This window comes from Kitasatospora sp. NPDC058492, from assembly GCF_042720685.1.
Lineage (GTDB): Bacteria > Actinomycetota > Actinomycetes > Streptomycetales > Streptomycetaceae > Kitasatospora.
Window position 1 is genome coordinate 1 of record NZ_JBHXMU010000018.1, and the last position, 57,671, is coordinate 57,671.

The following is a 57,671-nucleotide window of genomic DNA, read 5'->3' on the forward strand; positions in this document are numbered from 1 at the left end:
GTTGACTTTTGGCACGCTGTTGAGTTCTCAAGGAACGGACACTTCCTTCGGACCGCCTTCCAGCGGGCCCTCCGGGCGCTTCGTTCTTTCGTGTTTCAAGCTTATCAGATGTTTTCCGCTCCGTTTTCCGGAGTTTCATTCATCGGAATTTGCTTTCCGCTTGCCCCCGCTCTCTCGCGGCGACTCCGGAACTGTACGGGGACAGGCCCGCCACATGCAAATCGCCCCCGCCCGGGGTCCCGGGCAGGGGCGATCAGTGCGACACGGACCAGGTCAGCGGACCTCGGTGATCTCCGGACCGCGGGCGAACGGGTCGAGGGCCGCGCCGCCGAAACGGTTGTCGCCCTCGCCGGCCGCAGCCGCAGCCGCACCGCCGCCGTCGGCGACCATCTGGGCGTCCTCGGGGAGCTTCAGCACGATCGGGTCGCGGGGCGCCATCGGGCTCTCGCCCCGGACGACGACCGTCTGCTGGAAGACCTGCTCCAGGATCCCGGCCATTTCCGGCTGCACGGCGGCCTGGCCCGAGATCACACCGCGCAGGAACCAGCGCGGGCCGTCGCAACCGACGAAGCGCACCAGCTGTACGCCCTGGGTACCGTCCGGCAGCTGCACCGGAACCTGCGCGCGGAGGTGCCAGCCGAGCGGGCCCTCCTCCTCCTCGATGAGGCCGCCCTGCGCGGTGATGCCGTTGGCGATCTCCTCGCGGACCTCCCCCCAGATGCCCTCCGACTTGGGAGCGGCGAAGGCCTGCAGCTGGATGGCGCTGTTGCCGAGGACCAGGGTCGCGGCGACGATCGCGTCACCGGCGACCTCCACCCGCAGCTCCATGCCCTCGACACCGGGGACCAGCAGACCCCCGAGGTCCACCCGCCCCTCCTCGGGGTTCTCCAGCTCGGAGTGGTCCCACGGACCGTCCGGCCGCGGGGCCGGCGGCAGGCCGACCTTGTCGGACGGGTCCAGCTCGGTCACGTTCTCGCTCTCGGCGGAACCTTCGACGTCATCGGCCGTCTCGTCGGCGCTGATGGCGTCGTCGGCGAGCTGCTCGACAGCGTCCTCGCTCTTCTGGCGACGACGGAACACGGTCACTGTCCTTCCCGGTCCAAGACCGATGCGAATACCTGCTCGGCTTCCTGCGAGGCCGCGGGAATGCTAGACCGCGGCGTGGCCGCCGGTCGACCCGAACCCGCCCTCGGCACGTGCCGACCCAGGCAGCTCGGCCACCTCGTGGAAACGGGCCTTCTCGACCTGCTGGATCACCAGCTGGGCGATCCGGTCCCCTCGGCGGAAGCTGACCCCCTCGCGCGGGTCCAGATTGACGACGATCACCTTGATCTCTCCACGGTACCCGGCATCGACCGTCCCCGGGGCGTTCACGAGGGCAACTCCGCAACGAGCTGCCAGCCCGGACCGGGGGTGGACGAAGGCCGCGTAGCCGTCCGGGAGGGCGATCGCGATGCCGGTGGGCAGGACGGCCCGCTCACCGGGGGCCAGCTCGGCGTCCACGGCGGTGCGCAGATCGGCTCCCGCGTCGCCGGGCTGCGCGTAGGCGGGCAGCGGCAACTCGGGGTCGATGCGCCTGATCAGGACGTCCAGCGGCGGGCGGGGGGTGTTGCTCAAGGGTTCACCTCAAAGGCTCGTGCGCGCTTCATCAGATCCGGGTCGTCGAGGACCTTCTCGATGTCCTCGGGACGACCGTGCGTGGTGAAGTGTTCCAGCTTCACCTGGATGAAGAGCGCCTGCGCCTGCACCGCGACCGGTCCGTCGGGGCCGCCGATGCGCGCCTCGGCGGCGCTGTAGATCTTGCGGCCGTGGACGCCGGTGACCCAGGCGCGCAGGTGCAGCACCGAGTCGACCGGGACGGGGCAGAGGAAGTCGGTCTCCAGCCGGCCGGTGACGGCGGGGGCGTGCAGCAGCCAGTTGAGCGTGCCGAGGGTCTCGTCCATGGCGGTGGTCAGCACTCCGCCGTGGGCCAGGCCCGGGCCGCCCTGGTGGACGTCCCGGACGGCGAACTCGGCGGTGACGTCGAGTCCCTCGCCGGCGACCGCGTCGATCCGCAGCCCGCCGGGGTGTTGCGGTCCGCAGCCGAAGCAGTGCTCGTAGTGGGAGCCGAGCCGGGTGCCGGGGGCGGGCGCCTCGGGGGCGCGCGGCGGCAGTACGGCGTCCGGCGGCGGGGTGGTCGGGGACGGCGGCAGCGCGGGCGCCGGCCGGTCGGCGGGGGCGGTGGGGGTGGTCGAACCGGTCACGGGGCCCCAGCCTACCCAGGGGTAGGCGCGCGGCCGGTGGGGGTGGCGTCCCGGTGCCGGCGTCAGGGCGCCCACAATGGGGGCATGTACGACGAACGCCTCACGGTGCCGCGCTCCTGGTGGCTGCTCCCGGTCGCGACCGGGCTCACGCTCGCCCTGATCCTGCTGCGGGTCGGCGGTCTGGCCGCGCTGGTCGGGCTGGTGGTCGGCATCGCCGCCGGCGCGGTCGCGATCAGCAGCTACGGCTCGGTCCGGATCCGCGTGGTGCAGGGCTCACTGGTGGCCGGGCCGGCCCGGATCCCGGTGGACGCCCTGGGCACCGCGCACCCGCTGAGCCCCGCCGAGGCGGTGGCCTGGCGCGGGCCGAAGGCCAACCCGCGCGCCTTCATGCTGCTGCGCAGCTACGTCCCGACGGCGCTGCGGATCGAGGTGACCGACCCGTCCGACCCGACGCCCTACCTCTACCTGTCGACCCGCTCGCCGATGAAGCTGGCGGAGGCGCTGGAGGAGGCCCGTCGCGGCGCCCGCACCTAGGGGCTCTCCGGCCGATCCTGCCGGACAGCACCTGGCGGAGGGACCCGCGCACGCCCGGGGGCAGCCCCGGACGCGCACAGGCCCGAAAAACGGAGAGGGACGGTTCCGCTGATGCGGGACCGTCCCTACGACTTTGTGCCGGCCGACGTGCTCATGGCCGACTCCGTCCTCCCGGTGCCGTCCGTCAGGACGACTCCCGGACCTGCCGTCCGGCCCCGCTGCCCGGGGCCGGAAGGGGCGCTGTGCCGGCCCCGCGGAAGCCGCGGGTGCCGGGCCCTGTCCGCCGCGGTGCTCAGGCGCCGCAGTCCCGGCAGATCGGGTTGCCGTTCTTCTCGCTGTACAGCTGACTGCGGTGGTGCACCAGGAAGCAGCTCATGCAGGTGAACTCGTCGGCCTGCTTCGGCAGCACCCGGACCGCGAGCTCCTCGTTCGAGAGGTCTGCGCCCGGGAGCTCCATGCCCTCGGCCGCGTCGAACTCGTCGACGTCGACAGAGCCGCCGCCCTTGTCGTTCCGCCGAGCCTTGAGTTCCTCGATGCTGTCTTCGTTGAGCTCGTCGTCGGTCTTGCGTGGGGTGTCGTAGTCCGTTGCCATTGTTCGCTCTCCCCCTCCGGGTTTGTGCGGTGTGTGCGGTATCTCCAGCGCACGTAACGCATGGGGGGTCGGTCTTGTGCCCGACCCGAGGCGGAGATTTTGCCTTACTTCAAGCCCTGTTACTCAATCGACACTCAGCCAGGGGTCCGTTGGGGTGATCCACCAGGCTGCGGGAGGCCTCACGCTGGGCCATCGCCAGCCTCCTCCAGCATCCGCTCGGCGGCCACTCACAGTGAGCACGGGCCGCGCTGACGCTCGTCCATTCCCTTGCCCACCTGGGGTGCCGACCAATCATCCGGCCGGGTACTGACCCGAAATCCGGTCACGGACTGCGATCGGCACCCCAGCTCGGACGATCACTCTCCGAGGTCGAGTGAAGTCACGGAGCGACACGATGTGAGCTTGGTCACGTTCAGAATCTTCCAGGGCAAACCACGGAAAATCCACCCACTTCGACTGCTCCGCCGAACACCCTAGTCTGCGCTCCTGCGCGCTGCCCGGCGGGCCAGGATCGCGGCCTGGCGCTCCTCGAACTTGCGCGCCTGGCCGTCCAGCCCGTCCAGGAAGACGCCGAGCTCGTTCTGCGCCAGCTGGCCCTCCGGGCCGAGGCCGCCGATCTCCATCACGCGCAGGTGGCGCAGCACCGGCTGCAGCACGTCGTCGTGGTGGATGCGCAGGTTGTAGACCCCGCCGAGGGCGATCTGCGCGGCGGCCCGCTCGAAGCCGGGGATGCCGTGGCCGGGCATCCGGAAGTCGGTGACCACGTCGGCCACGGCCCGCATGGCCTGGTCGGGGGCGATCTCCAGGGCGGCCTTCAGCAGGTTCCGGTAGAAGACCATGTGGAGGTTCTCGTCGTTGGCGATCTTCGCCAGCAGCTGGTCGCAGAGCGGGTCGCCGGCGTACTTGCCGGTGTTGCGGTGCGAGATGCGGGTGGCGAGCTCCTGGAAGGCCACGTACGCGACGGACTGCAGCATGCTGTGCGCGTTGTCGGACTCGAAGCCCTCGGACATGTGGCTCATCCGGGCCCGCTCCAGCTCCACCGGGTCGACGGCCCGGGTGGCGAGCAGGAAGTCGCGAATGGCTATCCCGTGCCGGCCCTCCTCGGCGGTCCAGCGGTGCACCCAGGTGCCCCAGGCGCCCTCGCGGCCGAACATGCTGGCGATCTCGTGGTGGTAGCTGGGGAGGTTGTCCTCGGTCAGCAGGTTCACCACCAGCGACACCCGTCCGAGCGGCGTCACGTGGGACTGCTCGACGGCCCAGGCGTCGCCGCCCAGCACGCCGTCGAAGTCGCGGCCCTGGCTCCACGGCACGAACTCGTGCGGCATCCACTCCTTGGCCACGGCGAGGTGGCGGTTGAGCTCCTTCTCCACGACCTCTTCGAGGGCCAGGATCAGCCGGGCGTCGGTCCAGCCGGTCGATCCGAGGGAGGCGCTGCTCTGCACAGGGGCGATGGTCACGGTCTTGCTCCTGGGGGACGGCACGCGCGGGACGGGCGCGTTGGGCGGGCACGTCTGCGGACGCACTTACGGTTCCGTAGGTTACGACACCGTAAGTTGCTCGGGCAGGAAATGACAAGCCGCCCCCGCCAGGCCTTATGTCGTCTTGACGGGCCTGACGGGGGCGGCGGTGAACGGTCGCTTACGGAGCGCGGCGGCGGGGAGGGCACGGCGGGGCCGGGAGGGGCCCGGCGGGCGGGGTCAGGGGTTGGGGATCCGGACCCGCATGGTGAGGCCGCCACCGGCGCGCGCAGTGGCCTCGATGGTGCCACCGTGGGCGCGCACCACCGAGCGGACGATGGACAGGCCGAGCCCGACCCCCTTGTCGCTGCGGGTGCGGTCGGCGCCCTTGACCCGGCGGAACGGCTCGAAGATGTGCTCCAGCTCGTAGCCGGGCACCACCGGGCCGGTGTTGGACACCACCAGCTCGCCGCCGCCGGGCACCTCGGCGGTGGCCAGCTCGACCCAGCCGCCGGGGGTGTTGTACCGGACGGCGTTCTGCAGCAGGTTGAGCGCCAGCCGCTCCAGCAGCACGCCGTTGCCCGCGACCACGGCCGGAGCGAGCTTGGAGCGCAGCTCGACCTCGCGCCGGTCCGCCTCGGCCCTGGTCTGCTCCAGGGCGCGGGTGGCCACCTCGGAGAGCTCCACCGGGCGGCGGTCGGTCAGCTCGTTCTCGCTGCGGGCGAGCAGCAGCAGGCCCTCCACCAGCTGTTCGCTGCGCTCGTTGGTGGCCAGCAGGGTCTTGCCGAGCTGCTGGAGGTCGGGCGAGGCGGCCGGGTCGGAGAGCTGGACCTCCAGCAGGGTGCGGTTGATCGCCAGCGGGGTGCGCAGTTCGTGCGAGGCGTTGGCGACGAAGCGGCGCTGGGAGTCGAAGGACCGGTCCAGCCGGTCCAGCATGTCGTCGAAGGTGTCGGCGAGTTCCTTGAGCTCGTCGTCCGGCCCGTCCAGCTCGATCCGCCGGTGCAGGTCGGAGGAGGCGACGTCGCGGGCGGTGCGGGTGATCCGGCCGAGCGGGCGCAGCACCCGGCCGGCCAGCGCGTAGCCGGCCGCGAAGGCGATCACGGCGAGGCAGACCAGCATCGTGAGCGACTTGCGCAGCAGGGTGTTGAGCGCCGAGTTGGAGCGCAGCAGGTAGTCGCCGGCCTGCTCCTGGTTGAACTGCGCGCTGTTCATCGGGACGCCGTTGACCCGCAGGCTGCCGTCGAACTGGAACGTGCGCGGCGCCAGGTTGTTCACGGCGTCCTGGAAGAACACGTACATCAGCAGCAGCAGGACCACGCCGGCCATCAGGAACATGCCGCCGTAGAGCAGGGTGAGCCGCATCCGGATGGTCGGCCGGAAGGGCAGCCAGGCGAGCATGCCGTCGCCGGGGGTGTAGCGACCGGGCTGGGGCGCGCGCGGGGGGTGCTGGGGCTTGGGCGGTACGGCGCGCGGGCCGCCGGCGGGCGCGCCGGAGGGCCCGCCGGCCGGGGGCGGGGTGGTCATGATGGTCCTCTCGGGGCGTCCGCCGGGGCGGGCGCGGGGTGGGTGGAGTCCGACCGGGCCCGGCGAACGGATCCGGTCCGGTCCGCTCGGATCCGGTCAGGTGGTCCGGCGGGTCCGGTCAGATCCGGTAGCCGGAGCCCGGGACGGTGACGATCACCGGCGGGTCGCCGAGCTTGCGGCGCAGCGTCATCACGGTGACGCGCACGACGTTGGTGAACGGGTCGGTGTGCTCGTCCCAGGCCTTCTCCAGCAGCTGCTCGGCGGAGACGACGGCGCCGCCGGCCCGCATCAGCACCTCCAGGACGGCGAACTCCTTGGGGGCGAGCTGGACGGTGCGGCCCTCGCGGATCACCTCGCGGCGGCCCGGGTCGAGCGAGATGCCGGCCCGCTCCAGCACCGGGGGCAGCGGGACGGTCGCGCGGCGGCCCAGCGCCCTTACCCGGGCGACGAGTTCGCTGAAGGCGAACGGCTTCGGAAGGTAGTCGTCCGCGCCGATCTCCAGGCCCTCGACCCGGTCGCTGATGTCGCCGGAGGCGGTCAGCATGATCACCCGGGTGGCCAGGCCCTGTTCGACCACCTTGCGGCAGACGTCGTCGCCGTGGACCAGCGGGAGGTCGCGGTCCAGGACCACGACGTCGTAGTCGTTGACCGCGATGCGCTGGAGCGCGGCCTCCCCGTCGTACACCACGTCGACGGCCATCGCCTCGCGGCGCAGGCCGGTGGCGACAGCCTCGGCGAGCAACTGCTCGTCCTCGACGACGAGAACCCGCACGATCGTTGTCCCTTCTCCAGGCCGGCCCCGGAAGCGGACGCGCGGCTCCGACGGTGCCTCCATCCTGCCTGGTCCGCCGGTAAAGCAGCGATAAGCTGCCGCCCAGGCACGGAGCGTTGGCAGCGGGTGATGACCGTTCGTGTCGGGACCAGTCCGGTTGGACTGTGACACAGGCAACTTTCTCGGGCCGGAAGGTTTCCCCATCTCCCCGGCGGGGAGGACAGCTTCACACCCGCGATCTGGCTGTTGGCCGATCGCACCCACCCGCCGTGCGTTCATCCGCGCCGGCCCTGGGGCTGGGACGTCACCGGGAGCGGCCGAAGGCCGTCTCCGCGCTCGACCGGAGATCCACGACCTGCCGGACGGGGCGCTGCCGCTGGCCACACCTCCTCGGGGCGGAGAACGTACGACCGTGCACGTCCGACACAGTAAGGGGGCCCGTATGGACGCCTTCAAGGCCGGAATCCTGCAGCGCATAGCCAACGCCGAGCAGGATCTGCACCGCGCGATCGAGGCCGGGGACGAGTTCCTCGCCGAGGTGGAGCAGTCCGAGCTGGACGACCTCCGCCGGCTCGCCGCCGAGCACGGCGTGGACACCGTGCTGGAGCGCCACCGCACCGCCGCCTGATCCACCCGACCTTCCGACCCGACGCCGGACCTCCGGCACCAGCGGCCCTGCGGGGGTCGTGCGAAAACCCCAGGCCCTGGCATCCCCCGTATGCCAGGGCTCTTCGCTGTCCAGGACTGAGGACGCGTCCTCAGTCCGCCCAGGCGCGCAGCGCGGCCAGCCGCTCCTGCAGCGGCTGGTACACGCCCGGGGCGGCGGCCACGGTCAGCTCGCCGTCCGGGCCGTGCCCGGGGCGGCCGCCGACCAGGGCCCCGGCCTCGGCGGCGATCAGGCAGCCGGCCGCGCGGTCCCAGGGGGCGAGGCCCCGCTCGTAGTAGCCGTCCAGCCGCCCGGCGGCGACGTCGCACAGGTCCACCGCGGCGGCCCCGCCCCGGCGGATGTCCCGCACCTCGGGCATCAGGGACAGCAGCACCTCGGCCTGGCGGGTCCGCACCGACTGGACGTAGTTGAAGCCGGTGCCGATCAGCGCCTGGCCCCACGGCGGGGCCGGGCGGGTGGAGAGCGGCCGGCCGTCGAGCCGGGCGCCGCGCCCGAGGACGGCGTGGAACAGCTCGCCGCGGGCCGGCGCGTACACCACGCCGACGACCGCCCGGCCGTCCAGCTCGGCGGCCACGCTGACCGCCCAGGAGGGCAGCCCGTACAGGTAGTTGACCGTGCCGTCGAGCGGGTCGACGACCCAGCGCACCCCGCTGGTGCCGGGCCGCTCGGCGCCCTCCTCGCCGAGGTAGCCGTCCTCGGGGCGGCGCTCGGTGATCAGTTCCAGGACGAGCTTCTCGGAAGCGAGGTCCATCTCGGTCACCACGTCGACCGGACTGCTCTTGGTGCCGGCCACACCGAGGTCGGCGGGCCGGCCGTCGCGCAGCAGGGCGCCGGCCTGCCGGGCCGCGTCCAGGGCGACCTCCAGCAGGTCGTCGAGGAGCCGGTCGTCGGGCAGGGCGGGGGTGGGCACGGGTCTCTCCTCCGGGGGGAACGGGACGGGCGGTCAGCGCTCGGCGGCGGCCGGGCGGGGGGCTCGCGGGTTGGGGCAGCAGGCCACCGCGCACACGTCGTGGCTGGGGCCGAGCGCGCCGAGGGCGCAGCGGGTCACCGGCTCGCCGCGCTCGGCGGCGGCCCGCTCCAGGACCAGTTCGCGCACCGCGGCGGTGAAGCGTGGGTCGGCGCCGACGGTGGCGGCGCGGGCCACCGGCAGGCCGAGTTCGGCGGCCTTGGCGACGGCCTCGGTGTCGAGGTCGTACTTGACCTCCATGTGGTCGGAGACGAAGCCGATCGGGACCATCACCACGGCGGGCGCGCCGTCGGCGTGCTGGGCCTCCAGGTGGTCGCAGATGTCCGGTTCCAGCCACGGCGTGTGCGGGGCGCCGCTGCGGCTCTGGAACACCAGCTCCCAGGGCCGGTCCGCGACGCCGGTGCGTTCGGCGACGGCCTCGGCGATCAGCCGGGCGACGTCCAGGTGCTGGGCGACGTACGCGCCGCCGGGGCGGCCGCGGGCCGGGTCGTCCGGGGCGCCGGAGGTCTCGGCCATGGCGTCCGGGATGGAGTGGGTGGTGAACGCCAGCCGGGCGCCGGCCCGGACGTCCTCGGGCAGCCGCGCCAGGGCGGCCAGGGTGGCGTCGACCATCGGCTCGACGAACCCGGGGTGGTTGTAGAAGTGCCGCAGCTTGTCGACCCGCAGCTCGGGCAGGCCCTCCGCGGCGAGGGCGGCCAGCGCGTCGGCCAGGTTCTCCCGGTACTGGCGGCAGCCCGAGAAGCCGGCGTAGGCGCTGGTGGCGAGGACGGCGACGCGGCGGTGGCCGTCGGCGGCCAGTTCGCGCAGGGTGTCCACCAGGTAGGGCGCCCAGTTCCGGTTGCCCCAGTAGACCGGCAGGTCCAGGCCGTGCTCGGCGAAGTCCTTGCGCAGCGCGGCGAGCAGTTCGCGGTTCTGCTCGTTGATCGGGCTGACCCCGCCGAACAGGAAGTAGTGCTTGCCGACCTCCTTCAGCCGCTCCTTGGGGATGCCGCGGCCCCGGGTCACGTTCTCCAGGAACGGGACGACGTCCTCGGGGGCCTCGGGCCCGCCGAAGGAGAGCAGCAGCAGGGCGTCGTACGGCTGCGGTGCTGCCGGGGCGGCGCCGGACGGTGAGGGTTTGCGCGCGTCGGACATGGCACCGATCCTGCCATTGAGGGGCCGGAGACCCCCGCCGGGGCTGCGAGGATGTCCGGAAAATACTGTTTGCCAAGGTACGTAAGCTGTGTTCGCCAGCCTCGTTCCTTACCCCCGCGGAGCTCCCGTGCTGTCCAGCTACCGCCAGATATTCGCCTCCCCCGGCAGTCTGGCCTTCTCCTCCACCGGCTTCGTCTCCCGACTGCCGATCTCCATGACCGGCATCGGCATCGTGACCATGCTCTCCCAGCTGAGAGGCTCCTACGGGGTGGCGGGCCTGGTGTCGGCGACCCTGGCGATCTCCGCCGCGCTGCTCGGCCCGCAGGTCTCCCGGCTGGTGGACCGGCACGGGCAGCGCCGAATAATCGTCCCGGCCATGGCGCTCACCATCGTCGCCGTGGTCGGCCTGCTGCTGTGCGCCCGGTTCAAGGCGCCGGACTGGACGCTCTTCGTCTTCGCGGCCGGCATGGGCGTCATGCCGAGCACCGGCGCGATGGTCCGCGCCCGCTGGGCCCACCTGTACCGCGACGACGCCCCCAAGCTGCACACCGCGTACTCCTTCGAGGCCGTCGTCGACGAGGTCTGCTTCATCGTCGGCCCGATCCTCTCCATCGGCCTGGCCACCTCCGTCTTCCCCGAGGCCGGCGTCCTGCTCGCCGGGGTCTTCCTCGCCGTCGGCGTCCTGCTCTTCGCCGGGCAGCGCGCCACCGAACCGCCGGTCCACCCGGGCGCCCGGCACGTCGGCGGCTCGGTGATCCTCAACCGCGGCCTCCAGGTGCTGATCCTCACCTTCGTCGCCACCGGCGCGATCTTCGGCTCGGTCGAGGTCGTCACCGTCGCCTACTCCGAAACCCAGGGGCACAAGTCCATCGCCAGCGTGATCCTCGCGCTGTGGGCGCTCGGCTCCTGCCTGGCCGGCGTGGTGTTCGGCACCCTCAAGCTCACCGGCTCGATGGCCGGCCGCTTCTTCGCCGGCGTCCTGTTCATGGCGCTCAGCATGGCGCCGCTGCTGCTGGTCGCCGAGTCGGTGCGCGGAGTCGGCGGGCTGATCGCGGTCGGCGGCGCGCTGCTGATCGCGGGCATCGCCATCTCCCCCACCCTGATCACCGCGATGGCCCTGGTCGAACGGCTCGTCCCGGCCGCCCAGCTGACCGAGGGCATGACCTGGACGACCACCGGGCTCGCCCTCGGCGTCGCCGTCGGCTCCTCCGCCGGCGGCTGGGTGGTGGACGCCGCCGGCTCCGCCGCGGGCTACTGGGTGCCCCTGACCGCCGGGGTCTTCGGCGTGGTCACCGCGCTCGCCGGACTGGGCCGGCTGCGCGCCGGACTCGCCGTCGACGAGCCCGCCGAAGCGGCCGAACAGACCGTAGACCTCGAACGGTGAACTGACTAATCTCTCCCTACCCGCGGGCCTACCCGCGGGTAGGGCGGCCCCCACCGCCCCGGACCGCGCCGACCCCGGTCGGCCACGGAGCAGGAGGCGGCGCCATGCCCCAGGCCAGTACCGCGACCCCCACCCGGTGGACCAACTGGGCCGGGAACCAGAGCGCCCGGCCCGCCCGGGCCGCCACCCCCGGCACCGCGGAGGAACTGGCCAAGGAGATCCTGCGCGCCGCCGAACAGGGCCGCACCGTCAAGGCCGTCGGCTCCGGCCACTCCTTCACCTCGATCGCCTCCGCCGGCGACGGCGTCCTGCTCCGCCCGCACGCGCTCACCGCCGTCCGCGAGATCGACCGCGAGGCCGGCACCATCACCGTCGAGTCCGGCCTCCCGCTCGCCCGGCTCAACCGGATCCTCGCCGCCGAGGGCCTCTCCCTCACCAACATGGGCGACATCGAGGTGCAGACCGTGGCCGGCGCCACCAGCACCGGCACCCACGGCACCGGCCGCGACTCCGGCTCGCTCGCCGCGCAGATCCGCGCCCTGGAGATCGTCCTCGCCGACGGCAGCGTCCGGCGCTGCTCCCCCACCGAGCACCCCCGGCTCTTCCAGGGCGCCCGGCTCGGCCTCGGCGCCCTCGGCGTGATCACCGCCCTGACCTTCGCCGTCGAGCCGGCCTTCCTGCTCACCGCGCACGAGCAGCCGATGGCCTTCGACGAGGTGCTGGAACGGCTGGACGACCTCACCGCGGTCAACGAGCACTTCGAGTTCTACTGGTTCCCGCACACCGACCGCTGCGCCACCAAGCGCAACAACCGCAGCCAGGGCCCGGCCGCCCCGCTGCCCCGGTTCAAGGAGTGGCTGGAGGACGACTTCCTCTCCAACACCGTCTGGGAGGGCGCCTGCCGGGTCGGCCGGCGCTTCCCCGCCAGCATCCCCGCCATCGCCTCGCTGGCCAGCCGCGCCTGGTCCGACCGCAGCTACACCGACACCGCGCACCGGGTGTTCACCAGCCCGCGCAAGGTGCGCTTCGTGGAGATGGAGTACGCGGTGCCGCGCGCGGCCGTCGCCGGGGTGCTGCGCGAACTGAAGGCCCTGGTCGAGCGCTCCGACTGGAAGGTCGGCTTCCCGGTGGAGGTGCGCTTCGCCCCCGCCGACGACCTCTGGCTCTCCACCGCCTCCGGACGGGACAGCGCCTACATCGCCGTCCACCTCTACCGGGGCACCGCCGACCAGGGCTACTTCACCGGCGTCGAACAGCTGATGTGCGCCCACCAGGGCCGCCCGCACTGGGGCAAGCTGCACACCCGGGACGCCGAGTACCTGTCCGGCGCCTACCCGCACTTCGGCGACTTCACCGCCCTGCGCGACGAGGTCGACCCGCAGCGCGTGTTCGGCAACGACTACCTGCGCCGGGTCCTCAGCGCCTGATCACGGGGTGGCGCCCTGGGTCGGCGCCGCGGGCTGCGGCGGGGCCACGGAGGCGGGGGCGTTGCTCGGCACCGGCGGCTGCGGGCTCGCCCCGCCGGAGGTGCCGGAGGGCTTCCCGCCGTCCGCGGTCGGCGACGAACCGGCCGACGGCGTCGCGCTCGGGCCCGCCGAGGGCGAGGCCGTACCGCCGCCGTGCCCACCGGCCCCACCGCTCGGGCTCGTGCTCGGGCCCGTACTCGGCTCCCGGCTCGGCCGCGTCGTCGGCGGGGCCGAGGCACCGCCGGACGGCGAGGGCTCCGAGCCGTGCCCGCCGCCGGTGGAGGGCCGCTCCGCCGGCGGCGCCTCCCGCGGGGAGGGGGACTTCGGGCTCACCACGCCGCCGAAGGAGGTGCCGTTGCCCGACTCGCCCTTCACCGTCGCCGACACCGGCTGCCCGGTGGCCAGTTCGAACGCCAGGATCGGCGTCATCGCCACCACGAACACCAGCCCCGACACGGCCGCGTAGGTCTTCCAGGTCCACCGCCGACGCGCCCGGACCACCTGCGGCTCGTTCCACTCCGAGGAGATCGCCGACGGCGCCGGCTCCACCGGGCGCTCCGGCACCTGGCGCAGCCCGTTCACGGCGTGGCCGGGCCCCCGGTCCACCACCGCCTCACGCAGCTGCTCGCCGGTGCGCCGGAAGATGTGCTGGAACACCGCACCGCCGGTGGTGGCCCCGACACTGACCACCGCCGCACCCAGGATCGTTCCGTACACGCCGAGTTCGGAGGCGAACAGCGCCCCCACCACCGTGGCCAGCGCACTCGCCGCGACCTGAGCCACACTCAGATCGATCCGCTTGCGCTCCTTCTTGCCGCCCTCCTCGGCGGGGCTCCGCTCCGGCATCAACATCCCTCGGTCCGTACGACTGTTCCTCGAACAAGTCACTCCATCTTGCCCAAAGAAGGACACAAGGGACGAAAATGCGGTTCTCCGGCCCCGATATATGTGAAGATGATCACCGTTCACCCGCCGGTGGTCCGCCGTTGGGGGCATGCGCTCTTGAGATTCCCGTGAATCGCGGGAGACTTGAGCGGCGAGCCGCCCCTTCGGATGCCACGAATGGAGTACTGTTCGTAAAGCCTGAGCCTTGGGTCGACTTGTCGACTGCGCCCACACCGGCAGCTTGACGAAGAGCCACGGAACAGGCACGCACGGCGACGCCCGTCCCGGACCGTCGCGAACACTCCGCGTGCGAGGACGGCCGGGGCACCCAGGCGCGACGTCGACGGATGGCGTGGCAAAAAGGCAACCGTGCCACAGCGGCGTGACCGGGCGTATGCCCGACACGCCGGGGAACTCAGCAAGGTTGTGGCCAGTCGCGAGTGGGCAGGCCACACTCAGTACGGGAGCAGCGACGCAGGTGACGTCGGCAGGCACCACCCGGGAGGTAACCGTGCCCGAACTGCGGGTTGTGGCCGTCAGCAACGACGGCACACGGCTGGTGCTCAAGGCTGCCGACAGCACGGAGTACACCCTTCCCATCGACGAGCGGCTGCGCGCCGCCATCCGCGGGGATCGTCCGCGCCTCGGCCAGATCGAGATCGAGGTCGAGAGCCATCTGCGGCCCCGGGACATCCAGGCCCGGATACGAGCCGGTGCCTCCGCCGAGGAGGTCGCCCAGGCCGCCGGCATCTCCGTCGACCGGGTCCGCCGCTTCGAGGGTCCGGTCCTCGCCGAGCGCGCCTTCATGGCCGAACGCGCCCGCAAGACCGCCATCCGCCGCAACGGCGAATCCACCGGGCCCCAGCTCGGCGAGGCCGTCGCCGAGCGGCTCGCGCTGCGCGGCGCCGAGAAGGACACCGAACGCTGGGACTCCTGGCGGCGCGACGACGGCACCTGGGAGGTCATCCTCGCCTACCGTGCCGACGACGAGGGCCGCAGCGCCTCCTGGACGTACGACCCGCCCCGGCGCCTGGTCCAGCCCAACGACGACGAGGCCCGCGCGCTGATCGGCGAGAACGTCGAGCGCGAGGAGGAGTCGGTCTTCCCGTTCATCCCGCGGATCGCCCGGCTCCCCCAGGACCGGCCGCCCCGCCCGATGATCGACCGGCCCTCCGCCGACCGCATCATGTCCGCCCGCGAAGTCCGCGAGTCCCGCGAGGCCACCGCCGAGTCCAGGGACTCCCTGACCAGCCTGCTCGACGTGGTCCCCGCCTTCCGCGGCGACCTCGCCGTCGGCCCCGCCCCGATCGAACCGGTACCCGCAGAGGTCGCCGAGGAGAGCGAGGAGGCGGCCGCGGCCGCCGCACCGGCGGTCGGCGCGGGCTCGGCCTACGCCGACATCCTGATGCCGCGGGCCGTCGCCCCGCACCGCGAGCGCCTGGTCGGCACCACCGACCGCCAGGCCGAGGCGGACGGCGTCCGGCCCGGCCGCCGGGCCACCGTGCCCAGCTGGGACGAGATCGTCTTCGGCAGCCGGCGCAAGAAGCAGGAGTAGCAGCCCTGACGTCAGGGGCGGGAGGCCGGGCCTCCCGCCCCTGACGCACGCCCGGACTCAGCCCGGCTGGTCGGTCACCGCCACCGGGCGGGCCTCGTCGCTCGACCACTCGCTCCACGACCCCGGGTACAGCGTCGCCGACAGGCCCGCCACCTCCAGCGCCAGGATCTGGTGCGCCGCCGTCACCCCCGAGCCGCAGTACACCGCCGTCTCCCGCTCACCCGCGCCCAGCGCGCGGAACCGCGCCGTCAGCTCCGCGGCCGACCTGAACCGCCCGTCGGCCGCCACGTTCTCGGCCGTCGGCGCCGACACCGCGCCCGGGATGTGCCCGGCGCGCGGGTCCACCGGCTCGCTCTCGCCCCGGTAGCGGTCCCCCGCCCGGGCGTCCAGCAGCAGCGCACCGCGCGCCCAGGCCGCCGCGCCGTCCGCGTCCACCACGGGCAACTGCCCCGGGACCGGCTTGAAATCACCCTCCGCCGGCGCCGGAACCTCCGCCGTCACCGGCAGTCCGGCCGCCGACCAGGCCGCGTAACCGCCGTCCAGCACCCGGACGTCCCGGTGCCCGGCCCAGCGCAGCAGCCACCAGGCGCGGGCCGCCGCCAGCGAGGCCGCGCCGTCGTACACCACCACCGGGCGGTCGGAGTCCACCCCCAGGCGGCGCATCGCCGCGCCGAACTCCTCCGGGTCCGGCAGCGGGTGGCGGCCGCCCCGGCCGGGGGCGCCCGGCGGGGCCGCGAGGTCCCGGTCCAGATCGACGAAGCGGGCGCCGGGCAGGTGCCCGGCCCGGTACTCCTCGACGGCAGTCGGGCCGGACTGCGCGGCACCGACCAGCCGGTAGCGCACGTCCAACAGCACCGGCGGGCGCGCGGAGGCGAGCGCCTGCGCCAGCCCGGCCGCGGAGATCAGCGGGGAACCGTCGTTGTAGGTGGTCATGGCGGCCATTGTCGCGCAGCGCCGCCACCCCGCCGCTCTTTGTGCGCTCTTTGCCGGAATTTCCGCGCGGCCCGAGGGTTCGACGCGCGCCAGAGTGGAAGCATCACCCTCGCGCGCGAGGATTTCCGTGCGCCAACCACCCATTGCGCCAACCACCCATGAGGAGGCCCGCATTGCCCGCGGTGGAACTCCGACTGGCCCAGGGCACCCCCTGCTGGGTCAGCCTGCTGACCGACGACCTGGCCGGCGCCCGCGCGTTCTACGCCGACCTGCTCGGCTGGACCTACACCCCGGGCCCCGGCCAGCTCGGCGCCTACGTCCGCGCCGAACTCGACGGGGCACCGGTCGCCGGCCTCGGCGTCTCCACCGCCACCGGCTTCCCGGTGCAGTGGACCACCTACTTCGCCGTCGACGACGCCGACCACACCGCCCAACTGGTGCGCTCCTGCGGCGGAACCGTGGCCGTCGGGCCGCTCCAGGCCGAACGCGCCGGGCGGATGGCCATCGCCGCCGACGTCTCCGGCGCCGTCTTCGGCCTCTGGCAGGGCGAGGAGCACACCGGCCGGGAGGCCGGGCCCGAACCCGGCGGACCGGCCTGGACCGAACTGCTCACCCCCGACACCGACGGCGCCGTCGCCTTCTACACCGCCGTACTCGACCGCCCCGTCCGGCACGCCGACGACGAGTCCGCGCTACTCGTGCACGGGCAACCGGTCGCCGGCATCCGGCACCGCGCCGAACTGCGCGGCCATCCGCCCCGCTGGCGGGTCCACTTCGCCGTCCGCGACGCCGACGCCACCGCCCGGCACGCCGTCGGACTCGGCGGCCGCGTCCTGGTCCCACCGCACGACACCGCCCGCGGCCGCGCCGCCCGGCTGTCCGACCCGCAGGGCGGGCACTTCTCGGTGCTGGAACTCCGCTAGCGCGCCCAGGACAGGACTCAGACCTGCTGCTCGAAGGGCAGCACGTCCGGGGAGAGCACCGAGGCCCGGGCCGTCGCGGCGGTCAGCCGGCGGCGGTGGTGCCGGCGGCAGAGCACCTCGTACCCGACCTCGTCCTCGTTCACCGAGATGTCGCCGACCACCACCTGGGCGCCCTCGACCACCATCACCCCGCCCACCGTCCGGGCGTTGTGCGTCGCCCGCGCACCGCACCAGCACAGCGCCTCGACCTGGAGCACCTCCACCCGGTCGGCCAGCTCGATCAGCCGCTGGGAGCCGGGGAACAGCCGGGTGCGGAAGTCCGTGGTGATCCCGAACGTGTAGGCGTCGATGTCGAGTTCGTCCACCACCCGGGCCAACTGGTCGACCTGCTCGGCGGCGAAGAACTGCGCCTCGTCGCAGATCAGGTAGTCCACCCGGCCGCCCGCCGAGAGCCGGTGCACCACGTACGCGTGGAAGTCGAAGTCGTCCGTCACCTCGACCGCGTCCGCCCGCAGGCCCAGCCGGCTGGAGATGGTCGCCGCACCGGCCCGGTCGTGGCGGGTCAGGATGAGGCCCTGCCGGCCGCGGGCGGAGTGGTTGTGGTCCATCTGCAGCGCCAGCGTCGACTTGCCGCAGTCCATCGTGCCCGAGAAGAACACCAGTTCAGCCATGGGTGGAGCAAAGGCCTTTCACATCAGGGGAGTTCGGGCACAGAAGAGTCAAGGACCTGGCTCAGCCGCGAACTTCGAGCAGCGGCACGAACTGCTCGACCGGGGTCATCGAACCGTGCAGACCGATCATCGCGGACTCGCCCGGCTCGTTGCGGGAGGCGGTGATCGCGATGTCGTCCCGCGCCGCGGCCACCACGTCGCCGATCCGCCCGTACACCCGCTCGTCCACGACCGGACCGAACCAGCCCGCCGCGATCGCCTGGTCCCGGGTGGCCACCCACATCCGGTCGCCCAGCACCTCGCTCCAGACCGCGAACACGTCGGCCGCCGCACCGGGCACCGCGTACACGTGCCGGGCCCGGCCCTCGCCGCCCAGCAGGGCCACGCCGGCGCCCAGCTCCCAGTCCTCGTCGAAGTCGATCCGGTCCTCCGGCGCGATGTCGATCATGCCGTGGTCGGCGGTCACGTACATCGCCGACCGCGGCGGCAGCCGCTCGGCCAGCCGGCGGGCCAGCCGGTCCACCGCGTCCAGGGTCATCCGCCACTCGTCCGAGTCCACCCCGAAGCGGTGGCCCGCACCGTCCAGCTCGCTGACGTACGTGTAGACCAGCGCCCGGTCGTGCTCGGCCAGCCAGGAGGCCGCCAGGTCCATCCGCTCCTCGCCCGTGGTCCGGCCCAGGAAGGTGCCGCCGGACAGCGCCACCCTGGTCAGCGGCGTCTGCGAGAACAGCGGGGAGGACACCTGCGCGGTCGCCACCCCGGCGGCGTCCGTCCGCTCGAAGACCGTCGGGTACGGCTGCCAGACGTGCGGGTCGGTGTGCGGCTGCCAACGCAGCTGGTTCATCAGATAACCGGCGCCCGGCACCGCGACCGTGTACCCGGCCAGACCGTGCAGCCCCGGCGGGGTGCCGGTGCCGACCGAGGCCAGCGAGGTCGCCGTGGTCGACGGGAAACCGGCGGTCAGCGGGCGGCCCGAACCACCCATCGAACTCCCGGCCAGCGAGGACAGGAACGGCGCGTACTCCGGGTGCCGCAGCAGCAGCTCCCAGCCCAGGCCGTCCACCAGGAACACCACCACCCGGTCCGCCGGAGCGATCGGCAGGGTCGCGGTGAAACCCGGAACGCCCAGGCCCGCCGCCACCGAGGGCAACAGGTCGCAGAGCGAACCGCTGCCGTACGGGGGCGCGGGAGCCGCGGCCGGGTCGAGGATCTCGAAGGCGTCGAAGCCGCCGGAAGGTGCGAAGGACATGAAACCGGATTCGTAGCAGTCGAAGGCGGCGGCGCTCAGACCCGCGGGCCGTTGCTGATCGTCGCGTCGGAGAGCGCGCGGGCGAACACCAGTGCCTGGGCCACCGTCTCCGGGCCGTCACCGGCCTCGCTCACCCGCAGTGAGAGATCGTCAGCCGTCGCCGAACCCGTGTAGCCGTGGTCAGCCTCGCAGTTCGGGTCCGAACAGCCCGCGGGCTCCAGGTCCAGCCGCTGCACCGCACCCCAGCCGATCGTCAGCACCACCTCGCGCGGCAGCGTCCCCGGCGTGTACGTCTCCGGGTTCGCGACCATCCGGCTCAGCACGACCGAACCGATCCGGTCCAGCCGGACACTCTCCGTCGACGTCGTCGCGAACGGCACCGCCGGACTGCCCGCGTCCCCCGACTGCTCGTCGGTGTGGCTCACCACGAACCGCGTCGGGGTCAGCACCAGCACCGTCACGTGCCGACGCACCTCGTTGGCGTCGAAGGTCGTCTCCTGGTGCACCAGGTAGGAGCTGATCGGCTCCGGGCCCACCGCGGCCTCGACCGCCTCGGACACCAGGGCCGGGTAGTAACCGCTGCGCTCGATCGCCGAGCGCAGGTCCTGAGTGCTGGTGGTACCGGTCTTCGCCATAACTCCATCCTGGCATGGTCCGCCGACGAAGCGGGCGGCACGGCGCCGAGCTTCGGACAACAGCGCCCACAGGCAGGCGCAACCAAGGAAGGTTACAGGGTGCTCATCGCGCGCGGGCCCAGATCGCTACGGACGGGCAGCGGCGCGATCCGCACCCGCGCCCCCAGGATCGCCAGCCCGTACGGGGCCACGACCACCGGTTCGAGATCCACCGAGGCGATCTCCGGAACGTCGTCCACCAACTGCGACACCCGCAGCAGCAACTCCTCCAACGCGCCGGTGTCCACCGCCTCCGCACCCCGCCAACCGAACAGCAGGGGCGCCGCCCGCACCTCCCGGACCAGCCCGGCCACCTCCTGGTCGGTCGCCGGGACCAAGCGGTGCGCCACATCGCCCAGCAGCTCGGCGGGCGCCCCCGCCAGGCCGAACGACAGGATCGCGCCGACCGCCGGATCCACCGTGGCGCCGATCACGGTGTCCACCCCGCGCGGCGCCAGCCGCTGCACCACCAGCTCCGCCTGCGCCGCACCGCCCAGCAGCGCGTCCAGCTCGCGGTGCGCCCGGCGCAGCCCGGGCTCGCCGGTCAGGTCCAGCCGCACGCTGCCCAGGTCCGGGCGGTGGCGCAGATGCGGGGCGGTGGCCTTCAACGCCACCGGATAGCCGAGTGTCGCCGCGGCCCGCACGGCCGCCTCCTCGTCCGGCGCCGGCAGCGCCGGGAAGACGTCGATGCCATAGCGGGCCAGCAGCTCGCGGGCCCCGGCGTCCGGCAGGGTGATCCGGGCGCCGCCCGGCTGCGTCCGCGCGGCGATCGCCGTCCGGGTGCTCAACGCCGCCTCGACCAGCGCGCGGGCGCCCGGCTCGTCGATCCGGTCCAGCTCGGGCACCCGGGCCGTCTCCTCCGCCTCGGCCGTCCGGCGCCGCCACTGCGCGTAGTGCACCGCGTGCGCCAGCGCCCGCACCGCCCGCTCCGGCGCCGCGAACGCCGGCACGCCCCCCGGGCGCAGCCGGACCGGCAGATCGGTCAACGCCAGATGGGCGAGCACCAGCGGCTTGCCCAACTCCCTTGCCCTTCGGCTGGCTTCGAGCAGTGCGTCGGCGATCTCCGGATCGTCCGAACCCATCTCCGGATCGTCCGGACCGGTCAGCCGGCCGCCCATGAAGGCGTGCGCGGACGTGCCGATCGGCGGGATCGCCACCGCGATCACCGCGTCCACCGCCGGATCGGCCAGCGCCACGTCCAGCGCGATCCGGAAGTTCTCGCCCGTCGCGGCCGTGGTCAGGTCCACCGGCGTGCGCGGCCGCAGGCCCGCGCTCAGGCAGGCGTCGTAGGTCAGCAGACCCAGCGAGTCCGAGTTGCCGACCACCGCGACCCGGTCCCCCGGCGGCAGCGGCTGCAGGGCCAGCAGCTCCCCGGTGTCGTACAGCTCGGTGATCGTCTCCACCCTGATCACGCCCGCCTGCTCGAACAGCGCGTCCACCGTCGCGTCACGCAGCCCCGTCGCGGTCGCCGGCACCGCGTGGCCCGGCGGCAGGCTGCCGGTGTGCCGGGCGCCCTTCACCACCACGACCGGCTTCACCGCGGCCAGCCGGCGCGCGATCCGGGTGAACTTGCGCGGGTTGCCGAAGGACTCCAGGTAGAGCAGCACCACCTCGGTGGCCTCGTCCTCCGCCCAGTACTGCAGGAAGTCGTTCCCGGAGACGTCCGACCGGTTGCCCACCGAGGCGAAGGAGGACACCCCCAGGCCCCGGCGGTGCGCCGACTCCAGCAGGGCCACCCCGATCGCGCCGGACTGGCAGAAGATCCCGAACCCGCCCCGGCCCGGCAGCTGCGGGGCCAGCGAGGCGTTCAACGGGCGGTCCGGATCGGTGTTGATCAGGCCGAAGGCGTTCGGGCCGATCACCCGCATCCCCGCCGCCCGCGCCTGGCGCACCAGCGCGCGCTGGCGGTCCCGGCCCTCCGGACCGGTCTCCGCGTACCCGGCGGTCACCACCACCAGGCCCTGCACCCCGTGCGCGCCGCACTCGGCGACAGCCGCCGGGACGGCCCCCTCCGGGACGGCGATCACCGCGAGATCCACCGGCCCGGGAATGTCCAGAACCGAACGGTGCACCGGGACGCCGTCCAGCCCGGTGCCCGGCGGGGCGTTGCGGTTCACCGCGTACACCGGGCGCGTGTCGTCGGCACTGCCCAACAGGTCCCGCAGGATCGCCCGGCCCACCGTCTGCGGATTGCGCGACACCCCGATCACCGCCACCGACCGCGGGGTCAGCAGCCGCTGCACCGACTTCGCCTCCGCCCGGTGCTCGCGCGCCCGCATCACCGCCAGCGAACGGTCCGTCTGCTCAAGATCGAACTCCAGGTGCACCACACCGTCGGTGAAACTGCGGCGCTGCGTGTAGCCGGCATCGGTGAAGACCTTCACCATCTTCCGGTTCTCCGGCAGCACCTCCGCCTGGAACCGGCGGATCCCGCGCTCCTGCGCCACCGCCGCGATGTGCTCCAGCAGCGCCGACGCCACCCCGCGGCCCTGATGGGCGTCCTGCACCAGGAACGCCACCTCGGCGTCCGTCCCGGCCTCGGACGGACGGCCCTGCGCGTCGATCCGGTCGTAGCGGACGGTCGCGATGAAACGGTCCCGGACCACCACCGCCAGCGCCACCCGGTCCACGAAGTCGTGGTGGGTGAAACGGCGGACGTCCTTCTCCGACAACCGGGGATAGGGGGCGAAGAAACGGAAGTACTTGGACTGGTCCGACACCTGTGCGTAGAACTCCACCAGACGCTCCGCGTCCTCCGGCGTGATCGGCCGGATACGGGCCGTACCGCCGTCCCGCAGCAGGATGTCGGCCTCCCAGTGCTGGGGGTAATCCGGTCCGGATTCCCCCCGGTCACCGGGGTCCTGCTCGGGCTGCGCCACTGCGGAGTCGTCCACATTCGTCAGGTTATCCGGCAGCGAGCCGAATGGCGCCGGGCGCACACTGGCAGCAGGGTGGGCAGGGCCGCCGGCCGGGCCTTATGCCCCGAAAAGAAACAATCACAAGTCCCGAACGCGGCGGCTCGCAGGGGCCGCCTGCGTGCAACACTGGTCTAGACAACATGGCCGCTTTCCCCGAGCACGGCCGTAACCAGCTTCACCGGAAAGGCACGTCTCATGGCTGAGCGCCGCGTCACCATCGGTTGGGCCGAGGGCCTGCACGCCCGTCCCGCCTCCGTCTTCGTCCGGGCCGTCACGGCCACCGGCGTGCCGATCACCATCGCCAAGCCAGGCGGCAACCCCGTCAACGCCGCCTCCATGCTCGGCCTGCTCGGCCTCGGCGCCCAGGGCGGCGACGAGGTCATCCTCGCCTCCGACGCCGACAACGCCGACGACGCCCTGGACCGCCTCGCCAAGCTCGTCCAGGAAGGCCTCGACGAGCTCCCGGCCGCGGCCTGAGCCAACTCGACCGACAGAAGCGCCCGGCAGTCCTAACACTGCCGGGCGCTTCTGTTCGCGGAATCGATCGCATCCACACCATTGAGCGAACTGGCGAGCGGTCGCGCTCCTTCGGCGATCGATCGCACAGATGCTCGCCGCATGACATTCTTCGACCTCGAACGACCCGAGCACGCCTACATGTTCGCCTTCCTCCAGGCGGACGGACACCTCACCGAGCAGTCCCGCAACCGCGGCCGGCTCTCCGTGGAACTCTCCGCGCGCGACGCGCCCATCCTGGAGGAGTTCCAGCGGCTCTGCCCGTACAACAGCAGCATCCGGTACCGGACGCGCAGCACGAACTTCAAAGCGGAGCACACCTCGGCGATGTGGACCGTCTGCGCCCGCGAATTCCGCGAGGAACTGCGGGACCTCGGCCTGCCGGTGGGGCGGAAGTCCGAGCTCATCGCACCGCCGACGGTGCCGTTCTCCGAGCGCGACTACCTGCGCGGCCTCATCGACGCCGACGGCTCGGTGGGCCTCACGTCCAAGGAACTGCCCTTCGTCGGCCTGGCCACCAAGAGCGACGCGACGGCCGCCTTCACTGCCCTCTATGCAGAACGCCTCTGCGGAGCCCGGCGCAAGCTCAACCGCAACAAACGCGACAACATCTACAACATCCTCTTCCTCAACGAGGCCGCCGTGGCCCTGGCCACCGACCTCTACTACCCGGGCTGCCTGGCGCTGCTCCGCAAGCAGGCCGGTGCCGATCGAGTCAGCGTGTGGGTTCGTCCATCGACCATGGGATTCGCACCCCCTCGGCGCAGCTGGACCCCGGAGGAGGACGAGGTGATCCTCACCGCACCAAGCATGGAGACGGCCTCCGCGCACTTGGGGCGAACGCTCAAGAGCTGCAAGGTCCGTCACTGGCGACTTGTCGGCCCCAAACGTCCGAGAGTCTTTCCGCAGCGGTGAAGGCGGCCCCCGGCTTCGTCGGGGGCCGCCTCATTCGATCACCCCTTGACGCAGACGACCTGCATGAGGTGGGCGATCGGCTCGACGAGATCGGTCTGCTGTGCCATGACCTTCTCGATCGACTTGTACGCGCCCGGGATCTCGTCCACGACGCCGCTGTCCTTGCGGCACTCCACGCCCTTGGTCTGCTCCACCAAGTCCTGCGTGGAGAACCGCTTCTTCGCCGCGCTGCGGCTCATCTTGCGGCCGGCACCGTGCGAGGCCGAGTTGAACGACGCCTCGTTGCCCAGCCCGCGCACGATGTACGAACCGGTGGCCATGGACCCCGGGATGATGCCGTAGTCGCCGGTCCGGGCGCGAATCGCGCCCTTGCGGGTCACCAGCAGGTCCTGGCCGTCGTACCGCTCCTCCGCCACGTAGTTGTGGTGGCAGCTGATCTCGTCCTCGAAGGTCACCTTCGCCTTCGGGAGCTCGCGGCGTACGACGTCCTTGAAGAGAGCCATCATGATCGAGCGGTTGTGCAGCGCGTATTCCTGCGCCCAGAACAGGTCCTGCCGGTAGGCCGCCATCTGCGGGGTCTCCGAGATGAACACCGCGAGGTCACGGTCGATCAGCCCCTGGTTGTGCGGCAGCGACCGGGCCACACCCATGTGGTACTCGGCCAGTTCCTTGCCGATTCCACGAGAACCGGAATGCAGCGTCAGCCAAACACTTTTCTTATCATCGACACATAGTTCAATGTGGTGATTCCCTCCCCCGAGCGTCCCCATCTGCTGCATCGCCCGCTCGCGGCGCCACTTGACCTCCCCGGCCACGCCGTCGAACCGGTGCCAGAAGTCGTCCCAACCCGCCGTCCGGAGGCCGTGCAGCTTGGTCGGGTCGACGGGGTCGGTGTGGAGGCCGCGGCCGACCGGGATGGCCTGCTCGATCTTGGAGCGGAGGCGGGACAGGTCCTCGGGGAGGTCCTCGGCGGTGAGGGAGGTCTTCACCGCGCTCATGCCGCAGCCGATGTCGACGCCGACCGCCGCCGGGCAGACGGCGCCCTTCATGGCGATGACGGAGCCGACGGTCGCGCCCTTGCCCAGGTGGACGTCGGGCATCACGGCGAGGCCGTGCAGCCAGGGCAGGGAGCTGATGTTGCGCAGCTGCTGCAGGGCCTGGCCCTCGACGGTGGCCGGGTCGGTCCACATCCGGATCGGGACCCGGATTCCGGGCACCTCGGTGTACGTCATGGTTGAACGACCTCCAGCGGTCGGGTGGTTCGGGGAAGGGGGTGCCGCGCGAAGAAGCCCGGTGCGGCTCGGGGAAGTTCGGGGGTGGGGCTCAGGCGCCCTGGGCACAGGGGGAGGACGGCCTTGGGGAGCGTCGGCGTATGGCTCGCTCGACCCGCATGGTGACCGCCTCCCTTCGTTCGTCGTCGTCGTTCGTCGTCGTTCGTCCGTGTGTGCCGGGGACATCTATCCACGGAACGCCGCTGGCCCGCAACGGATTTAACAACGCGACGGCCCGGCGGAGCGGGTGCTCCACCGGGCCGCACGGGAAACGCCGGGTCAGCTGACGACGGTGACCTCGCCGATGCCGAGGGCCCGCACGTCGTCGGCGATGACGGAGGCGTCGCCGACCAGCACGGTGACCAGGCGGTCCGGCGGGAAGGCGGCGACGACGGCCTCGGTGGCGGCGGCGGTGGGCAGTTCGGCGAGCTGCCGGTAGACCTCGGCCTGGTAGTCGTCCGCGAGGTACTGCTCGACCTGGTCGGCCAGGGTGCCGGCGACCGAGCCCGCGGTCTCGTACTTCAGCGGGGCGACGCCGACCAGGAACTGCACGGCCTCGTCGCGCTCGGCGTCGGTGAGGCCCTCGGCGGCGAGGGTGCGCAGGATGGTCCAGGTGTCGGCGAGCGCCGGGGCGGTGGAGGCGGTGTCCACCGAGCCGCTGATGGCGAGCAACGAGCGGCCGCTGCCGTCGGCGGCGGAGCGCAGCGGCTGGGCGAAGGAGCGGACGCCGTAGGTGTAGCCCTTCTCCTCGCGCAGGACGCGGTCGAGGCGGGAGGTGAGGGTGCCGCCGAGGCAGTAGGTGCCGAGGATCTGGGCGGCCCAGAGGGGGTCGTGGCGGTCGGGGCCGATGCGGCCGATGAGGAGTTGGGTCTGGACGGAGCCGGGGCGGTCGACGATGACGACGCGGCCGCGGTCGTCGGCGGTGACGGGGGCGTGGGCGGATGGTTCGGCGGTGTTGCCGGTCCAGGTGCCGAGGGTGCTCTCCAGGAGGGCGGGCAGGTCGGTGCCGGTGAGGTCGCCGACCACGACGACGGTGGCGGTGGCGGGGCGCACGTGGGCGTCGTAGAAGGCCTTGACGGCGGCCCGGTCGATGGCCTTGACCGTGTCGGCGGTGCCGCTGCGGGGCCGGGAGAGGCGGTCGGCGCCGTCGAAGAGCTCGGCGTAGAGGGCCTTGGCGGCGCGCCGCGCGGGGTTGGCCTGCTCGTGGACGATCTCGTCGAGGCGGTTGGCGACGAGGCGCTCGATCTCGTCCTCGGGGAGGGCGGGGGCGCGCAGGGCGTCGGCGAGCAGGGAGAGGCCGCGCTGCAGGCGGGAGGCGGGGACCTCCAGGGAGACGCGGATGCAGGGGTGGTCGGCGTGGGCGTCGAGGGTGGCGCCGGCGCGTTCGAGTTCGGCGGCGTACTCCTCGGCGGTGAGGGTGTCGGTGCCTTCGCTGAGGGCGCGGGCGAGGATGGCGGCGATGCCGTCGAGGCCGTCGGGTTCGGCGGCGAGCGGGGCGTCGAGGAGGACCTCGACGGCGACGAGCTGCTGGCCGGGCCGGTGGCAGTGCAGGACGGTGATGCCGTTGCCGAGGGCGGCGCGCTCGGGGGCGGGGAAGGCCCAGGGGCCGGGGGTGCCGGGCTCGGGCTGGGGGTGGAACGTCATGGCGGGGACGTAGTCGGTGCTCATGCGGCGGCACCCTCCTCATCGGTGGCGGCGGGGGCGTCGGTGTCGTCGGCCGTGGTGGGCTCGTAGACGAGGACGGCCCGGTTGTCGGGGTGGAGCCGGGCCTTGGCGACGGCCTGGACCTCCTCGGCGGTGATGTCGAGGACCTTGGGGAGGGCGTCGTTCAGGAGCTTGGGGTCACCGAACAGGACGGCGTAGCGGCAGAGTTCGTCGGCGCGGCCGGCGACGGTGGTGAGCCGGTCGAGCCATTCGCGCTCGATCTGGGCCTGGGCCCGTTCGAGTTCCTCGGGGGTGGGGCCTTCGGTGGCGAAGCGGGCGAGTTCCTCGTCGACGGCGGCGTCGATCTGCTCGATGGTGGCGTCGCCGGAGGTCTTGACGTCGAGCCAGCCGAGGCTGGGGGCGCCGGCGAGGCGGAGCAGGCCGAAGCCGGCGGCGACGGCGGTGCGGTCGCGGCGGACGAGCCGGTTGTAGAGGCGGCTGGACTCGCCGCTGCCGAGGATGGTGAGGGCGAGGTCGGCGGCGTCGGCGTCGCGGGTGCCGTCGTGCGGGAGGCGGTAGGCGGCCATCAGGGCGCGGGAGGGGACGTCCTCGTGGACGTGCTCGCGCAGTTCGCTGCCGATGGTGTCGGGGAGTTCGCCGGAGCGCGGCGGCTGCTTGCCGTCGTGGGAGGGGATGCTGCCGAAGTACTTCTCGACCCAGGCGATGGTCTGCTCGGGGTCGATGTCGCCGACGACGGTGAGGACGGCGTTGTTGGGCGCGTAGTAGGTGCGGAAGAACGCGCGGGCGTCGTCGAGGGTGGCGGCGTCGAGGTCGGCCATGGAGCCGATCGGGGTGTGGTGGTACGGGTGGCCGTCGGGGAACGAGAGCGCGGTGAGCTTCTCGAAGGCGGTGCCGTAGGGGACGTTGTCGTAGCGCTGGCGGCGCTCGTTCTTGACGACGTCGCGCTGGTTCTCCATGGACGTCTCGTCGAGGGCGGCGAGCAGCGAGCCCATGCGGTCGGCCTCCAGCCAGAGGGCGAGCTCCAGCTGGTGGGCGGGCATGGTCTCGAAGTAGTTGGTGCGCTCGAAGCTGGTGGTGCCGTTGAGCGAGCCGCCGGCGCCCTGGACGAGCTCGAAGTGCCCGTTGTTGGAGACGTTGGCGGAGCCCTGGAACATGAGGTGCTCGAAGAGGTGGGCGAGGCCGGTGCGGCCCTTGACCTCGTGCCGGGAGCCCACGTCGTACCAGAGGCAGACCGCGGCGACCGGGGTGAGGTGGTCCTCGGAGAGGACGACGCGCAGGCCGTTGGCCAGGCGGTGCTCGGTGATGGCGATGGCAGCGCCATGTCCTCCGGTGGAGGCGGATGCGGGGGCCGGGTTGGCCATGCGCTCGGGTCCTTCCCGTCGTCGATGTCGGGGTTCGTGTGGCGTCCCCCATTGTGGTGCAACGCGCGGGGGGCGTGTTCGTGTCCCGCGCAGACGGGGCGTTCGCCAGGGGCGGAAGAGGGGCGCTGGCCGGGAGTGTCGGCGCGAGGGTCCACAATGGGGGCGCCGAGCCCTGTTGACGGGGGTCGGTGGATGGACGTCAGAGACTGACCGAGACACAGCAAGCGAGACGTAAGGGAGCCCCGCCGCGATGGCCCGCCGCAGTTCGCAGACCCCGCCGCCCGGAGACTTCGAGGAGCGGATCCTCGATGTCGACGTCGTGGACGAGATGCAGGGCTCCTTCCTGGAGTACGCCTACTCGGTGATCTACTCGCGTGCGCTTCCGGACGCGCGGGACGGTCTGAAGCCGGTGCACCGCCGGATCCTGTACCAGGCCAACGAGATGGGCCTGCGGCCGGACCGCGCGCACGTGAAGTGCGCCCGTGTGGTGGGCGAGGTGATGGGCCGGCTGCACCCGCACGGCGACGCGTCGATCTACGACTCGGTCGTCCGGATGGCGCAGCCGTTCTCGATGCGGCTGCCGCTGATCGACGGGCACGGGAACTTCGGTTCGCTGGGCAACGACGACCCGCCGGCGGCGATGCGCTACACGGAGTCTCGGCTGACGGCGGCGTCGATGGCGATGGTGGAGTCGATCCACGAGGACACCGTCGACTTCGGTCCGAACTACGACGGCAGCGAGCAGGAGCCGTTGGCGCTGCCGGCGGCGTTCCCGAACCTGCTGGTGAACGGCGCGACGGGCATCGCGGTCGGCATGGCGACGAACATGCCGCCGCACAACCTGTCCGAGGTGGTGGCGGCGGCCCGGCACCTGATCAAGCACCCGACCGCGGACCTGGACACGCTGATGCGGTTCGTGCCCGGTCCGGACCTGCCGACGGGCGGGCGGATCGTGGGCCTGTCGGGGATCCGGGACGCGTACGAGTCGGGCCGCGGCACGTTCAAGATCCGGGCGACCACGACGGTGGAGGCGGTGACGGCGCGCCGCAAGGGCATCGTGGTGACCGAGCTGCCGTACAACGTCGGCCCGGAGAAGGTCATTTCGAAGATCAAGGACCTGGTCAACGCGAAGAAGCTGCAGGGCATCGCGGACGTCAAGGACCTGACCGACCGCGAGCACGGGCTGCGGCTGGTGATCGAGGTGAAGAACGGCTTCGTGCCGGAGGCGCTGCTGGAGCAGCTGTACAAGCTGACGCCGATGGAGGAGACCTTCGGCATCAACAACGTGGCGCTGGTGGACGGCCAGCCGCTGACGCTGGGGCTGAAGGAGCTGCTGGAGGTCTACGTCGACCACCGGTTCACCGTGGTGCGGCGGCGCAGCGACTTCCGCCGGCGCAAGCGGGAGGAGCGGCTGCACCTGGTCGACGGTCTGCTGGTCGCGCTGCTCGACATCGACGAGGTCATCGCGATCATCCGGTCGAGTGACAACGCGGGGCAGGCGAAGGAGCGCCTGATGGAGCGCTTCTCGCTGTCGGACACGCAGACGGCGTACATCCTGGACACTCCGCTGCGGCGGCTGACCCGGTTCGACCGGGTGGAGCTGGAGCAGGAGAAGGCGAAGCTGAACGCGGAGATCGCGGAGCTGACCGAGATCCTGGACTCCGACTCCCGGCTGCGCAGCGTGGTGTCGTCCGAACTCGGCGCGGTGGCGAAGCAGTTCGGGACGGAGCGGCGGACGGTGCTGCTGGAGGCGGGGGCGGCGCCGTCGGCGGCGCTGTCGGTGCCGCTGGAGGTGGCGGACGACCCGTGCCGGGTGCTGCTGTCGTCGACGGGCCTGCTGGCGCGGACGGCGGACGGGGAGCCGTTCGAGCTGTCGGAGAAGCGGTCGAAGCACGATGTGATCGTGTCGGCGGTGCCGGCGACGGCGCGGGCGGACGTGGGTGTGGTGACGTCGGCGGGCCGGGTGCTGCGGCTGCCGGTGATCGATCTGCCGGCGCTGCCGCCGACGCCGTCGCCGACGCTGGCCGGCGGGGCGGCGGTGGGCGAGTTCCTGCGGCTGGAGGCCGGGGAGCGGGCGCTGGCGCTGACCACGTTGGACGAGTCCTCGCCGGGGCTGGCGCTGGGCACGGTGCAGGGCGTGGTGAAGCGGGTGGTGCCGGAGTGGCCGGCGAACAAGGACGAGTTCGAGGTGATCGCCCTCAAGGAGGGTGACGAGCTGGTGGGCGCGGTCGAACTGCGCACCGGCGAGGAGGACTTGGTCTTCATCGCTTCGGACGCGCAGCTGCTGCGCTATCCGGCGGGGCAGGTGCGCCCGCAGGGCCGTCCGGCGGGCGGCATGGCGGGGATCAAGCTGTCCGACGGGGCGCGGGTGCTGTCGTTCACGGCGGTGGATCCGGCGTCGGACGCGGTGGTGGTCTCGGTGGCGGGGGCGTCGGGGACGCTGGCCGGCGAGGAGCAGACGTCGTGGAAGGTGACGCCGTTCGAGCAGTACCCGCGCAAGGGCCGGGCGACGGGCGGCGTGCGCTGCCAGCGGTTCCTGCGCGGCGAGGACGGTCTGACGTTCGCCTGGGCGGGCGTGGCCCCGGCCCGGGCGGCGTCCGACAAGGGCGCGCCGGTGGACCTGCCGGAGCGCGACCCGCGCCGTGACGGTTCGGGCACGCCGGTGACGGCGCCGATCGCGGTGGTGGCCGGGCCGGCGTAGGGCGCAGGCGTGGTGGAGGAGGGGTGCCGGAGCCGTCCGGCGCCCCTCCTCCGTCGTTCGGGGGCGCGGCGGGTGCCGAGGGTAGCCTTGCCCGGGTGAGCACCTGTGCGACGTTGTCGCGTGAACTGTCGGAGCCGCTGACCGCCACCGCCGCGGTGGCGACCACCTGGCTGCTGGTGGAGCAGAACGGGCCGTGGGGCGCGAAGGCACTCGGGGAGAGTCACCTGGACCCGGCGACGGGGCGGGCGCTGGACGCGGCCGCGGCGGGCACCGGGGTGCGGGTGGCGCTGATCCGGCGGCCGGGGCGGCACGCGGACTGTCTGCCGACGGCGCGGCACGAGGTGGTCGTGGCGCACACGGTGCCGGGTCGCAGCTGGGTGCGCCGGGCGGAGGTGGTCGATCCGGCGGAGCTTCTGGAGCTGGACTTCGCGGCGCTGGGCGTCGGCGACCACGGCGGTTTCGGGGTGGAGCACGTCGGCGGCCCGTTGGCGCTGGTGTGCACCAACGGGCGGCGGGACCGCTGTTGCGCGCTGCTGGGCCGCCCGTTGGCGGCGGAGCTGGCGGCGGCCGGGCACAGCGAGGTGTGGGAGGTGACGCACCTGGGCGGCCACCGCTTCTCCCCCACGATGCTGGTGCTGCCGTACGGCTACGCGTACGGGCGGCTGACGGCGGAGGCGGCCAAGGAGGTGCTGGCGGCGACGGCGGCCGGGCACATGGTGCCGGCCTGGTCGCGGGGCTGTTCGGGCTGGGAGCGTCCGGGCCAGGCGGCCGAGCACGCGGTGCGGCTGGCGACCGGGGAGACCGGGGTGGACGCGCTGACGCTGTCCCAGCGGCCGGACGGCGCGGGCCGTTGGCTGGTCTCGGTGCTGCACCAGGACGGCCGGGCCTGGGAGGTGGACGTGATCGAGGCGGTGAGCGAGCCGGCGCGTCCGGAGAGCTGCGGCAAGGCGGCGGGGACGCCGTCGCGGATGGACGTGCTCTCGGTGCGGGGCCGGTAGCGGGACGGCAGCGCGCCGGCAGGGTCTTCAGCAGGTCGGGAGCGCGGGCGGCCCCGCGCCCGTGGGGGTGAGCGCGGGACCGGAGCGCGCGGGCGGCCCCGCGCCTGCTGTCCACGGAGGTGCGCGGGGCCGTCACGTCGGGTGTCGGCTCAGCCGGTGACGGCCTTGCCGACGAACTCGGTGGTGTAGGTGCGGGAGAGGTCGATGGTGCCCTCCTTGCCCTTGACGTCCGGGTGGAAGGCGGCGAGGACGGCGAGGACGGTCTTGGGGCCGTCGGCCGGCATCACCCCGTCGGTGGTGAACATCGGCAGGGTCGCCTTGATCGCGGCCGCGTACTGCTCGGCGCCGCCCTGCGCGTAGTCGGCGGGCATCTTCGCGGCGATCTCCTCGGGGCTGTGCGTGGACATCCACTTGAGGGTCTTGACGAAGGCGTTGGCGAGCTTCTGGGTGGTGTCCTTGTTCTTCTCCACCCAGTCGGTGTTCATGTAGAGCGAGGACGACGGGTAGAGGCCGCCGAGGGCGTCGCGGGAGCCCTCGGGGGTGCGCATGTCGTAGAGGATCTTGCCGAGGCCCTTGTCGAGGACGTTGGCGACGGTCGGGTCGGTGGTCATCCCGCCGTCGATGCTGCCCTGTTGGAGCGCGGCGATGAAGGTCTGGCCCGCGCCGACCGCGATCGGGCTGAACTCGCTGACGGCGGTGCCGTTCTTGACGGCGAGGTACTTGGTGAGGAAGTCGGTGGAGGAACCGATGCTGGTGACGCCGAGCTTCTTGCCCTTGAAGTCGGCGCCGGACTTGATGGCGTCGGCCTGCTTGGTGGAGACGAGTTCGACCTCGCCGGGGGCCTGGGAGAACTGCACCACGGACTCGACGATCTTGCCCTTGGCCTGGAGGTCGATGGTGTGGTCGTAGAAGCCGACGGCGCCCTGGACGTCGCCGGCGAGCAGCGCGGTGGTGGCGTTGACGCCGGCGGGCTCGCTCATCAGCTCGACGTTGACACCGGCGTCGGCGAAGAAGCCGAGCCGCTGGGTGAGCATCGCGGGCAGGTAGATGACCTTGTCCAGGCCACCGACCATGATCTTGACCTTGGGTCCGTCGACCTGCCGGCCGGCCGGGGCGGCGGCGCCGTGGGTGGTCGTGGCGGCGTCGTTGGCGCAGGCGGAGAGCGGGAGGAGCAGGACGGCGGCGAGGGCGGCCGCGGCGGATCTGCCGATCGGGTTCGGGCGCATGGGTGGGGGGTGCCTCTCTCTGCGAGGGGGGATCAGCGGCACAAGGGGGTTCAGCGGCGTGGGGGGTTCAGCGGCGTGGGGGGTTCGCGACGCCGGAGGGTGGGGTTCAGCGACGCAGGACGGTTCAGCGGCGCAGGGGATTCAGCGACGCAGAGGGTTCAGCGACGCAGGGGGTTCAGCGGCCGTCGCCCGCGTCGACGGGCTTCCAGCGGAACAGCTTCTTCTCGGCGAAGGTCAGCAGCCCCTCGGTGAGCAGCGCCACGACGGCGAGGATGGTCATGGCGGCGTACACGCCGGCCGCGTTGAAGGTGCCCTGGGCGGCGGCGACGAGCAGCCCGAGGCCCTTGGTGGCGCCGATGTACTCGCCGACGATGGCCCCGATCAGGGCGAAGCCGAAGCTGACGTGCAGGCTGGTGAAGATCCAGGTGGTGGCGGCGGGGATGACCACCTGGAGGGTGACCTTTCGGCCGTCGGCGCCGAGGATGCGGGCGTTGGAGACGAGGTTGCGGTCCACCTCGCGGGCGCCCTGGAAGGCGTTGAAGAACACCGGGAAGAACACCAGGACGACGGCGGAGGCGACCTTGGAGGCCGGGCCGAGGCCGAACCAGATCAGGAAGATCGGGGCGAGCACGATCCGCGGGATCGCGTTGAGCACCTTGATGTAGGGCCCGAACACGTCGGCCAGGAAGCGGACCCGGCCGAGCGCGATGCCGAGCAGCACACCGCAGATGACGCCGATCACCCAGCCGGTGAGGGCCTCGTAGAGGGTGTAGCCGATCTGTTCGCCGAGCGAGCCCTGCGCGGTGCCGTGGGTGATCCACTGCCAGATCTGGTCCCAGATCTTCGACGGCTGCGAGAAGTTGAACGGGTCGATGACGTCGGTGCGGGCGCAGACCTCCCACAGTCCGAGGAAGGCGACCAGGACCGCGACCCGGGCCCCGTAGACGGTCAGCCTCCGGTTGCGGGCGGCCCGTTCGCGGGCCTCGGTGCGGCTGGCGGGGGCGGCCGCCGGGGGCTTGTCGGCGACGGCCGATGCGGTCTCAAGCGGCACGACCCGCTCCTCTCTCCCGGGTGATGCGCACCTCTTCGCCGAGCGAGGCCCAGATCTCGCGGTACAGCTCGACGAACCTCGGTTCCAGCCGGACGGCCTCCACGGTGCGCGGTCGTGGCAGGTCGACGGTGAAGATCTCCTTGACGGTGGCCGGTCCGGCCGTCATGACGACGACCCGGTCGGCGAGCGCGATGGCCTCGTCCAGGTCGTGGGTGACGAAGACGACCGACGCGGCGTTCCCGGAGGACCTGGTCCCGGCCCACAGCTCCAGCAGCTGGTCGGACATCAGGGCGCGGGTCTGCACGTCCAGCGCCGAGAACGGCTCGTCCATCAGCAGGATGTCCGGGTCGTTGACGAAGGTCTGGGCGAGCGCGACGCGCTTGCGCATGCCGCCGGACAGCTGGTGCGGGTAGCGGTCCTCGAAGGCGGCGAGGCCGACGCGGCCCAGCCAGTCCCGGGCCCGTTCCCTGGCCTCGGCGGTGGGCACGCCGCGGAAGCGCGGCCCGGCCATCACGTTGGACAGGACGGTGCGCCAGGGGAAGACGGCGTCCTGCTGGAAGACGAAACCGACCTTGGGGTGGATCCCGCGGACCGGCTCGCCGTCCACCCGGACCTCGCCCTCGGTGGGCTCCTCCAGGCCGCTGACCAGGGTCAGCGTGGTGGACTTGCCGCAGCCGGTGGGCCCGACGACGGCGACGAACTCGCCTTGGGCGACGGTCAGATCGAGATCACGGACGGCGGTGTGCAGGGCCCCGGACGGGGTGCGGAACCGTTTCGTCGCGCCAGTCAGCTCGATCGCCGGGGTTGTGCTCATTCAATCCTCCCGGGTCTGTGCTTGCCCCGGAAAGGTAGGAGCGGGCGGGGCCCGGGCGGGAGCCTTCTCGGCGTACTGCGGTTTCTCCGCATTGAGGGGTGTTCTGCTCCTTTTGCTTCCGCTACAACTGCGGGGACGCGGCTGACAGAAACACGCCGGAAACGTAGGGTGTCCCGACCCTGACGTACCCGCCCCCCACAGCCGCCGAGAGGAGGCCCGGATGAAGCTGCCCCGCTGGCCCCGCCGGGTCTTCGCGCAACTGCTGCTGAGCCAGACCGTCGTCACCGTCGGTGTCACCACCGTGACCGCCGGCCTGTTCCTGGCCCCGGTCAGCAGCGAGCTGGACCACGACGCGATGCAGCGGGCGCTGTCGATCGCCCAGGCCACCGCCACCGACGAGGCGATCGCCCGGGCCGCCGACGCCCGGGACTCGGCGACCGCGCAGCGCAACGCCGAGCAGATCCGGCTGGCCACCGGCGCGAGCTTCGTGGTGGTCACCGACCTGGACGGGATCCGGCTCTCGCACACCGACCCGGAGCGGATCGGCCACCGGGTCAGCACCGACCCGGAGCCGGCGCTCAGCGGGCTCAGCGTCACCGCGATGCAGGAGGGCACGCTGGGCCGCACCGCACGCGGCAAGGTGCCGCTGCGGGTCGCGGACGGCCGGATCGTCGGCGAGGTGTCGGTCGGCATCAGCGACGACTCGATCCGCCGCCGGCTGCTGAAGATGCTCACCGGGATCCTGCTGTGCGCGGGCGCGGGCCTGGCCGCGGGGACGGTCGCCACGCTGGCGCTGGCCCGGCGGCTGAAGCGCCGCACCCACAACATCGCGCTGGCCGACATCTCGGCGCTGCTGGTGGAGCGGGAGGCGATGCTGCACGGCATCCGCGAGGGCATGGTGGCGCTGGACGAGCGCGGCCGGATCCGGCTGGCCAACGACGAGGCGGCGCGGCTGCTCGGCCTGCCGGAGGACTGCACCGGGCGGCCGATCGACGCGGTGCTGCCGCCGGGCCGGCTGGCGGACGTGCTGACCGGGCGGATCACCGGCGCCGACCTGCCGGCGGTCCGGGACGACCGGGTGCTGGTGGTCAACCGGATGAGCACGGCCGAGGGCGGCGCGGTCGTGACACTCCGCGACCGGACCGAACTGGAGTCGCTGGTCCGGGAGTTGGACACCACCCGCAGCCTGACCGAGGCGCTGCGCGCCCAGGACCACGAGCACGCCAACCGGATGCACACCCTGCTGGGCCTGCTGGAGCTGGGCCGCCACGAGCAGGCAGTGGCGTTCATCTCGGAGCAGTCCGGTTCGCACGCGGTGGTCGCGGCGCGGATCGCCGAGCAGGTGCAGGATCCGCACGTCGCGGCGCTGCTGGCGGGCAAGACGGCGGTGGCGGGCGAGCGCGGGGTGCGGCTGCTGCTGGCCCCGGCGGCGCACCTGCCGGACGCGGTGGTGGACGCGCGGGCGCTGGTGACGGTGCTCGGCAATCTGATCGACAACGCGGTGGACGCGCTCGCGGCGGGTGGGGGCGGCCGGCTGGAGGTGACGCTGGCGGCGGCCGGCTCCACGCTGCTGCTGCAGGTCACGGACAGCGGCCCGGGCGTGCCGGAGGAACTGCGCGAGCAGGTCTTCGAGGAGGGGTGGACCAGCAAGGACGCGCCCGCGCACCGTCCGCGCGGGCTGGGGCTGGCGATGGTGCGGCGGCTGGTCGAACGGACCGGCGGCCGGATCGTGCTCGACGCGGGGCCGCTCGGCGGCGCCCGGTTCACGGTCGAGCTGCCCGAGGCCCTGCTCACCCCTCAGCTCGTGGAGGCCTGATGATCGACGTACTCGTGGTGGACGACGACTTCCGGGTCGCGGACGTGCACGCCGCGTACGTGGCCAAGGTGCCGGGCTTCCGGGTGACCGGCACCGCGCACTCGGCCGGGGAGGCGCTGGCCGCGCTGGAGCGCCGCCCGGTGGACCTGCTGCTGCTCGACCACCACCTGCCGGACGAGACCGGCCTGGCGCTGGTGCGCCGGCTGCGGGAGCGGCAGGTGGCCTGCGACGTGATGATGGTGACGGCCGCCCGGGACGTGTCGACGGTGCACGCCGCGATGCAGCACGGCGCGCTGCAGTACCTGGTCAAGCCGTTCACCTTCGCCGGCCTGCGGGACAAGCTGGTCGCGTACGCGCAGCTGCGGCACGCGCTGGCCGGCCCGGCGGCCCGGGAGGCCGGCCAGGACGAGGTGGACCGGTTGTTCGCCACCCTGCGCAGCGCCGCCGCCCCGGCCGGCCCGCTGCCGAAGGGGCACTCGGCGCCCACCACCGACCTGGTGCTGGGGGTGCTGCGCCAGGCGGGCCGCCCGCTGTCCGCACAGGAGGTCGCGGACGCCACCGGGCTGAGCCGCTCGACGGCGCAGCGCTACCTCAAGCAGTTGGAGCGGGACAGCCGGCTGCGGCTGACCCTGCGCTACGGCGACACCGGCCGCCCCGAGCACCGCTACGGCCTGGCGGTCCGGGCCTGACACCAGCCCGGACGTGGGGGAACCCCGGCGGCCCCAGGCCCGCCGGGGTTCCCCGGGGCGCGGCGCTCAGGCCGCGCCCGCACCGGTGAGGGCGCGCACCTCCAGCTCGGCGAAGCGGTCCGCGTCGGCGGGCTCGGGCGAGGTGATGGTCCCGATCCAGCCGGCCAGGAAGCCGAGCGGGATGGAGATGATGCCGGGGTTCTCCAGCGGGAACCAGTGGAAGTCGACGCCGGGGAAGAGCGCCACCTTGGTGCCGGAGACCACCGGGGAGAAGACGACCAGCACGATCGCCGGGACCAGCCCGCCGTACACCGACCAGACCGCGCCTCGGGCGGTGAACCGCGACCAGAACAGGCTGTACAGCAGGACGGGCAGGTTGCTGGAGGCGGCCACCGCGAAGGCCAGGCCGACCAGGAAGGCGACGTTCAGCTGCTGGGCGTAGAGGCTGATCGCGATCGCGGCCGCGCCGATCCCGACGGCCGCGAACCGTGCCACCCAGACCTCCTGGCGCTCGCTGGCCTCGCCCGTCGGCTCGGCCTCCGCCAGGTCCCCCGCCTCCCCCGGCCGGGAGGCCGGGACGGCGGCGCGCCGCCGGAAGGGGCGCCGGCGCGGCCGGCCACGCCAGGCGCCGGCCCAGATGTCGTGGGCGAAGGCCGCCGAGGAGGCCAGGGTGAGCCCGGCGACCACGGCGAGGATGGTGGCGAAGGCGATCGCCGAGATCAGCGCGAACAGCACCACCCCGCCGGTGCTGCCGTTGCCGCCGCCGAGCACCAGGGCGAGCAGCGGGACGGCGGTGTTCCCGGCCGAGTTGGCGTGCCGTACCTCCGCCGAGCCGACCAGCGCGGTCGCGCCCAGGCCGAGCGCGATGGCCATCAGGTAGAAGCCGCCGACCAGGCCGATCGCCCACATCGTGGAGCGGCGGGCGGCCCGCGCGGTGGGCACGGTGTAGAAGCGGGACAGGATGTGCGGCAGTCCGGCGGTGCCGAGCACCAGGGCGAGGCCCAGGCTGAAGAAGTCGAGCCGGCTGGTGAAGGTGGCACCGTACTTGAGGCCGGGTTCGAGGTAGCGCCGCCCGGCGCCGCTGTGCTGGGCGGCCTGGCGCATCAGCTCGCCGACGTCGCCGTGGAAGCGGACCATCAGCAGCACGGTGAGCAGCACCGAGCCGGCGATCAGCAGGAAGGCCTTGACGATCTGGATCCAGGTGGTGGCCCGCATCCCGCCGATCGTGACGTAGACGATCATCAGTCCGCCGACGGCGACGATGGTCCAGGTCCGGGCCTGGGCGCTGTTGGTGCCGAGCAGCAGGGCGACCAGCGAGCCCGCGCCGACCATCTGGGCGACCAGGTAGAGCAGGGTGACGACGACGCTGGCGCCCCCGGCCGCGGCCCGGACCTTGCGGCGGCGCAGCCGCAGCGCGAGCACGTCGGCGAGGGTGTACCGGCCGGCGTTGCGGACCAGTTCGGCGACCAGCATCAGCACCACCAGCCAGGCGACCAGGAAGCCGATGCTGTAGAGCACGCCGTCGTAGCCGTACAGCGCGATCAGTCCGGCGACGCCGAGGAAGGAGGCGGCGGAGAGGTAGTCGCCGGAGAGCGCGAAGCCGTTCTGGAGCGGGGTGAAGTCCCGGCCGCCGGCGTAGAAGTCCTCGGTGGCGCTGCCCCGGCGGCCGACCCAGAGGGTGATCGCCAGGGTGACCAGGACGACGACGGCGAACAGCGCGATCGCGAGGTCGTGGTGGTCGCCGGTGGGGGCGACGGGGGGCGGGGTGGCGGTCGTCATCGCGGTCGTCACCGCGGTCGTGATCGTGGCCGTCATCGCAGCTGGTCCTGGGTGTCCCAGCGCAGGCCCAGGGCGGCGCGGTCACGCTTGGTCCGGGCGTTGCGGGCGTAGAGCCAGGTGAGCAGGAAGGTGGAGGCGAACTGCAGCAGGCCGAGCAGCCAGGCCACGTTGAGCGGGCCGGCCACCTGGCTGCGCATCAGGCCGGGGGCGGCGGCCTGCGCGGCGACGTACATCAGGAACCAGCCGAGGAAGGCGCCGCTGACCGGGAAGACGAACGACCGGTAGCTGCGGCGGATGTCCTGGAAGGCGTCGCTGCGCTGGACGGCCCGGTACACCTCGGTGCTGTCGGTGGCGGGCGCCAGGGCCCGGGGGGCGGCCGCCGGTTCGGCGGCGGGTCGGGCGGCGGGGGCGGCGACCGGGACGGGCGCCCGCTCGGCCGGTACCGGCTGGACCGCGCGGGTGGGGGCCGACTGGGCCGGCACCGCCGGTTGGCCGGGCACGGCCGACCGGTCGGAGGCGGTGGCGGCGGCCGGAGCGGCCCACCAGTCAAATCGCTGCCCCTGTCCGGGACTGCTCGTCTGCTGCTGTGGCACAACTGCTCCTGGACCGGCGGGCACTCTGACCCCAACCATGATGGCGGCCGCCGGACAGCCCCTCTGACCATTGCCGATACCTTCACTCGATGAGGTGATCGATCATCCGACAGACACTCATCCGACTACTGCTGCGTACCGGTGATCCCGTGTCGAAAGGCGTACGAGACCGCCTGCGCCCGGTCCCGCACCGCGGTCTTGGCGAACAGGTTGTTGATGTGCGTCTTCACGGTGGCCTGGCTGACGAACAGCCGCTGGGCGATCTCGGCGTTGGAGAGCCCCTCGGCGATCAGCGCCAGCACCTCCGCCTCCCGGGCGGTCAGCCCGTCCGGGAGCTCCCCCGGCCGCCCGACCGGCTTCCCGGCCCCCGGCGCGGATCCGGCCGGAGGCCCTGAAAGCCTTTCCAGCAAACGGAGTTGGACCTGCGGCGAGAGCCCGGCCGCCCCCGCGCGGACGTCCGCGATCGCCCGGGCGATCTCCTCACCGCCGGCGTCCTTGGTGAGGTATCCGCGCGCCCCGGCCTGCAGAGCGGGGAACAGCGAGTCGTCGTCGGCGTAGGTGGTGAGCACCACGACCTCGGTCTGCGGGTGCGCGGCCCTGATCCGCCGGGTCGCCTCGACGCCGTCGACGCGCGGCATCCGCAGATCCATCAGCACCACGTCCGGGTGACACCGCTCCACCAGGGCGACGGCCTCCTCCCCGTCCGCCGCCGCGCCGACCACCTCGATGCCGGGCAGCAGCCCCAGCAGCATCACGATGCCCTCGCGCACCACCGTCTGGTCGTCCACCACCAGCACCCTGGTGACCTCTGCCTCGCTCATGCGCCCGCCCCGCTTCGCTCGGCAGTCGCTTCGCGAAATCCGCACCTGCTGATGATGAGCTCGCCGCGCTCGCTCATGCCGGCACCTGCAGCAGCACGCGCCACCCTCCGTCCTCGGGGCCCGCCAGCAGGGTGCCGCCGAGCAGTTCCGCGCGTTCGCGCATCCCCAGCAGACCGTACCCGCTGCCGCTGGCCGACAGCTCCCCGGACGGTTCGCCGCGCGGAGGGCGGGAGTTGCGCACCTCCAGCTCCACCGCCTCCGCCAGGTAGCGCAGTTCGACGGTGCACCGGGCGCCGGGCGCGTGCTTGCGGACGTTGGTCACCGCCTCCTGCGCGGTGCGCCGCACCGCGAGGGCGGCCTCGGCGGCGAGCGGCCGGGGCGTGCCGGTGACGGTGAGCGCGGCCCGCTCCCGCCCGGTCAGCTCCACCAGGAACTCGCCGACCGGGGTGAGTTCGCCGCGCAGCGCGGACAACGCCTGCCGGGTCTCGACCAGCCCGTCCTGGGCCATCCGCCGGGCGGCGACGACCCGTTCGCGGATCTGCTCGCGGTCGGTGCCGGCGTCCAGCATCAACCGGGCCGCCTCCAGGTGGACGAGCTGCGCGGAGAGGCTGTGCGCGAGCACGTCGTGGATCTCCCGGGCGATCCTGGCCCGTTCGGCGAGCGCCGCGCTCTCCGCCTCGGCGGCCCGGGCGGCGCGCTCCTGGGTGAGCAGTTGGCGGGCGGTGCCACGGGCCTCGACGTCCAGCCGCAGCAGGTAGCCGAGCAGGCCGAGCCCGCCGATGGTGGCGAAGATGCTCACCCAACTCGCCCAGCTGGCGGCGGTGTACGAGCCCAGCGCGGCCGCCGCGGTGAGCAGGCCGGGCGCGGCCGGCAGCCGGACCACCCCGATCACGGCCAGCCCGCACCAGACGAAGTCGGCCAGCAGGTAGGCCTGCCCCCAGTTGGCCAGCCAGGCGCTGCCGAGCAGGGCGGCGGCCAGGCCGAGCGAGAGCGCCAGGCGCTGTTCCCGGGTGGCGTAGAGGTAGCCGGCGGCCAGGGCGGCGACCCCGAGCAGTCCGGCCGCCGCGACCACCACCGCCCAGCCCGTGTACTTGCCGCCGGAGAACGTCCCCCAGCAGACGACGACCAGCAGGACGGTGCGGCCGAGCAGGGAGAGGGCCCGCCGCGGCCATCTCCCGGCCTCGCGCTCCAGCCCCTCGCGGGACGGCCAGCGGGTCCAGTACCACTCGGCCACGGGTGCCTCCTCGACGTTCTCGGACAGCGGGCCCGGCAGGCCCCGGGCAAGGCGGTCAGCGCGGTCAGCGCGGTACGGCGGCCTGTTGCGGCAGGTCCAGGGCCCGTGCCCGCCAGTTCACCACGAACGAGCGGGTCAGCAGCAGGACCGCCAGTCCCAGCAGCAGCGCGCTGCCCGCCTGGTGGACGTGCAGTGCCGCGCCGACGCCGTACAGGGCGAGCCGGATGGCGAGCATGCCGACCCAGGCGGCCACCGTGGCCTTGGTGCCCTTGGCCCAGACCGAACCGTCCCCGGCCCGCCACAGCCGCACGGTCCAGCCCCAGACGGAGCCCATCGCGACCACCGCCACCAGGCCGCACCCGACCAGGGTGGCGGACAGCGCGGTGTGCTGGTGGTCGATGAGCTGCGGGTCGCGCAGCGCGAGCGCGCCGAGGATCAGCGGCAGCAGCCAGAAGCGGCGCTCGGTGTCCAGGCGCTGGGCGCGCATCTGGCGCTGGACCACGAGGACCATCACCGCGATGATCACGACGATGTTGACGAGGGCGGTCATCGGACTTCTCCGTCCCGACAGGAGGCTTGTACTGACCTCTCCGACGTTACGGATCCGGCGCCCCCGGTTGATCGGCGCCGGGGTGGACCACAGGTGGAACCGGCAGCACGAGGGCCCTCCACCCGTGGGTGGAGGGCCCTCGTGCCGGAGGGATCCGAAGGCCTCAGGCGTCGATGCGGGAGCGGTCCAGGGTGGCCGCCGAGTCCACGATGAACTCCTTGCGCGGGGCGACGTCGTTGCCCATCAGCAGGTCGAAGATCCGCTCGGCCTGCTCCAGGTCGCCAAGGTTGATCCGGCGCAGCGTGCGGTGGCGCGGGTCCATGGTGGTCTCGGCCAGCTGGTCGGCGTCCATCTCGCCCAGGCCCTTGTACCGCTGCACCGGCTCCTTCCAGCGCTGCCCCTTGCGCTGGAACTCCAGCAGGGTGGAGCGCAGTTCGGCGTCGGAGTAGGTGTAGTGGTACTTCTCCTGGCCGCGCTTGGGGCTGGTGAGCTCGATCCGGTGCAGCGGCGGCACGGCGGCGAAGACCCGGCCCTGCTCGACCATCGGCCGCATGTAGCGGTGGAACAGCGTCAGCAGCAGGGTGCGGATGTGCGAGCCGTCGACGTCGGCGTCGGCCATGAAGATGACCCGGCCGTAGCGGGCCTGGTCGATGTCGAAGGTGCGGCCCGAACCGGCCCCTATCACCTGGATGATCGCGGCGCACTCGGTGTTCTTGAGCATGTCGCTCACCGAGGCCTTCTGCACGTTGAGGATCTTGCCGCGGATCGGCAGCAGCGCCTGGAACTCGGAGTTGCGGGCGAGCTTGGCGGTGCCGAGCGCAGAGTCGCCCTCGACGATGAACAGTTCGCTGCGGTCGACGTCGTCGCTGCGGCAGTCGGCCAGCTTGGCCGGCAGCGAACTGGTCTCCAGCGCGGTCTTGCGGCGCTGGGCCTCCTTGTGCTGGCGGGCCGCGACCCGGGTGCGGGCGGCCGCGACGACCTTGTCCAGCACGGCCCGGGCCTGGAGCTTCTGGTCCTTCTTGGCCGAGGTGAGGAAGGCCTTGAGCTCCTTGGCGACGACGGCGGCGACGATCCGGTTGGCCGCCGAGGTGCCGAGCACCTCCTTGGTCTGGCCCTCGAACTGCGGCTCGGCGAGCCGGACGGTGACCACCGCGGTGAGGCCCTCGGTGGCGTCGTCCTTGGTGATGTCGTCCTCGGCGACGCGCAGCAGCTTGGCCGCGCGCAGCGCCTCGTTGACGGTCTTGGCCAGCGAGCGCTCGAAGCCGGTCATGTGGGTGCCGCCCTTGGGGGTGGCGATGATGTTGACGAAGGAGCGCAGGGTGGTGTCGTAACCGGCGCCCCAGCGCAGCGCGATGTCCACGCCGAGTTGCCGGGTGACCTCGGTGGGGGTCATGTGGCCGAGCTCGTCCAGGACGGGCACCGTCTCCTTGAAGGTGCCCTCGCCGTGCAGCCGCAGCACGTCGCAGACCGGCTTGTCGGGCGCCAGGAACTCGCAGAACTCGGCGATGCCGCCGTCGAAGCGGAAGACCGACTCCTCGACCTGCTCGCTCTCGGTGAGCCGCTCGTCACGCACGACGATGGTCAGGCCGGGGACGAGGAAGGCCGTCTGCCGGGCGCGGCTGTACAGGTGCTCCAGGGAGAGCCGGGCGTCCTTGAGGAAGATCTGCCGGTCGGCCCAGTAGCGGATCCTGGTGCCGGTGCGGGCCTTGGGCACCTTGCGGGCCCTGGTCAGGCCGTTGGCGGGCTCGAAGGGCGCGTCCGGGCTGGCCTCGGTGAAGATGCCGGGGGTTCCGCGGCGGAAGCTGATCGCGTGGGTGTGTCCGCTGCGGTCGACCTCGACGTCCAGCCGGGCGGAGAGCGCGTTGACCACCGAGGCGCCGACGCCGTGCAGACCGCCGGAGGCCGCGTAGGAGCCGCCGCCGAACTTGCCGCCGGCGTGCAGCTTGGTCATCACGACCTCGACGCCGGACAGCCCGGTCTTGGGCTCGACGTCGACCGGGATGCCGCGCCCGTTGTCGCGGACCTCGACCGAGGAGTCCGGGTGCAGCAGGACCTCGATGCGGTCGCAGTGACCGCCCAGCGCCTCGTCGACGGAGTTGTCGATGATCTCCCAGAGGCAGTGCATCAGGCCGCGACTGTCCGTCGAGCCGATGTACATGCCGGGGCGCTTGCGGACCGCCTCCAGGCCCTCCAGGACGAGCAGGTGCCGAGCGGTGTAGTTGGAACCGTCGTCGCCGGCCAGCAGTGCGGACGGCACGGTCGTTTCGGCACTCACGCGGCACTCTCCTCGGTGAAGTTCTGTCTTATCGGTCACATCCGGACGTATCCGGACCATCCGCCAGTGCAGCACGCCGCACCGACAGTCGTCGCCCGGTGTGCTCGCACCCCTCCGCTGGGTGCACAGCACGGCGGGCCGCCCCCGCGCAGCTTGTACGCGCTGCGCGAACAAGGACCGCTCCGGTATCCGGACCCCGGGGCGCCATCTCCTCCCGGTACCACCGGTCCTGGCGGATCGTGGGGCCTGGCACAGGCTCCGGAACTGCCGTTATGCAGGCTACCGGGGCCCGGGGCGGGGCTTATGCTCCAACCCGGCAGAGGATTATGCTACGCGGACCTCGCACCCGGTCCCGATCGGGCGTTCGAGGGACGGGCGGATCCTGGGATTCGGTACGCATGAACCACCGGCCCCCGGGGCACGTCCTCATCAACACAGCAGAATCCTCAGAGAAGAAAAGCCACGAGCGGGAACGTTTTCGGCCTGGTTGGATGTTGACCCTGGTACGACAGCTCGTCGAGCTAGAGAAGAGGCGACGTGACTACTGTTCTGACACCTGCGAGCCCGCTCACCGCGGCTGACCGCTGCGACCGCTGCGGCGCCCAGGCCTACCTGCGCGTCGTACTCGCCAGCGGCGGAGAGCTGCTCTTCTGCGCCCACCACGGCCGGAAGTTCGAGCCCGAGCTCAAGAAGATCGCCGTGGAGATACAGGACGAGAGCGGCCGTCTCAGCGGCACCACCAACGCCACGGCCGCCGAAGAAGAGCGCTGATCCAAGGCGCCACACCAGCAGTCGGCGTCGAGCTGTGTGTCCGGTCGCGCACCACGCGCGACCGGTGAGCCGGGCGACAGGTCCCCTCGGGGCCGGTCGCCCGGCTCTGCTGTTCCCAGAGGGCCGCACGCTCCGCAGCGATGTGGCTTCAGAACGTGACCAGTTGGCCACCGGCAACGGCCCGGGCGGCCCTCACAGCACCGAGCGCACCGCGTCCGCGACGGACGCCACCCTGGTGTAGACGCCCGGGTGGGCCGCCTCGGCGCAACCCGTCCCCCAGGAGACCAGGCCGACCAGTCGGCCGCCGACGACCAGCGGGCCGCCGCTGTCGCCCTGGCAGGCGTCCTTGCCGCCCTTCTCCTCGCCCGCGCACACCATACCCCGGGCGTCGAACTTGCCGTCCTGCCCGCCCGGGTAGGCCTGCGCACAGGTCTGGTCCGCGATGACCGGCACCTCCACCCCGCGCAGCGTGGGCGAGTAGTCGCCGTGCCCGGTGGTGTCGCCCCAGCCGAAGACCCGCGCGGCGGTCCCGGCCGCGTACGGCTCGGTCTCGCCCTGGCCGACCAGGTCGATCACCGGCCGGGAGTCCTGGGGGTCGGCGAGGGTGAGCACGGCGACATCGTTCAGGTTGGCGGTGAAGGAGTAGTCGGGGTGGATCCAGACCGACCGCACGGGCACCTCGCGGCCGACCGAGCTGCGCATGTCGTCCCGGCCGATGACGGCCTTGAGCCCCGGCCGGTCCACCTTGGCACCCCGGGACTCGTCGTAGAAGCAGTGCGCGGCCGTCACCACCTTGGTCGGCGTGACCAGCGCTCCCCCGCAGAACTGGCCGGAGCGGCCGCTGCCGAACTGCTGGCGGCTGGACAGCGCCACCACCCACGGGTGGTCGGCGGTGGTCTCGGCGGTGCCGCCGACCACCCGGCGCTGCGCCCCGGCCGGACCGGCCGCACCGAGCGCGAGCAGCGGGACGGGGACGGCGACCAGCAGCGCCAGCACGGCGGCCCGTCGGCGGCGGCCCGCGCGGGCGGCCGCCGGGCTCGCCAGGGGCGGGGCGGGGGTCGGCAGGGCAGCGCGGTCCGGGTTGGGCAGCACCGTGACTCCAGTCGGCTCGGCAGCAGGCAACCGCCACAGCGTAGGTGATCGACTACGCGGTGCGACCGCTTCCCGCCGCACCGCCACCCGGACGAGGGACAACGGCCACCCGGACGCTGACCCGCCCGGGCCCGGACAGCGGCGAAGGCCCGGAGCCGTGGGGCTCCGGGCCTTCGTCACACGCTTGCGACCGTACCGGCCGGATCAGTCCAGGTAGTCGCGCAGCACCTGGGAACGCGACGGGTGGCGCAGCTTCGACATGGTCTTCGACTCGATCTGGCGGATGCGCTCACGGGTGACCCCGTACACCTTGCCGATCTCGTCGAGCGTCTTCGGCTGACCGTCCGTCAGGCCGAAGCGCATCGAGACCACGCCGGCCTCGCGCTCGGAGAGGGTGTCCAGCACCGAGTGCAGCTGCTCCTGGAGCAGGGTGAAGGAGACCGCGTCGGCCGGGACGACCGCCTCGGAGTCCTCGATCAGGTCACCGAACTCGCTGTCGCCGTCCTCGCCGAGCGGGGTGTGCAGCGAGATCGGCTCACGGCCGTACTTCTGGACCTCGATGACCTTCTCGGGGGTCATGTCGAGTTCCTTGGCCAGCTCCTCCGGGGTGGGCTCGCGGCCCAGGTCCTGGAGCATCTGGCGCTGGACGCGGGCCAGCTTGTTGATGACCTCGACCATGTGCACCGGGATGCGGATGGTGCGGGCCTGGTCGGCCATGGCGCGGGTGATCGCCTGGCGGATCCACCAGGTGGCGTAGGTGGAGAACTTGTAGCCCTTGGTGTAGTCGAACTTCTCGACCGCACGGATCAGACCGAGGTTGCCCTCCTGGATCAGGTCCAGGAAGAGCATGCCGCGACCGGTGTAGCGCTTGGCCAGCGAGACCACCAGGCGGAGGTTGGCCTCCAGCAGGTGGTTCTTGGCGCGGCGGCCGTCCTCGGCGATGATCTCCAGCTCGCGCTTGAGCTTGGGGGCGAGCTTGTCGGCGGCCGAGAGCTTGTCCTCGGCGAACAGGCCGGCCTCGATGCGCTTGGCGAGCTCGACCTCCTGCTCGGCGTTGAGCAGCGGGACCTTGCCGATCTGCTTCAGGTAGTCCTTGACCGGGTCGGCGGTGGCACCGGCGACGGCGACCTGCTGGGCCGGCGCGTCGTCCTCGTCGTCGTCGGAGAGCACGAAGCCCTGCGACTCCTCCTCGGGCTCCGCCTCCTCGCCGGCCTTGTCGCCGGGCAGCGCGACGTCCTCGAGCAGCTCCTCCTCGCCACCGAGCTCCTCGTCGCCCTTGCCCGCCTTGGCGGCGGTCTTCTTGGCGGCGGTCTTCTTGGCCGGCGCGGCGGCCTTCTTGGCGGCGGCCTTCTTGGCCGGGGCCGCCTTCTTCGCCGCGACCGTCTTCAGCTCGGAGGCGACACCGGTCGCCTCCGAGGTGATCCCGGCGGACACCGTGGGGGCGGACGCCGTGGCGGCCGCGACGGCCGGGGCCGCGACGGGCGCACCGGGCGCGATCCGTACGGGCGGCTTGGTCGGGGCCGTGGAGGCGGACGGGCTCCGGGTGGTGACAGCCTTGGTGGCGGTGCGCTTGGTGGGGCTCTTGGCAGCAACGCTCTTGCGCTTGGCGCCGGCCGGTTCGGCCGCGCTGACCATGAGATCCACCCCCTCCTCAATCAGCACCTGGTTGAGGCTGCGCATGACGTTCTTCCACTTGGTGACCGGGATCTGGTCCGCCTCGAACGCCTGGCGCACGTCGTCACCGGCGATCTGCCCCTGGGCCTTGCCCCGCTCGATGAGCGCCAGCAGAGCTGCGGACTCGGCGATCTCGGGGGGAAGTGAACGGGATGTGCTGGCCGACACGAACAACCTCTCGGACGATGAGTGGACTCGAACCCGTACCGGCCGCCCGAGCGGGCGGGGAAGGAAATCGCGCGTCGGACGCGCGGTGTCGATTCCGACCGACTCGGGCTTGAGGACTGGGTTTGCAGGACGGCAGCAGCGCCGCGGACCAACACAGCATTGTGACATGTTGAAGTATTCCGGAGCTGCCCCCGCTCAGGAGACATCGCTGCTACTCGTCAAGTGTTACGCATGGCCTTCGTGTCGCGGGTCACACCACTCGGCACCCACGGCCACGGGGCCGGAATCCATCATCGCTCACCCGCGCCGAAACCTGTTGTCATGGACGGGGCATCACGCGTCCGGGTCGGACCGCCGACGTGCAGAAGCCCTCCGGCTGCGCCGCGCGGGTGCGGCCGGAGGGCCCTGGAGGAACGGAGGACGGACGGGGCGCCCGCTCACCGGAACAGCCCGCTCAGTGCTCCCGAGGGGCGGGGACGGACGGCTCGATCTCGGGGTGGACGGTGAGCAGCGCCCGCATCGCGGCCTCCCCCGCGGTGCCGTCGCCGGTGCCCAGCGCGTCCACCAGCCGGGCGTGCAGGCTGACCGAGGACTCGGAGGCGCGCTCGCAGGAGATAGCCGGGCCGCCCGACACCTGCAGCGCGCCGGCGACGATCCCGGACAGGTGCTCCAGCATCCGGTTGCCGGCCATCTGGAGGATCAGGCCGTGCAACTCGGCGTCGGCCCGGGCGTAGGTGGAGAGGTCGGCCTGGGCGGCGGCGTGGCCCATGATCTCGACCAGCTCGACCAGCCGCTGCTGGACGTCCTCCCGGCCGTGGCCGGCGGCGAGCCGGGCGGCCAGCGGCTCGATCGCCCAGCGGAGCTCGAACAGCTCCCGGCGCTGCTCGTCCCGCTGCGGGCCGAAGGCGCGCCACTCGATGATGTCCGGGTCCAGCAGGTTCCAGTCGGCTACCGGGCGGACCCGGGTGCCGACGTTCGGCCGGGCACTGACCAGGCCCTTGGCCTCCAGGACGCGCAGCGACTCGCGGACGACCGTGCGGGACACCTCGAACCGCTGGCCGATCTCCTCGGGCACGAGCGGACGGTCGGCACCGAGGTCGCCGGAGACGATCATCTGGCCGAGCTGCTGGACCAGCTGGCCGTGCAGACCGCGACCGCGGCTGCTGGTGGTCTTGCGGCCGACCCGGGCGAGATCGGACTCGGCGCCCTCCCAGCGGGGCGCCGGCGGAGTCGGCCGGTCGGCGTACGAGAAGCGGTCCAGATCGCCGGGGCCGTGGATGGGTCCGTCGGCGGAACGGGCGGGGGTCATGGTGGGGTGCGCAAGGGTACTCACAGCTCCTTTGTCGGCGATCGGCAGGCGCAGCTTGAGAATTCTCGTGAAAAGCACACGAAAGGGTGATCGACCGCGACTGGATAATTGACTTCTTATCAGGAAGAACCGCGCATTACGGTCACTGCTGGTCGATCTTGATTCTTCGGCGCGACCACCCCCTCGACGCCCGGCGTCAGAGCTCGCGCCGCCGGACCTGCACCAGGAACGCCGCGAGCAGCAGGACGGCCGCGGGCGCCGCCACCGCCACGAGCAGGGCCGGATCCGTCAGCGCCGCACTCCCGGCCGCCGCCTCGTGCCCCCCGCGGTAAACCCAGCCGTAGGCCCATTCGACGCCGGACTGGAACGGCAGCAGTTCGGCCGCACGGGTCGGCCACGGCCTGCCGGTCTCCCGCAGCAGCAGCGCCACACCGGACTCCAGCAGCGGCGGCAGCGCGCACAACAGCAGCACCCCGACCGAGGCGCTGCGGGTCAGCGACGCCGTCAGCACCCCGGTCCAGCCCGCCACGACGGTCAGCAGGACGAAGGCCAGCAGAGCCGCCGGCACCCCGTGGCCGGCCGCCAGCCCCACCGGGGCGAACACGCCCGGCAGGTCGGCCAGGCCCGGCACGTCTGCCAGGCCGGACAGCCCGGTGGCGGCCAGCGCCTGCGACACCTGGTCCGACAATGCCGAGGGCTCCGCCCAGGCGGCCACCGTCACCCCGCCCGGCAGTGCCAGCTGCACCGCCACCGCGTCGAGCAGCAGGGTCGCCAGCGCCAACAGCCCCGCGACGGGACCGACCACCAGCAGCTTGGCCAGCAGCAGCTGCACCCGCCGCGGGTACGACACCCGGGAGGCCGGCAGCCCCGGGTGTCGCACCTCGTGCCCGTACGAGAGCGCGCCCAGCACGCCGGCCCCGAACGCGGCGAACGGCAGCGGGATCAGCGGCACGGCGGCGGTCAGCAGCCGCACCCCGGCCGGGGCGGCCAGCGGGCCGGCCGGGGCCTGGCTCGCCAGGACGGCGGCCGTGACGGCGTCGCACAGCAGCACGGCGGCGAGCAGCAGCCAGGTGGAACGCAGGCCGCGCAGGCGGCGCAGCTCGTAGGCCAGAACACGCACGGTTCACTCGCTCCGGTGGTCGTCGGGGGTGGCGGGGCTGACGGGACCGCCGGGGACCGGGGGCGCGACCTGGGCCGGGCGGCCGAGCCGGACGGTGTCGTCGGTCAGCAGGTCGGCGGCGCTCTCGCGGCGGCCCCTGGCCGGGTCGGGCCCGGGCTCCCCGGCGCCGGCAGCGGGGGCGGGGACGGGGACGGAGGTCGGGGCGAGGGCCGACGCGGATCTGGCCGGGACACCGGGGCCACCACGGAACAGCCGCTCCACGGCGACGGTCGGAGTGGGCTCGGCGGGCTCGGCCTGGTGGGGGGTGGCACCGAGGGTGGAGAGGGCGGTCGCGGACAGGGCGGTCGCGGCCGAGGCGGCCGGCAGGGCGCGGGTGGGCAGCGCCGCCTCGTCCCGGTGGTGGGCGGCCGCCGGCCGGGCCTCCAGGCGACGGGCGCCCCGGTGGCGCGGGACGGTGACGGCCGGGGCGTCGGAGGCCGGTTCCTGAGCGGGCTCGGGGCCGGACTCGGGGCCCGGCTCGGCAGCGGTGGGGCCGGACTGGACACGGAGGTGGCCGGAGCGGCCCGACGCGACCGGCAGGGCGGCCCGGGGCGCCGGCTGCTCGACCACCCGGTCGGCCAGCTCGTGCAGCAGGATGCCGTGGCGATAGGCGAGTTCACCGATCTCGGTACGGTCGATGCCCGCCACCGCGAGGCCCGCGCCGCCGTCCCGCCGCACCTCGGCGCCCTGACTGACCAGCAGGTCGGCCAGCCGCGCCATCTGCGGCCCGCGGACGGCCACTTCGGGGCTGAGCCTGGTCCGGCGGAACTCCGCCACCGGCTGGTCTGCCACCAGTCGGCCGTGGTCCAGTGTGATGACCCGGTCGGCGAGCTGCGCGGCTTCCTGCGGGGTGCGGGTGGTCACCAGGACCGTCCCGCCGGCGACGCCGAACGAGCGCAGGAAGGAGTGGAACCACTCGACGTTGCGCGGGGACAGGCCCTCGGTCGGCGCGTCCAGCAGTAGCGTGCCGGGGTCGCCGAGCAAGGCCGCGGCCAAGGCCAGCCGACGGTGCATGCCGGGCGAGAAGCTGCGCAGCCGCTGCCCCGCGACGGCGGCCAGCCGGGTCTGCTCCAGCAGTTCGTCGGCCCGCCGTGCGGGGGCGCCGACCGCCGCGGCCAGCATCCGCAGGTGGCCGTGCGCCTTGCGGCCCGGGTGGCCCGCCACGGCGGCCGCGCCCGGCCCGGGGCCGGGCAGCAGCACGCCGACCTCCCGCTCGGGGCGGCGCAGCCGGCGGTAGGTGCGGCCGTCGAAGAGCGTGACGCCCTGGCCGCGTTCGAGTTCGAGCATCAGCCGCATCGCGGTGGACTTGCCCGCGCCCTCGGCGCCGAGCAGCACGGTCACCATGCCGGGCCGGGCGTCGAAGGTCAGATCGAGCACCGCGGGCGGCGCGCCCTTGCGGTAGACCTTGGTCAGTCCGGTGATCTGGATCATCGCTGCCTGCTCCCATGCCCTCGGCCGACCTGCCCGACGCGGGGCGCCCCCTGGTGTGTTGGCGCGTGCCGGCACGGCCCCGCGCCAGCACATTAGGGGCCGGTGGCGGAGATTCCGGGCATTACGGGAGCGGCGCGGGCCCGTCGGCCACCCACCTCACCCGATCAGGGGACGATCCGATCCTGCGATTCCCGGGCCAGGGGGAGTCGGCGGCGGGCCGGGGGCGGCGGGCCGGGGCCGGGTCAGGACTCCGGGCGCAGCATGGGCGGGTTGAGGACGGTCGCGCCGCCCGCGGTGAACAGCTGGGCAGGACGGCCCCCCTGACGGGTCGTCGTGCCGCCGGAGGGCAGCAGGAAGCCGGGGGTGCCGGTGACCTTGCGGTGGAAGTTCCGCGGGTCCAGGACCACGCCCCAGACCGCCTCGTAGACCCGGCGCAACTCGCCGACGGTGAACTCGGTGGGGCAGAAGGCGGTGGCGAGGGAGGAGTACTCGATCTTGGAACGGGCGCGTTCCACGCCGTCGGCGAGGATCAGCCCGTGGTCGAAGGCGAGCGGGACTCCGTCGACCGGGCTCTGGCCGAGCAGTTCGCCGACCGGGGCCCAGCGGGCGCTGCTGGCGTCGCCGCCGGCCCGGGGGGTCGGCAGGTCGGGGGCGAGGACCAGGTAGGCGACGCTGACCACCCGCATCCGGGGATCGCGCTGCGGGTGGCCGTAGGTGGCGAGCTGCTCCAGGTGGGCACCGGCCGCGCCAGGGCCGACCGCCTCGTGGCCGGGGGCTGAGTGCGCGCGCAGGCCGGTCTCCTCCGCCAGCTCCCGGGAGGCGGCCTCGGCCAGGCCCTCGTCCGGGCGGACGAAGCCGCCGGGCAGTGCCCAGTACCCCTGGAACGGCGGCTCGCCGCGTCTGACCAGCAGGGCGCAGAGCGCGTGGTCGCGCACCGTCAGCACCACCAGGTCAACCGTGACAGCGAACGGGGGGAAGGCCGACGGATCGTAGCGCGACATGGCGACGATCATAGTCGTCTCTCTGACGATAAGCACAGGCCCGTACACGGACCGCGCCCGGCCCGCCTGAGGTGTCGCCGGAACCGGGCGGGCCCGGGCAGGGGTGTCAGCGGGCGACCAGTTGCAGCTCCGCAGAGGCCTCCTCGACCATCGCCACGCCGATCCGGCTCACCCGGACCGAGAAGGGCTCGCCCGCGACCCGCAGGCCGGTCAGCTCCAGCTCGCCGAGCGGAGCGGTGCTGGCCGGGCGGACCAGCACCCGGCCACCCGGCACGTCGGGGCGGACCCCCGCGAGCGCGAACACCGCGTGCGCGGCGCCGGCCGCCGAGACCGCCGCCGGGCGGCAGGCGGCCGGGTGCGGCACCGGCGGGCAGCCAGGGGTGCGCTGCTCCCCCGCGTACATCTCGGGCAGCCGCCCCTCGTAGTGGGCGGCCGCGGCGAGCAGGCCCTCCAGCAGGGCGCCGGCCTCGTTCTCGTGGCCGGCTTCGGCCAGCCCGGCGATCGCCAGCGCGGTCTCGTGGACCCGCACCGCGCCGCCGCGGTGGCCCAGCGGGTTGAAGCGGGGGGACTTGGCGCTGAGCGTGCGCAGGCCCCAGCCGCTGTCCAGCTCCGGCGCGGCCAGGCGCTGGGCCAGCAGCCGGGTCTGTTCCCGGTCCAGCAGGCTCTCGTGCCGGCCGCCGTCGGCGGCGAGCCCGGTGTCCAGCAGGTGCACCAGGCAGGAGGCGACGGCCGGCAGTGGCTGGCCGCCCGGGGCCAGCGCGGCGGCGGGGCGGCCACCGGAGAGGTCGTCGATCCAGAACCGCTCGCGGAAGCGCCCGCGCAGTTCGGCGGCCCAGCCGCGCCACTCCTCGGCGCCGGGGCGGCCGAAGGCCTCCAGCAGTTCGGCGCCGTGCAGGGCGGCGCGGTGGGCCTGCGCCTGGACCTCGGCCCGGGCGGCCACCGGGTGGGCGGTGCGGTCCTCCGCCGGACGGCTGAGGTCGGTGACGAAGCCGTCGACCAGGCCCTCGCGAAGGGCGGCCAGGGCCCGCTCGGCGGCCGGGAGCAGGTCGGCGGTCTCCGCGCGGGGCAGGCCCCAGCGCCAGGCCTCGGCCAGCACGGTGACGAACAGCAGGGTGGCCTCGGTGGCAGTGCAGGTGGGCGGCAGCTCGGGGCCGCCGTGCCGGAGGGCGCCGGGCAGCAGGCCTTCGGTGCGGCCCGGGGCGGCGGCGGGCTGCTGACGGCGGGCCAGCGCCCGGAGGGTGCCGGCGGCGAGCCGGGTGCCGAGCGGCAGGGTGAGCCGGGCGGCCCAGAGCGCGTCGGCCGGGGCGAGGCCGAAGCGCCAGGGCGCTCCGGAGGCCGGGTAGAGGTCGGTCGGGCGGTCCGGGTCGGCGAACAGCAGCCCGCCGAGGGCGTCCAGGGAGCGGGTGACCAGCAGGGCGGCCCGGGCGTCGTCGCTGCGGACCTCCGGTTCGGCCCAGGGCAGCGGCACGCCCGTGCCCCGCCCGCCGGGCGGCCGTGGGCCGGGGGCGGTGCTCTCCAGTTCGGCGCGCAGCTCGACCGACCAGCGGGCGCCGGGTTGCACCTCCAAGTCCCACCGGAGCACCCCGGCCCCGGCCAGCACCGCGTGCGGGGAGGGCTTGGCGCTGACCACCGCGCTGTGCGCCGGGCCGGCCCAGCGCAGCCCGGCGGACTGCACCTGGCCCGGCAGGTCGGCCGGGCGGTGCCCGGCGGCGATCTCGGCGACCGGGCCGAGGTCGGTGCCGAGGGCGATCTCCATCGGCAGCCGGGCGGGCCGGCCGCCGGTGTTGCGCACGATGACGGTCTCCACTCCGTCCGCGTGGCGCAGCCGCTCGACGGTGAGCGCCGGGTCCGGGTCGAGGTCGCCGGGGAGCCGGACGGCGCCGAGGAAGCGGGCCTGCGCGGTGCTGGTCAGGGCGCCCTGGAGCGGCAGCGGCTCCATGCCGCCCAGGCGCAGCTCCATCCGGGCGAGCACCCGGACGCCGTTGCGGTAGAAGCCGTGCAGGCCGTGGCCGCGCAGCTGACCGTCCGGTCCGGAGGCGGCCATCGCGGGGGCGTTGACGCAGAGCACCGCGTGGTGGACGGCGGGGGGCTGCGGCCTTGGCGGGGCCGCGAGCCGACTCGGGCCGACGGACGCCCCCGCCGGTCCGGCCGTCTGGACCTGGTCGGGGCGGCCGACCGGTCTCGGCGCGCCGACCACGCTCTCGGCCGGCATGGCCTGTGGTGGCCTCATGGCGGTCACCGGACTCTCCTCCCCTCGGCGGTCCGGTGGCCTGGTCAGGCCGGTGGGCCGCGAGCACGCTCGATCGCGTGCTGATGGTGCCGGGCCGGCGGGGTGCCCCGTCGGCGGGTGTGCCGTGTCTGGCCGTACCCGGTGCCGGGCCGTGCCATGCGGTGCGCGGTACCGGGCCGGTACCGGCGCGCCGCGCCTTCGCGTCGGGCCCGACGCGGCGCCCGGCGCGTCGTCAGGTCCGGTGGCCCGGCCCGCCGGTGGCGCCCGGCCCGTGGGCCGCGGCAACAGCCGGGCCTGGTGACCCGAGCGGGCCCCGCACGCTCCGGTGCCCCGGCGCCGTGGCCACCCCGCTCGGCGGGCGGTCCGCCCGGAACCTGCCGCCGGACGGGCGTCGGCCGGTCGCCGGCCCCCCGGGGTGAACGCCGCGCACCGCCTCCAGGTCACGCCCGGCGACGGGTGCGGCCCGTCGAGCCCGGCCCGCCGGGCGGTCGTGCCGCAGCCGTCGAACCGTCACGGTCGGGCCGTCACCGGGCTGCCACCAGGGCGGCGCGGTCTCGCCGTCGGGTGGCGGCGGCTGTGTCCGGGCCTGCGGCCTGCCGTGCAACCCGCCCCGGCCCGGCATCGTATGCCTGGCCGAGTGGGCGGTGGCCGTCGAACCGGTGCCCGACCGCGGTCAGGATACGGTGCGGGGGTCGCGGCGCCCGCACCCGGTGACCCCGTGAGCCGCGACCTGACCGCTGTGACCAGCAGAGACCGAGGAGTTGCATGTCCACCGTCAGCCGGCTGCCCGGGATTGTTACGACCGACCACGTCTTCCAGGCCCCCCTCGACCACACCGACCCGCAGGGCGAGCAGATCGAGGTGTACGCCCGCGAGGTGGTGGCCGCCGGCCGCGAGCAGGCCGACCTGCCCTGGCTGGTCTTCCTCCAGGGCGGGCCCGGCGGCAAGGCCGCCCGCCCGCTCGGCCGCGACGCCTGGCTGGACCGCGCCCTCGACGACTACCGGGTGCTCCTGCTCGACCAGCGCGGCACCGGTCGCTCCACGCCCGCGACCCGGCAGACCCTCGCCCGGCGCGGCGGGGCCCAGGAGCAGGCGGACTACCTGGCGCACTTCCGCGCGGACTCGATCGTGCGGGACGCCGAGCTGATCCGCCACCAGCTGCTCGGCGCGGACCGGCGCTGGAGCGTGCTCGGCCAGAGCTTCGGCGGCTTCTGCACCCTCACCTACCTCTCCTTCGCCTCCGAGGGCCTGGCCGAGGCCTTCATCACCGGCGGCCTGTCCGGCCTCGGCAGTTCGGCGGACGACGTCTACCGCGCCGCCTACCCGCGGGTGGTCCACAAGAACGAGGACCACTACGCCAGGTTCCCGCAGGACGTCGAGGCGGTACGGCGGATCGCCGCGCACCTCGCCGCCGCCCCCGCGACGCTGCCCGACGGCGGACTGCTGACCGTCGAGGCGTTCCAGGCCCTCGGGCTGATGCTCGGCGGCGGCAGCGGCTCCGGCACCCTGCACTACCTGCTGGAGGAGGCCTGGGTGGACGGCGCGGCCGGCCCCGAGCTGTCCGACACCTTCCTGGCCGGTGCCCAGGCCAAGCTCTCCTTCGCGGAGGGACCGCTGTACGCCGTGCTGCACGAGTCGATCTACGGCCAGCGCTCGGTGGACCAGGGCGGCACCGCCTGGTCGGCCGAGCGGGTCCGCAAGGAGTTCCCGCAGTTCGACGCCCGGGCCTCGCTGGACTCCGGCGCACCGGTGCTGTTCACCGGGGAGATGATCTACCCCTGGATGTTCGACACCGACCCGGCGCTGCGCCCGCTGAAGGAGACCGCGGACCTGCTGGCCGCCCGCACCGACTGGCCCGACCTGTACGACCCGGCGCGGCTGGCCGCCAACACCGTCCCCGTCGTGGCGGCGGTCTACCACGACGACATGTACGTGGACACCGCCGACTCGCTGGCGACCGCCCGCGCGGTGCGCGGTCTGCGGACCTGGATCACCAACGAGTGGGAGCACGAC

Annotated in this window: 47 protein-coding genes and 1 pseudogene (1 of these 48 running past the window's edge); 14 read left to right on the top strand and 34 right to left on the bottom strand. The window is 73.2% G+C overall.

The annotated features are described in order from the left end of the window. Positions 1-273: 273 nt before the first annotated feature. From ACFWPI_RS14295 to ACFWPI_RS14305, 3 genes and pseudogenes are all read right to left on the bottom strand, one after another. On the bottom strand, positions 274-1,080 hold the full coding sequence (locus tag ACFWPI_RS14295) for a DUF3710 domain-containing protein (protein ID WP_363374242.1): 807 nt from the start codon (positions 1,078-1,080) through the stop codon (positions 274-276). A gap of 2 nt (positions 1,081-1,082) precedes the next feature. Continuing rightward, positions 1,083-1,617 (bottom strand): annotated as a pseudogene (gene dut / locus ACFWPI_RS14300) (dUTP diphosphatase). After that, on the bottom strand, positions 1,614-2,192 hold the full coding sequence (locus tag ACFWPI_RS14305) for a PaaI family thioesterase (protein WP_380375617.1): 579 nt from the start codon (positions 2,190-2,192) through the stop codon (positions 1,614-1,616). Before ACFWPI_RS14305 ends, dut begins: the two are co-directional and overlap by 4 nt. A gap of 135 nt (positions 2,193-2,327) precedes the next feature. Between ACFWPI_RS14305 and ACFWPI_RS14310 the strand changes: the two genes are divergently transcribed. Then, positions 2,328-2,777: a DUF3093 domain-containing protein gene (locus ACFWPI_RS14310; protein ID WP_063349387.1), complete on the top strand. Its 450-nt coding sequence runs from the start codon at positions 2,328-2,330 to the stop codon at positions 2,775-2,777. A 292-nt stretch (positions 2,778-3,069) separates the two neighbouring features. On the opposite strand, the gene ACFWPI_RS14315 is transcribed toward ACFWPI_RS14310, so the two are convergent. The 4 genes from ACFWPI_RS14315 to ACFWPI_RS14330 all read right to left on the bottom strand — a co-directional run bounded on the left by ACFWPI_RS14315 (position 3,070) and on the right by ACFWPI_RS14330 (position 7,122). After that, on the bottom strand, positions 3,070-3,369 hold the full coding sequence (locus ACFWPI_RS14315) for a DUF4193 domain-containing protein (RefSeq protein ID WP_030057692.1): 300 nt from the start codon (positions 3,367-3,369) through the stop codon (positions 3,070-3,072). Positions 3,370-3,842: 473 nt separating this feature from the next. Continuing rightward, complete coding sequence (locus ACFWPI_RS14320) at positions 3,843-4,826, bottom strand: acyl-ACP desaturase (RefSeq protein WP_380375589.1); 984 nt, start codon at positions 4,824-4,826, stop codon at positions 3,843-3,845. Between the two features lie 240 nt (positions 4,827-5,066). Continuing rightward, positions 5,067-6,350 carry a cell wall metabolism sensor histidine kinase WalK gene (locus ACFWPI_RS14325; protein ID WP_063349385.1) on the bottom strand — a complete coding sequence of 428 codons (1,284 nt, stop codon included), beginning with the start codon at positions 6,348-6,350 and terminating at the stop codon, positions 5,067-5,069. A 118-nt stretch (positions 6,351-6,468) separates the two neighbouring features. Then, positions 6,469-7,122 (bottom strand): response regulator transcription factor, encoded by a 654-nt coding sequence (locus ACFWPI_RS14330; protein WP_063349384.1) that lies wholly within the window; start codon positions 7,120-7,122, stop codon positions 6,469-6,471. Between the two features lie 442 nt (positions 7,123-7,564). Between ACFWPI_RS14330 and ACFWPI_RS14335 the strand changes: the two genes are divergently transcribed. Further along, a complete protein-coding gene (locus ACFWPI_RS14335) occupies positions 7,565-7,750 on the top strand; it encodes a hypothetical protein (protein WP_030057688.1) in 186 nt (61 codons plus the stop codon). 130 nt (positions 7,751-7,880) lie between these two features. On the opposite strand, the gene ACFWPI_RS14340 is transcribed toward ACFWPI_RS14335, so the two are convergent. Beyond that, the gene (locus tag ACFWPI_RS14340) at positions 7,881-8,699 is read right to left on the bottom strand and encodes an inositol monophosphatase family protein (RefSeq protein WP_063349383.1); all 819 of its coding nucleotides are present in this window, start codon (positions 8,697-8,699) and stop codon (positions 7,881-7,883) included. A 33-nt stretch (positions 8,700-8,732) separates the two neighbouring features. After that, positions 8,733-9,890 (bottom strand): ferrochelatase, encoded by a 1,158-nt coding sequence (locus ACFWPI_RS14345; RefSeq protein WP_063349382.1) that lies wholly within the window; start codon positions 9,888-9,890, stop codon positions 8,733-8,735. 127 nt (positions 9,891-10,017) lie between these two features. On the opposite strand from ACFWPI_RS14345, the gene ACFWPI_RS14350 reads away from it, so the two are divergent. Both ACFWPI_RS14350 and ACFWPI_RS14355 read left to right on the top strand, forming a co-directional pair. After that, a complete protein-coding gene (locus ACFWPI_RS14350) occupies positions 10,018-11,274 on the top strand; it encodes an MFS transporter (RefSeq protein ID WP_380336321.1) in 1,257 nt (418 codons plus the stop codon). Positions 11,275-11,378: 104 nt separating this feature from the next. Further along, on the top strand, positions 11,379-12,701 hold the full coding sequence (locus ACFWPI_RS14355; protein ID WP_380375590.1) for a D-arabinono-1,4-lactone oxidase: 1,323 nt from the start codon (positions 11,379-11,381) through the stop codon (positions 12,699-12,701). On the opposite strand, the gene ACFWPI_RS14360 is transcribed toward ACFWPI_RS14355, so the two are convergent. Further along, positions 12,702-13,586, bottom strand: coding sequence for a hypothetical protein (locus tag ACFWPI_RS14360; protein WP_380375592.1), 885 nt, complete (start codon positions 13,584-13,586; stop codon positions 12,702-12,704). Between the two features lie 517 nt (positions 13,587-14,103). Here ACFWPI_RS14360 and sepH point away from each other — a divergent pair. Further along, the gene (gene sepH / locus ACFWPI_RS14365) at positions 14,104-15,180 is read left to right on the top strand and encodes a septation protein SepH (protein ID WP_079135886.1); all 1,077 of its coding nucleotides are present in this window, start codon (positions 14,104-14,106) and stop codon (positions 15,178-15,180) included. 57 nt (positions 15,181-15,237) lie between these two features. On the opposite strand, the gene ACFWPI_RS14370 is transcribed toward sepH, so the two are convergent. Continuing rightward, complete coding sequence (locus ACFWPI_RS14370) at positions 15,238-16,113, bottom strand: sulfurtransferase (RefSeq protein WP_380375594.1); 876 nt, start codon at positions 16,111-16,113, stop codon at positions 15,238-15,240. A 182-nt stretch (positions 16,114-16,295) separates the two neighbouring features. Between ACFWPI_RS14370 and ACFWPI_RS14375 the strand changes: the two genes are divergently transcribed. Then, positions 16,296-17,036, top strand: coding sequence for a VOC family protein (locus ACFWPI_RS14375; protein WP_347878564.1), 741 nt, complete (start codon positions 16,296-16,298; stop codon positions 17,034-17,036). 17 nt (positions 17,037-17,053) lie between these two features. On the opposite strand, the gene ACFWPI_RS14380 is transcribed toward ACFWPI_RS14375, so the two are convergent. The 4 genes from ACFWPI_RS14380 to ACFWPI_RS14395 form a co-directional block, all read right to left on the bottom strand. Beyond that, positions 17,054-17,707: a thymidine kinase gene (locus tag ACFWPI_RS14380; RefSeq protein ID WP_063349376.1), complete on the bottom strand. Its 654-nt coding sequence runs from the start codon at positions 17,705-17,707 to the stop codon at positions 17,054-17,056. A gap of 61 nt (positions 17,708-17,768) precedes the next feature. Further along, positions 17,769-18,956, bottom strand: a complete 1,188-nt coding sequence (locus tag ACFWPI_RS14385; RefSeq protein WP_063349375.1) for an alkaline phosphatase family protein — start codon at positions 18,954-18,956, stop codon at positions 17,769-17,771. Between the two features lie 35 nt (positions 18,957-18,991). Continuing rightward, complete coding sequence (locus ACFWPI_RS14390) at positions 18,992-19,591, bottom strand: DUF5998 family protein (RefSeq protein WP_063349374.1); 600 nt, start codon at positions 19,589-19,591, stop codon at positions 18,992-18,994. A 92-nt stretch (positions 19,592-19,683) separates the two neighbouring features. Continuing rightward, complete coding sequence (locus ACFWPI_RS14395) at positions 19,684-22,509, bottom strand: GNAT family N-acetyltransferase (protein WP_380375618.1); 2,826 nt, start codon at positions 22,507-22,509, stop codon at positions 19,684-19,686. Positions 22,510-22,743: 234 nt separating this feature from the next. On the opposite strand from ACFWPI_RS14395, the gene ACFWPI_RS14400 reads away from it, so the two are divergent. Next, positions 22,744-23,025: an HPr family phosphocarrier protein gene (locus ACFWPI_RS14400; RefSeq protein ID WP_063349373.1), complete on the top strand. Its 282-nt coding sequence runs from the start codon at positions 22,744-22,746 to the stop codon at positions 23,023-23,025. 141 nt (positions 23,026-23,166) lie between these two features. Then, complete coding sequence (locus ACFWPI_RS14405; protein ID WP_380375595.1) at positions 23,167-23,979, top strand: LAGLIDADG family homing endonuclease; 813 nt, start codon at positions 23,167-23,169, stop codon at positions 23,977-23,979. 38 nt (positions 23,980-24,017) lie between these two features. Here the strand turns inward: ACFWPI_RS14405 and ACFWPI_RS14410 are convergent, their stop codons facing one another. The 3 genes from ACFWPI_RS14410 to ACFWPI_RS14420 all read right to left on the bottom strand — a co-directional run bounded on the left by ACFWPI_RS14410 (position 24,018) and on the right by ACFWPI_RS14420 (position 28,276). Further along, positions 24,018-25,211, bottom strand: coding sequence for an RtcB family protein (locus ACFWPI_RS14410; protein ID WP_380375596.1), 1,194 nt, complete (start codon positions 25,209-25,211; stop codon positions 24,018-24,020). A 318-nt stretch (positions 25,212-25,529) separates the two neighbouring features. After that, positions 25,530-26,894, bottom strand: coding sequence for a pitrilysin family protein (locus ACFWPI_RS14415; RefSeq protein ID WP_063351412.1), 1,365 nt, complete (start codon positions 26,892-26,894; stop codon positions 25,530-25,532). Positions 26,895-26,914: 20 nt separating this feature from the next. Continuing rightward, entirely contained in the window at positions 26,915-28,276 is a 1,362-nt protein-coding gene (locus tag ACFWPI_RS14420) for a M16 family metallopeptidase (RefSeq protein ID WP_380375597.1), read from the bottom strand. 250 nt (positions 28,277-28,526) lie between these two features. Here ACFWPI_RS14420 and ACFWPI_RS14425 point away from each other — a divergent pair, with 250 nt between their 5' ends. Together ACFWPI_RS14425 and ACFWPI_RS14430 are read left to right on the top strand one after the other, a co-directional pair. Then, positions 28,527-30,977 (top strand): DNA topoisomerase (ATP-hydrolyzing) subunit A, encoded by a 2,451-nt coding sequence (locus ACFWPI_RS14425; RefSeq protein WP_380336341.1) that lies wholly within the window; start codon positions 28,527-28,529, stop codon positions 30,975-30,977. A gap of 95 nt (positions 30,978-31,072) precedes the next feature. Then, complete coding sequence (locus ACFWPI_RS14430) at positions 31,073-31,975, top strand: sucrase ferredoxin (RefSeq protein ID WP_380375599.1); 903 nt, start codon at positions 31,073-31,075, stop codon at positions 31,973-31,975. Positions 31,976-32,124: 149 nt separating this feature from the next. Here ACFWPI_RS14430 and ACFWPI_RS14435 read toward each other — a convergent pair whose 3' ends face one another. From ACFWPI_RS14435 to ACFWPI_RS14445, 3 genes are all read right to left on the bottom strand, one after another. Continuing rightward, positions 32,125-33,201, bottom strand: coding sequence for an ABC transporter substrate-binding protein (locus ACFWPI_RS14435; protein ID WP_063349368.1), 1,077 nt, complete (start codon positions 33,199-33,201; stop codon positions 32,125-32,127). A gap of 175 nt (positions 33,202-33,376) precedes the next feature. Further along, entirely contained in the window at positions 33,377-34,252 is an 876-nt protein-coding gene (locus tag ACFWPI_RS14440; protein WP_380375601.1) for an ABC transporter permease, read from the bottom strand. Next, the gene (locus tag ACFWPI_RS14445; RefSeq protein WP_063349366.1) at positions 34,242-35,066 is read right to left on the bottom strand and encodes an ABC transporter ATP-binding protein; all 825 of its coding nucleotides are present in this window, start codon (positions 35,064-35,066) and stop codon (positions 34,242-34,244) included. The genes ACFWPI_RS14440 and ACFWPI_RS14445 overlap by 11 nt, the downstream gene beginning before the upstream one ends. Positions 35,067-35,286: 220 nt before the next feature. Here ACFWPI_RS14445 and ACFWPI_RS14450 point away from each other — a divergent pair, with 220 nt between their 5' ends. Then, on the top strand, positions 35,287-36,882 hold the full coding sequence (locus tag ACFWPI_RS14450) for an ATP-binding protein (RefSeq protein WP_380375603.1): 1,596 nt from the start codon (positions 35,287-35,289) through the stop codon (positions 36,880-36,882). Beyond that, entirely contained in the window at positions 36,882-37,571 is a 690-nt protein-coding gene (locus ACFWPI_RS14455) for a response regulator (RefSeq protein ID WP_063349364.1), read from the top strand. Before ACFWPI_RS14450 ends, ACFWPI_RS14455 begins: the two co-directional genes overlap by 1 nt. A gap of 66 nt (positions 37,572-37,637) precedes the next feature. Here ACFWPI_RS14455 and ACFWPI_RS14460 read toward each other — a convergent pair whose 3' ends face one another. The 6 genes from ACFWPI_RS14460 to ACFWPI_RS14485 all read right to left on the bottom strand — a co-directional run bounded on the left by ACFWPI_RS14460 (position 37,638) and on the right by ACFWPI_RS14485 (position 44,823). Next, positions 37,638-39,350: a cation acetate symporter gene (locus tag ACFWPI_RS14460; RefSeq protein WP_380375620.1), complete on the bottom strand. Its 1,713-nt coding sequence runs from the start codon at positions 39,348-39,350 to the stop codon at positions 37,638-37,640. 32 nt (positions 39,351-39,382) lie between these two features. Next, on the bottom strand, positions 39,383-39,943 hold the full coding sequence (locus tag ACFWPI_RS14465) for a DUF485 domain-containing protein (protein WP_380375604.1): 561 nt from the start codon (positions 39,941-39,943) through the stop codon (positions 39,383-39,385). A gap of 125 nt (positions 39,944-40,068) precedes the next feature. After that, positions 40,069-40,764, bottom strand: coding sequence for a response regulator (locus tag ACFWPI_RS14470; RefSeq protein ID WP_380375605.1), 696 nt, complete (start codon positions 40,762-40,764; stop codon positions 40,069-40,071). A 73-nt stretch (positions 40,765-40,837) separates the two neighbouring features. After that, positions 40,838-41,998: a sensor histidine kinase gene (locus ACFWPI_RS14475; RefSeq protein ID WP_380375607.1), complete on the bottom strand. Its 1,161-nt coding sequence runs from the start codon at positions 41,996-41,998 to the stop codon at positions 40,838-40,840. A 64-nt stretch (positions 41,999-42,062) separates the two neighbouring features. After that, the gene (locus ACFWPI_RS14480) at positions 42,063-42,548 is read right to left on the bottom strand and encodes a CcdC protein domain-containing protein (protein WP_380375609.1); all 486 of its coding nucleotides are present in this window, start codon (positions 42,546-42,548) and stop codon (positions 42,063-42,065) included. 163 nt (positions 42,549-42,711) lie between these two features. Further along, the gene (locus ACFWPI_RS14485; protein ID WP_063349360.1) at positions 42,712-44,823 is read right to left on the bottom strand and encodes a type IIA DNA topoisomerase subunit B; all 2,112 of its coding nucleotides are present in this window, start codon (positions 44,821-44,823) and stop codon (positions 42,712-42,714) included. 537 nt (positions 44,824-45,360) lie between these two features. Between ACFWPI_RS14485 and ACFWPI_RS14490 the strand changes: the two genes are divergently transcribed. Continuing rightward, entirely contained in the window at positions 45,361-45,594 is a 234-nt protein-coding gene (locus tag ACFWPI_RS14490; RefSeq protein WP_063349359.1) for a hypothetical protein, read from the top strand. 192 nt (positions 45,595-45,786) lie between these two features. On the opposite strand, the gene ACFWPI_RS14495 is transcribed toward ACFWPI_RS14490, so the two are convergent. The 7 genes from ACFWPI_RS14495 to ACFWPI_RS14525 all read right to left on the bottom strand — a co-directional run bounded on the left by ACFWPI_RS14495 (position 45,787) and on the right by ACFWPI_RS14525 (position 55,658). Continuing rightward, the gene (locus ACFWPI_RS14495; protein WP_380375622.1) at positions 45,787-46,578 is read right to left on the bottom strand and encodes a S1 family peptidase; all 792 of its coding nucleotides are present in this window, start codon (positions 46,576-46,578) and stop codon (positions 45,787-45,789) included. Between the two features lie 312 nt (positions 46,579-46,890). Beyond that, entirely contained in the window at positions 46,891-48,528 is a 1,638-nt protein-coding gene (locus tag ACFWPI_RS14500) for an RNA polymerase sigma factor (protein ID WP_380375611.1), read from the bottom strand. Positions 48,529-48,982: 454 nt separating this feature from the next. Continuing rightward, positions 48,983-49,915 (bottom strand): FadR/GntR family transcriptional regulator, encoded by a 933-nt coding sequence (locus ACFWPI_RS14505; protein WP_063349357.1) that lies wholly within the window; start codon positions 49,913-49,915, stop codon positions 48,983-48,985. 118 nt (positions 49,916-50,033) lie between these two features. Further along, positions 50,034-50,957, bottom strand: a complete 924-nt coding sequence (locus ACFWPI_RS14510) for a hypothetical protein (RefSeq protein WP_380375612.1) — start codon at positions 50,955-50,957, stop codon at positions 50,034-50,036. A 3-nt stretch (positions 50,958-50,960) separates the two neighbouring features. Then, positions 50,961-52,427 (bottom strand): ATP-binding cassette domain-containing protein, encoded by a 1,467-nt coding sequence (locus ACFWPI_RS14515; RefSeq protein WP_380375613.1) that lies wholly within the window; start codon positions 52,425-52,427, stop codon positions 50,961-50,963. 242 nt (positions 52,428-52,669) lie between these two features. Next, a complete protein-coding gene (locus tag ACFWPI_RS14520; protein WP_063351408.1) occupies positions 52,670-53,428 on the bottom strand; it encodes an NUDIX domain-containing protein in 759 nt (252 codons plus the stop codon). A gap of 106 nt (positions 53,429-53,534) precedes the next feature. Then, positions 53,535-55,658, bottom strand: a complete 2,124-nt coding sequence (locus ACFWPI_RS14525; protein WP_380375623.1) for a glycogen debranching N-terminal domain-containing protein — start codon at positions 55,656-55,658, stop codon at positions 53,535-53,537. A 765-nt stretch (positions 55,659-56,423) separates the two neighbouring features. Between ACFWPI_RS14525 and ACFWPI_RS14530 the strand changes: the two genes are divergently transcribed. Next, positions 56,424-57,671 carry the 5' portion of an alpha/beta fold hydrolase gene (locus tag ACFWPI_RS14530; protein ID WP_380375615.1) on the top strand. It continues 66 nt past the right edge of the window, so only the first 1,248 of its 1,314 coding nucleotides appear in the window; it begins with the start codon at positions 56,424-56,426; its stop codon lies off the right edge, out of view.

Coding starts and splice junctions, on each gene's coding strand:
- ACFWPI_RS14310 (WP_063349387.1), top strand. CDS start 2,328: ATGTACGACGAACGCCTCACGGTGCCGCGCTCCTGGTGGCTGCTCCCG.
- ACFWPI_RS14315 (WP_030057692.1), bottom strand. CDS start 3,369: ATGGCAACGGACTACGACACCCCACGCAAGACCGACGACGAGCTCAAC.
- ACFWPI_RS14325 (WP_063349385.1), bottom strand. CDS start 6,350: ATGACCACCCCGCCCCCGGCCGGCGGGCCCTCCGGCGCGCCCGCCGGC.
- ACFWPI_RS14335 (WP_030057688.1), top strand. CDS start 7,565: ATGGACGCCTTCAAGGCCGGAATCCTGCAGCGCATAGCCAACGCCGAG.
- ACFWPI_RS14345 (WP_063349382.1), bottom strand. CDS start 9,890: ATGTCCGACGCGCGCAAACCCTCACCGTCCGGCGCCGCCCCGGCAGCA.
- ACFWPI_RS14355 (WP_380375590.1), top strand. CDS start 11,379: ATGCCCCAGGCCAGTACCGCGACCCCCACCCGGTGGACCAACTGGGCC.
- ACFWPI_RS14360 (WP_380375592.1), bottom strand. CDS start 13,586: ATGCCGGAGCGGAGCCCCGCCGAGGAGGGCGGCAAGAAGGAGCGCAAG.
- ACFWPI_RS14370 (WP_380375594.1), bottom strand. CDS start 16,113: ATGACCACCTACAACGACGGTTCCCCGCTGATCTCCGCGGCCGGGCTG.
- ACFWPI_RS14380 (WP_063349376.1), bottom strand. CDS start 17,707: ATGGCTGAACTGGTGTTCTTCTCGGGCACGATGGACTGCGGCAAGTCG.
- ACFWPI_RS14385 (WP_063349375.1), bottom strand. CDS start 18,956: ATGTCCTTCGCACCTTCCGGCGGCTTCGACGCCTTCGAGATCCTCGAC.
- ACFWPI_RS14390 (WP_063349374.1), bottom strand. CDS start 19,591: ATGGCGAAGACCGGTACCACCAGCACTCAGGACCTGCGCTCGGCGATC.
- ACFWPI_RS14400 (WP_063349373.1), top strand. CDS start 22,744: ATGGCTGAGCGCCGCGTCACCATCGGTTGGGCCGAGGGCCTGCACGCC.
- ACFWPI_RS14405 (WP_380375595.1), top strand. CDS start 23,167: ATGACATTCTTCGACCTCGAACGACCCGAGCACGCCTACATGTTCGCC.
- ACFWPI_RS14410 (WP_380375596.1), bottom strand. CDS start 25,211: ATGACGTACACCGAGGTGCCCGGAATCCGGGTCCCGATCCGGATGTGG.
- ACFWPI_RS14415 (WP_063351412.1), bottom strand. CDS start 26,894: ATGACGTTCCACCCCCAGCCCGAGCCCGGCACCCCCGGCCCCTGGGCC.
- ACFWPI_RS14420 (WP_380375597.1), bottom strand. CDS start 28,276: ATGGCCAACCCGGCCCCCGCATCCGCCTCCACCGGAGGACATGGCGCT.
- ACFWPI_RS14425 (WP_380336341.1), top strand. CDS start 28,527: ATGGCCCGCCGCAGTTCGCAGACCCCGCCGCCCGGAGACTTCGAGGAG.
- ACFWPI_RS14435 (WP_063349368.1), bottom strand. CDS start 33,201: ATGCGCCCGAACCCGATCGGCAGATCCGCCGCGGCCGCCCTCGCCGCC.
- ACFWPI_RS14445 (WP_063349366.1), bottom strand. CDS start 35,066: ATGAGCACAACCCCGGCGATCGAGCTGACTGGCGCGACGAAACGGTTC.
- ACFWPI_RS14450 (WP_380375603.1), top strand. CDS start 35,287: ATGAAGCTGCCCCGCTGGCCCCGCCGGGTCTTCGCGCAACTGCTGCTG.
- ACFWPI_RS14455 (WP_063349364.1), top strand. CDS start 36,882: ATGATCGACGTACTCGTGGTGGACGACGACTTCCGGGTCGCGGACGTG.
- ACFWPI_RS14460 (WP_380375620.1), bottom strand. CDS start 39,350: ATGACGACCGCCACCCCGCCCCCCGTCGCCCCCACCGGCGACCACCAC.
- ACFWPI_RS14470 (WP_380375605.1), bottom strand. CDS start 40,764: ATGAGCGAGGCAGAGGTCACCAGGGTGCTGGTGGTGGACGACCAGACG.
- ACFWPI_RS14480 (WP_380375609.1), bottom strand. CDS start 42,548: ATGACCGCCCTCGTCAACATCGTCGTGATCATCGCGGTGATGGTCCTC.
- ACFWPI_RS14515 (WP_380375613.1), bottom strand. CDS start 52,427: ATGATCCAGATCACCGGACTGACCAAGGTCTACCGCAAGGGCGCGCCG.
- ACFWPI_RS14520 (WP_063351408.1), bottom strand. CDS start 53,428: ATGTCGCGCTACGATCCGTCGGCCTTCCCCCCGTTCGCTGTCACGGTT.
- ACFWPI_RS14525 (WP_380375623.1), bottom strand. CDS start 55,658: ATGAGGCCACCACAGGCCATGCCGGCCGAGAGCGTGGTCGGCGCGCCG.